Source organism: Streptomyces poriticola (assembly GCF_036689765.1).
In the GTDB taxonomy this organism is placed as follows: Bacteria; Actinomycetota; Actinomycetes; order Streptomycetales; family Streptomycetaceae; genus Streptomyces; species Streptomyces poriticola.
In genome coordinates this window covers 1-55,257 of the sequence record NZ_JBAGKH010000017.1, presented here as the reverse complement: position 1 = coordinate 55,257, position 55,257 = coordinate 1, and the positions used below count along the sequence as shown (strand labels likewise).

50 protein-coding genes, 1 tRNA gene, 5 pseudogenes and 1 riboswitch are annotated in these 55,257 nt (G+C 71.5%); of the genes and pseudogenes, 39 read left to right on the top strand and 17 right to left on the bottom strand.

Going from position 1 to position 55,257, the window contains the following annotated elements:
- Positions 1–34 precede the first annotated feature (34 nt).
- A complete protein-coding gene (locus tag V5O46_RS20715) occupies positions 35–313 on the top strand; it encodes a MoaD/ThiS family protein (protein WP_332886128.1) in 279 nt (92 codons plus the stop codon).
- A gap of 6 nt (positions 314–319) precedes the next feature.
- Complete coding sequence (locus V5O46_RS20710; RefSeq protein WP_332886127.1) at positions 320–1,270, top strand: PLP-dependent cysteine synthase family protein; 951 nt, start codon at positions 320–322, stop codon at positions 1,268–1,270.
- A 31-nt stretch (positions 1,271–1,301) separates the two neighbouring features.
- On the opposite strand, the gene V5O46_RS20705 is transcribed toward V5O46_RS20710, so the two are convergent.
- Entirely contained in the window at positions 1,302–1,772 is a 471-nt protein-coding gene (locus V5O46_RS20705; RefSeq protein ID WP_332886126.1) for a type II toxin-antitoxin system PemK/MazF family toxin, read from the bottom strand.
- Between the two features lie 215 nt (positions 1,773–1,987).
- Between V5O46_RS20705 and V5O46_RS20700 the strand changes: the two genes are divergently transcribed.
- Complete coding sequence (locus tag V5O46_RS20700; RefSeq protein WP_332886125.1) at positions 1,988–2,740, top strand: MBL fold metallo-hydrolase; 753 nt, start codon at positions 1,988–1,990, stop codon at positions 2,738–2,740.
- Positions 2,741–2,899: 159 nt separating this feature from the next.
- On the opposite strand, the gene V5O46_RS20695 is transcribed toward V5O46_RS20700, so the two are convergent.
- Both V5O46_RS20695 and V5O46_RS20690 read right to left on the bottom strand, forming a co-directional pair.
- Positions 2,900–4,150, bottom strand: coding sequence for a PTS transporter subunit EIIC (locus V5O46_RS20695; protein WP_332886124.1), 1,251 nt, complete (start codon positions 4,148–4,150; stop codon positions 2,900–2,902).
- Positions 4,151–4,373: 223 nt separating this feature from the next.
- Positions 4,374–5,669 (bottom strand): PTS transporter subunit EIIC, encoded by a 1,296-nt coding sequence (locus V5O46_RS20690; protein ID WP_332886123.1) that lies wholly within the window; start codon positions 5,667–5,669, stop codon positions 4,374–4,376.
- A 182-nt stretch (positions 5,670–5,851) separates the two neighbouring features.
- Here V5O46_RS20690 and V5O46_RS20685 point away from each other — a divergent pair, with 182 nt between their 5' ends.
- The 4 genes from V5O46_RS20685 to rdgB all read left to right on the top strand — a co-directional run bounded on the left by V5O46_RS20685 (position 5,852) and on the right by rdgB (position 8,142).
- Positions 5,852–6,085 (top strand): glucose PTS transporter subunit EIIB, encoded by a 234-nt coding sequence (locus tag V5O46_RS20685; protein WP_093720813.1) that lies wholly within the window; start codon positions 5,852–5,854, stop codon positions 6,083–6,085.
- An 86-nt stretch (positions 6,086–6,171) separates the two neighbouring features.
- Positions 6,172–6,909 (top strand): ribonuclease PH, encoded by a 738-nt coding sequence (gene rph, locus V5O46_RS20680; protein WP_332886122.1) that lies wholly within the window; start codon positions 6,172–6,174, stop codon positions 6,907–6,909.
- A gap of 161 nt (positions 6,910–7,070) precedes the next feature.
- The gene (locus V5O46_RS20675) at positions 7,071–7,478 is read left to right on the top strand and encodes a hypothetical protein (RefSeq protein WP_332886121.1); all 408 of its coding nucleotides are present in this window, start codon (positions 7,071–7,073) and stop codon (positions 7,476–7,478) included.
- A gap of 61 nt (positions 7,479–7,539) precedes the next feature.
- Positions 7,540–8,142: an RdgB/HAM1 family non-canonical purine NTP pyrophosphatase gene (gene rdgB / locus V5O46_RS20670; protein ID WP_332886120.1), complete on the top strand. Its 603-nt coding sequence runs from the start codon at positions 7,540–7,542 to the stop codon at positions 8,140–8,142.
- 40 nt (positions 8,143–8,182) lie between these two features.
- Here rdgB and V5O46_RS20665 read toward each other — a convergent pair.
- Both V5O46_RS20665 and bcp read right to left on the bottom strand, forming a co-directional pair.
- Positions 8,183–8,265: transfer RNA gene (locus V5O46_RS20665), tRNA-Leu, on the bottom strand.
- Positions 8,266–8,428: 163 nt separating this feature from the next.
- On the bottom strand, positions 8,429–8,896 hold the full coding sequence (bcp, locus tag V5O46_RS20660) for a thioredoxin-dependent thiol peroxidase (protein WP_332886119.1): 468 nt from the start codon (positions 8,894–8,896) through the stop codon (positions 8,429–8,431).
- 95 nt (positions 8,897–8,991) lie between these two features.
- On the opposite strand from bcp, the gene V5O46_RS20655 reads away from it, so the two are divergent.
- The 5 genes from V5O46_RS20655 to V5O46_RS20635 all read left to right on the top strand — a co-directional run bounded on the left by V5O46_RS20655 (position 8,992) and on the right by V5O46_RS20635 (position 12,155).
- The gene (locus tag V5O46_RS20655) at positions 8,992–9,321 is read left to right on the top strand and encodes a DUF3618 domain-containing protein (RefSeq protein WP_332886118.1); all 330 of its coding nucleotides are present in this window, start codon (positions 8,992–8,994) and stop codon (positions 9,319–9,321) included.
- 78 nt (positions 9,322–9,399) lie between these two features.
- On the top strand, positions 9,400–9,702 hold the full coding sequence (locus V5O46_RS20650; protein WP_408649032.1) for a GroES family chaperonin: 303 nt from the start codon (positions 9,400–9,402) through the stop codon (positions 9,700–9,702).
- Between the two features lie 108 nt (positions 9,703–9,810).
- Positions 9,811–9,876, top strand: a riboswitch (guanidine-III (ykkC-III) riboswitch).
- Positions 9,877–9,908: 32 nt separating this feature from the next.
- Positions 9,909–10,229: a DMT family transporter gene (locus V5O46_RS20645; protein ID WP_332886116.1), complete on the top strand. Its 321-nt coding sequence runs from the start codon at positions 9,909–9,911 to the stop codon at positions 10,227–10,229.
- A gap of 112 nt (positions 10,230–10,341) precedes the next feature.
- Positions 10,342–11,346 (top strand): ATP-binding cassette domain-containing protein, encoded by a 1,005-nt coding sequence (locus V5O46_RS20640; protein ID WP_332886115.1) that lies wholly within the window; start codon positions 10,342–10,344, stop codon positions 11,344–11,346.
- Complete coding sequence (locus tag V5O46_RS20635) at positions 11,343–12,155, top strand: ABC transporter permease (protein WP_332886114.1); 813 nt, start codon at positions 11,343–11,345, stop codon at positions 12,153–12,155. The genes V5O46_RS20640 and V5O46_RS20635 overlap by 4 nt, the downstream gene beginning before the upstream one ends.
- Before the next feature lie 13 nt (positions 12,156–12,168).
- Here the strand turns inward: V5O46_RS20635 and V5O46_RS20630 are convergent, their stop codons facing one another.
- Both V5O46_RS20630 and V5O46_RS20625 read right to left on the bottom strand, forming a co-directional pair.
- Positions 12,169–15,516: an AfsR/SARP family transcriptional regulator gene (locus tag V5O46_RS20630; protein ID WP_332886113.1), complete on the bottom strand. Its 3,348-nt coding sequence runs from the start codon at positions 15,514–15,516 to the stop codon at positions 12,169–12,171.
- A gap of 80 nt (positions 15,517–15,596) precedes the next feature.
- Entirely contained in the window at positions 15,597–18,140 is a 2,544-nt protein-coding gene (locus tag V5O46_RS20625; protein WP_332886112.1) for a transglycosylase domain-containing protein, read from the bottom strand.
- A gap of 204 nt (positions 18,141–18,344) precedes the next feature.
- Here V5O46_RS20625 and V5O46_RS20620 point away from each other — a divergent pair, with 204 nt between their 5' ends.
- The 4 genes from V5O46_RS20620 (at position 18,345) to V5O46_RS20605 (ending at position 21,958) form a co-directional block, all read left to right on the top strand.
- Positions 18,345–19,166, top strand: coding sequence for an ABC transporter permease (locus V5O46_RS20620; protein ID WP_332886111.1), 822 nt, complete (start codon positions 18,345–18,347; stop codon positions 19,164–19,166).
- Positions 19,167–19,218: 52 nt separating this feature from the next.
- Positions 19,219–19,983: an ABC transporter permease gene (locus tag V5O46_RS20615; protein WP_332886183.1), complete on the top strand. Its 765-nt coding sequence runs from the start codon at positions 19,219–19,221 to the stop codon at positions 19,981–19,983.
- A gap of 14 nt (positions 19,984–19,997) precedes the next feature.
- Positions 19,998–21,008: an ABC transporter ATP-binding protein gene (locus V5O46_RS20610; RefSeq protein ID WP_408649031.1), complete on the top strand. Its 1,011-nt coding sequence runs from the start codon at positions 19,998–20,000 to the stop codon at positions 21,006–21,008.
- 248 nt (positions 21,009–21,256) lie between these two features.
- The gene (locus V5O46_RS20605) at positions 21,257–21,958 is read left to right on the top strand and encodes a DUF1707 SHOCT-like domain-containing protein (protein WP_332886110.1); all 702 of its coding nucleotides are present in this window, start codon (positions 21,257–21,259) and stop codon (positions 21,956–21,958) included.
- A 406-nt stretch (positions 21,959–22,364) separates the two neighbouring features.
- Here V5O46_RS20605 and V5O46_RS20600 read toward each other — a convergent pair whose 3' ends face one another.
- Positions 22,365–23,738 carry an SGNH/GDSL hydrolase family protein gene (locus tag V5O46_RS20600; protein ID WP_332886109.1) on the bottom strand — a complete coding sequence of 458 codons (1,374 nt, stop codon included), beginning with the start codon at positions 23,736–23,738 and terminating at the stop codon, positions 22,365–22,367.
- Positions 23,739–23,931: 193 nt separating this feature from the next.
- Between V5O46_RS20600 and V5O46_RS20595 the strand changes: the two genes are divergently transcribed.
- The 3 genes from V5O46_RS20595 to V5O46_RS20585 all read left to right on the top strand — a co-directional run bounded on the left by V5O46_RS20595 (position 23,932) and on the right by V5O46_RS20585 (position 26,931).
- Positions 23,932–25,296 carry a DUF445 domain-containing protein gene (locus V5O46_RS20595; RefSeq protein WP_332886108.1) on the top strand — a complete coding sequence of 455 codons (1,365 nt, stop codon included), beginning with the start codon at positions 23,932–23,934 and terminating at the stop codon, positions 25,294–25,296.
- 163 nt (positions 25,297–25,459) lie between these two features.
- The gene (locus V5O46_RS20590) at positions 25,460–26,347 is read left to right on the top strand and encodes an alpha/beta fold hydrolase (RefSeq protein WP_332886107.1); all 888 of its coding nucleotides are present in this window, start codon (positions 25,460–25,462) and stop codon (positions 26,345–26,347) included.
- A gap of 110 nt (positions 26,348–26,457) precedes the next feature.
- Entirely contained in the window at positions 26,458–26,931 is a 474-nt protein-coding gene (locus V5O46_RS20585) for a carboxymuconolactone decarboxylase family protein (RefSeq protein ID WP_332886106.1), read from the top strand.
- 136 nt (positions 26,932–27,067) lie between these two features.
- Here V5O46_RS20585 and V5O46_RS20580 read toward each other — a convergent pair.
- From V5O46_RS20580 to V5O46_RS20570, 3 genes and pseudogenes are all read right to left on the bottom strand, one after another.
- Positions 27,068–27,990, bottom strand: a pseudogene (locus V5O46_RS20580) (methyltransferase domain-containing protein); the annotation flags it as partial.
- Between the two features lie 253 nt (positions 27,991–28,243).
- Positions 28,244–28,486, bottom strand: a complete 243-nt coding sequence (locus V5O46_RS20575; RefSeq protein WP_332886105.1) for a DUF397 domain-containing protein — start codon at positions 28,484–28,486, stop codon at positions 28,244–28,246.
- Entirely contained in the window at positions 28,483–29,385 is a 903-nt protein-coding gene (locus V5O46_RS20570) for a helix-turn-helix domain-containing protein (protein ID WP_332886104.1), read from the bottom strand. The genes V5O46_RS20575 and V5O46_RS20570 overlap by 4 nt, the downstream gene beginning before the upstream one ends.
- Positions 29,386–29,747: 362 nt before the next feature.
- On the opposite strand from V5O46_RS20570, the gene V5O46_RS20565 reads away from it, so the two are divergent.
- The 10 genes from V5O46_RS20565 (at position 29,748) to V5O46_RS20520 (ending at position 39,170) form a co-directional block, all read left to right on the top strand.
- On the top strand, positions 29,748–30,263 hold the full coding sequence (locus V5O46_RS20565; RefSeq protein ID WP_332886103.1) for a hypothetical protein: 516 nt from the start codon (positions 29,748–29,750) through the stop codon (positions 30,261–30,263).
- Between the two features lie 37 nt (positions 30,264–30,300).
- Complete coding sequence (locus V5O46_RS20560; RefSeq protein WP_332886102.1) at positions 30,301–30,735, top strand: ATP-binding protein; 435 nt, start codon at positions 30,301–30,303, stop codon at positions 30,733–30,735.
- Positions 30,735–31,214: a hypothetical protein gene (locus V5O46_RS20555; RefSeq protein ID WP_332886101.1), complete on the top strand. Its 480-nt coding sequence runs from the start codon at positions 30,735–30,737 to the stop codon at positions 31,212–31,214. Before V5O46_RS20560 ends, V5O46_RS20555 begins: the two co-directional genes overlap by 1 nt.
- 188 nt (positions 31,215–31,402) lie before the next feature.
- Positions 31,403–31,870, top strand: a complete 468-nt coding sequence (locus V5O46_RS20550; RefSeq protein WP_332886100.1) for a LuxR C-terminal-related transcriptional regulator — start codon at positions 31,403–31,405, stop codon at positions 31,868–31,870.
- Between the two features lie 425 nt (positions 31,871–32,295).
- Positions 32,296–32,487 carry an FxLD family lanthipeptide gene (locus tag V5O46_RS20545; protein WP_332886099.1) on the top strand — a complete coding sequence of 64 codons (192 nt, stop codon included), beginning with the start codon at positions 32,296–32,298 and terminating at the stop codon, positions 32,485–32,487.
- 81 nt (positions 32,488–32,568) lie between these two features.
- A complete protein-coding gene (locus V5O46_RS20540) occupies positions 32,569–34,605 on the top strand; it encodes a lantibiotic dehydratase family protein (protein WP_332886098.1) in 2,037 nt (678 codons plus the stop codon).
- Entirely contained in the window at positions 34,602–35,675 is a 1,074-nt protein-coding gene (locus V5O46_RS20535) for a lanthionine synthetase C family protein (protein ID WP_332886097.1), read from the top strand. Before V5O46_RS20540 ends, V5O46_RS20535 begins: the two co-directional genes overlap by 4 nt.
- 48 nt (positions 35,676–35,723) lie before the next feature.
- Positions 35,724–37,775 (top strand): methyltransferase, FxLD system, encoded by a 2,052-nt coding sequence (fxlM, locus tag V5O46_RS20530; protein WP_332886096.1) that lies wholly within the window; start codon positions 35,724–35,726, stop codon positions 37,773–37,775.
- 137 nt (positions 37,776–37,912) lie between these two features.
- Positions 37,913–38,878: a hypothetical protein gene (locus V5O46_RS20525; protein ID WP_332886095.1), complete on the top strand. Its 966-nt coding sequence runs from the start codon at positions 37,913–37,915 to the stop codon at positions 38,876–38,878.
- Between the two features lie 130 nt (positions 38,879–39,008).
- Complete coding sequence (locus V5O46_RS20520; RefSeq protein WP_332886094.1) at positions 39,009–39,170, top strand: hypothetical protein; 162 nt, start codon at positions 39,009–39,011, stop codon at positions 39,168–39,170.
- A 76-nt stretch (positions 39,171–39,246) separates the two neighbouring features.
- Here the strand turns inward: V5O46_RS20520 and V5O46_RS20515 are convergent, their stop codons facing one another.
- The 3 genes from V5O46_RS20515 to V5O46_RS20505 all read right to left on the bottom strand — a co-directional run bounded on the left by V5O46_RS20515 (position 39,247) and on the right by V5O46_RS20505 (position 44,038).
- Positions 39,247–42,393, bottom strand: a complete 3,147-nt coding sequence (locus tag V5O46_RS20515; RefSeq protein WP_332886093.1) for a DUF3427 domain-containing protein — start codon at positions 42,391–42,393, stop codon at positions 39,247–39,249.
- Positions 42,394–42,471: 78 nt separating this feature from the next.
- Positions 42,472–42,942, bottom strand: coding sequence for an NUDIX domain-containing protein (locus V5O46_RS20510; protein ID WP_332886092.1), 471 nt, complete (start codon positions 42,940–42,942; stop codon positions 42,472–42,474).
- Positions 42,943–43,015: 73 nt separating this feature from the next.
- Positions 43,016–44,038 carry an SEC-C domain-containing protein gene (locus V5O46_RS20505; protein ID WP_332886091.1) on the bottom strand — a complete coding sequence of 341 codons (1,023 nt, stop codon included), beginning with the start codon at positions 44,036–44,038 and terminating at the stop codon, positions 43,016–43,018.
- A gap of 543 nt (positions 44,039–44,581) precedes the next feature.
- Here V5O46_RS20505 and V5O46_RS20500 point away from each other — a divergent pair.
- From V5O46_RS20500 to V5O46_RS20490, 3 genes are all read left to right on the top strand, one after another.
- The gene (locus V5O46_RS20500; RefSeq protein WP_332886090.1) at positions 44,582–44,896 is read left to right on the top strand and encodes a DUF6412 domain-containing protein; all 315 of its coding nucleotides are present in this window, start codon (positions 44,582–44,584) and stop codon (positions 44,894–44,896) included.
- Positions 44,897–45,010: 114 nt separating this feature from the next.
- Positions 45,011–45,730: a YidC/Oxa1 family membrane protein insertase gene (locus V5O46_RS20495; protein WP_332886089.1), complete on the top strand. Its 720-nt coding sequence runs from the start codon at positions 45,011–45,013 to the stop codon at positions 45,728–45,730.
- Between the two features lie 165 nt (positions 45,731–45,895).
- Positions 45,896–46,753 (top strand): fumarylacetoacetate hydrolase family protein, encoded by an 858-nt coding sequence (locus V5O46_RS20490; protein WP_332886088.1) that lies wholly within the window; start codon positions 45,896–45,898, stop codon positions 46,751–46,753.
- 141 nt (positions 46,754–46,894) lie between these two features.
- On the opposite strand, the gene V5O46_RS20485 is transcribed toward V5O46_RS20490, so the two are convergent.
- From V5O46_RS20485 to V5O46_RS20475, 3 genes are all read right to left on the bottom strand, one after another.
- Positions 46,895–47,776 carry an LLM class F420-dependent oxidoreductase gene (locus V5O46_RS20485; protein ID WP_332886087.1) on the bottom strand — a complete coding sequence of 294 codons (882 nt, stop codon included), beginning with the start codon at positions 47,774–47,776 and terminating at the stop codon, positions 46,895–46,897.
- Positions 47,777–47,857: 81 nt separating this feature from the next.
- Positions 47,858–48,388, bottom strand: coding sequence for a heme-degrading domain-containing protein (locus tag V5O46_RS20480; RefSeq protein WP_332886086.1), 531 nt, complete (start codon positions 48,386–48,388; stop codon positions 47,858–47,860).
- A 220-nt stretch (positions 48,389–48,608) separates the two neighbouring features.
- Positions 48,609–49,676 carry a Gfo/Idh/MocA family oxidoreductase gene (locus V5O46_RS20475; RefSeq protein ID WP_332886085.1) on the bottom strand — a complete coding sequence of 356 codons (1,068 nt, stop codon included), beginning with the start codon at positions 49,674–49,676 and terminating at the stop codon, positions 48,609–48,611.
- 73 nt (positions 49,677–49,749) lie between these two features.
- Here V5O46_RS20475 and V5O46_RS20470 point away from each other — a divergent pair.
- The 7 genes and pseudogenes from V5O46_RS20470 to V5O46_RS20440 all read left to right on the top strand — a co-directional run.
- A pseudogene (locus V5O46_RS20470) lies at positions 49,750–50,538 on the top strand (ROK family transcriptional regulator); the annotation flags it as partial.
- 522 nt (positions 50,539–51,060) lie between these two features.
- Positions 51,061–51,531: pseudogene (locus V5O46_RS20465) on the top strand (ROK family protein); the annotation flags it as partial.
- 206 nt (positions 51,532–51,737) lie between these two features.
- The gene (locus V5O46_RS20460; protein WP_332886084.1) at positions 51,738–52,607 is read left to right on the top strand and encodes a hypothetical protein; all 870 of its coding nucleotides are present in this window, start codon (positions 51,738–51,740) and stop codon (positions 52,605–52,607) included.
- Positions 52,608–52,714: 107 nt separating this feature from the next.
- A pseudogene (locus V5O46_RS20455) lies at positions 52,715–52,840 on the top strand (GntR family transcriptional regulator); the annotation flags it as partial.
- Positions 52,841–52,963: 123 nt separating this feature from the next.
- Positions 52,964–53,071 (top strand): annotated as a pseudogene (locus V5O46_RS20450) (2-aminoethylphosphonate ABC transporter substrate-binding protein); the annotation flags it as partial.
- A gap of 142 nt (positions 53,072–53,213) precedes the next feature.
- Complete coding sequence (locus tag V5O46_RS20445; RefSeq protein WP_332886083.1) at positions 53,214–53,993, top strand: HAD-IIA family hydrolase; 780 nt, start codon at positions 53,214–53,216, stop codon at positions 53,991–53,993.
- Positions 53,994–54,113: 120 nt separating this feature from the next.
- Positions 54,114–55,257, top strand: a 1,144-nt coding sequence (locus V5O46_RS20440; protein ID WP_332886082.1) for a serine/threonine protein kinase, incomplete at its 3' end; no start/stop codon positions are given.

The window sequence follows — 55,257 nt, the reverse complement described above, 5'->3', positions numbered from 1 at the left end:
AACCAACGACACCTTCCGACAGGAGCCCTCAGCCATGGCCATCGAGGTCCGCATCCCGACCATCCTCCGCCAGTACACCGACGGTCAGAAGGCGGTGGAGGGCACCGGGGACACCCTCGCCGAACTCCTCACCGACCTCGAGTCCCGGCACACGGGCATCCAGGCGCGCATCGTGGACGGCGACCAGCTGCGCCGCTTCGTCAACGTCTACCTCAACGACGAGGACGTCCGTTTCCTCGACGGCATCAACACCAAGCTCGCCGACGGCGACAACGTCACGATCCTGCCGGCCGTCGCCGGCGGGATGGCCTGACCGGCGATGCGGTACGACTCACCGCTGGCCGCGGTCGGCAACACCCCGCTGGTGCGCCTGCCGCGGCTCTCGCCGTCCGACGACGTCCGCATCTGGGCCAAGCTGGAGGACCGCAACCCCACCGGCTCCATCAAGGACCGCCCGGCCCTGCACATGATCGAGCAGGCGGAGAAGGACGGCCGGCTCACCCCGGGCTGCACCATCCTGGAGCCCACCTCCGGCAACACCGGCATCTCACTCGCCATGGCGGCCAGGCTCAAGGGCTACCGCATCGTCTGCGTGATGCCGGAGAACACCTCGCAGGAGCGCCGCGAGCTGCTCGCCATGTGGGGTGCGGAGATCATCTCCTCCCCGGCCGCCGGCGGCTCCAACACCGCCGTACGCGTCGCCAAGGAACTCTCCGCCGAGCACCCCGACTGGGTGATGCTCTACCAGTACGGCAACCCGGACAACGCCGGCGCGCACTACGCCACCACCGGCCCCGAGATCCTCGCCGACCTCCCCTCGATCACCCACTTCGTCGCCGGCCTCGGCACCACCGGCACCCTGATGGGCGTCGGCCGCTATCTGCGCGAGCACCGGCCCGGCGTGCAGATCGTCGCCGCCGAGCCCCGCTACGACGACCTGGTCTACGGACTGCGCAACCTCGACGAGGGCTTCGTCCCCGAGCTGTACGACGCCTCCGTGCTGACCGGCCGCTTCTCGGTCGGCTCGGCCGACGCGGTCACCCGCACCCGGGAGCTCCTCCAGCAGGAGGGCATCTTCGCCGGCGTCTCCACCGGTGCCGCCCTGCACGCGGCGATCGGCGTCGGGAAGAAGGCCGTCAAGGCCGGACAGAGCGCCGACATCGTGTTCGTCGTCGCCGACGGCGGCTGGAAGTACCTCTCCACCGGCGTCTACACCGCGGCCACCACCGAAGCAGCCATCGAGACCCTCCAGGGCCAGCTCTGGGCCTGAGCCCGGTGCCGCCCGGCCGGCCGCCGACCGCTCAGGACGCGAGGTGACGGACCTGGTCCCACAGGACCGGGTCCACCTCTCCCACCCGCCGCCGGAAGTCCCGCACCGGGACCTCCCGCAGCTCGTCCGTCTCCAGGAAACTCGTCCGGCCCTGCGCGTCCCCGACCGCACCCGGCGGCAGCGGAATCACCCCCGACCGCTCCTCCCGGTAGCGGCTGGTGATCTTCGCGACCAGCGCCCGCCGGCGGCGCACCGACAGCACCAGACACGGCCGGTCCTTCGAACCCGCGCCCGCACCCTCCTCGTACGGCACGGTCGCCCACCAGATCTCCGCGGGCCGCGGCCGGTCGTGCCGCACACCCGGCCCCCTCGGATGCCCCGGCGGCCTGCGCACCCCGTGCGGGCGCGGCGGCCGGTGCCCCCGGCCCCAGCCGTCGACGAGCGCGGCGACCAGCGCGAGCAGCACCACCGCGGCGAGCGCGAGCCACCACGAGGTATCCATAGGACGACGTTACCGGCGCGCGCCGCTTTTGTGCGCCCCTTCACGCGCCTCGCCCGCCCGGCATCCAGCCGAACCGGTGACACTGCAGGTGAGTTCCCCCACAACGGCCCCTGGCGGAGGAGCGACCTGAGGTTTTGCGCCTTACGCTCGACAAACCGCACGACCCCCGTCACCCCCGTATCCGCCAGATATCCGCCAGCGGAGGTTTCTGCTTCATGAAGCTCACCGTCGTCGGCTGCTCGGGGTCGTTCCCGTCCGCGGAATCGGCCTGCTCGAGCTATCTCGTCGAGGCCGACGGCTTCCGGCTGCTTCTCGACATGGGCAACGGCGCCCTCGGCGAGCTGCAGCGCCACTGCGGTCTCTACGACCTCGACGCGATCTTCCTCAGCCATCTGCACGCCGACCACTGCATCGACATGTGCGCCTACTTCGTCGCGCGCTACTACCGGCACGACGGCGGACGCTGCGCGCCGCTGCCCGTCTTCGGACCCGAGGGCACCGAGCACCGGCTCACCACCGCCTACGGCGACACCCCCTCCGCCTCCTCCATGAGCGAGGTCTTCGACTTCCACACGGTCAAGCCGGGCACCTTCGAGATCGGCCCCTTCACCGTGCACACCGACCAGGTGGCCCACCCGGTCGAGGCCTACGCCGTGCGCATCGAGCACGACGGCAGGGCGCTGACCTACTCCGGCGACACCGGCGTCACCGACGCGCTGGACGAACTCGCCCGTGACGCCGACCTCTTCCTGTGCGAGGCCGCCTTCACGCACGGCAAGGAGAACATCCCGGACCTGCATCTCAACGGCCGCGAGGCCGGCGAGACCGCCGCCCGCGCACGCGCCAGGCGCCTGGTCCTCACCCACGTCCCGCCGTGGACCGACCCGCAGATCAACCTGGCCGACGCCCGCGAGGTCTACGACGGCCCGGTGGAGCTGGCTGTACCGGCGGCGACGTACGAGGTCTGAGGCCAGGTACGAGGGTCCGAGGCCAGGTACGAGGCCCGGCGCGGTCCGGGGACAGGACGTACGGGGTCCCGGGCGGCCCACCCTCCGGCCCCAGGGCATGACGAGGGCCCCGGAACCGATGGTGGTTCCGGGGCCCTCGTCATGGCCTGCGGCGCGGACTCACGCCTTGGTGAGGTCCTCGACCTCCTCCGCGGGCTCCCGGCCCGGGGTCGGCAGGTTGAACTTGACGATCGCGAAGCGGAACACCGTGTAGTAGACCGCCGCGAACACCAGACCGATCGGAATGATCAGCCATGGCTTGGTGGCCAGGTTCCAGTTCAGCCCGTAGTCGATGACACCCGCGGAGAACGTGAAGCCCGCATGGACACCGAGCGCCCAGGTGATCGCCATCGACAGCGCCGTCAGCACCGCGTGGATCACGTAGAGCACCGGCGCGATGAACATGAACGCGAACTCGATCGGCTCGGTCACACCGGTGACGAACGAGGTCAGCGCGAGCGAGACCATCATGCCCATCACGGCCTTGCGGCGCTCCGGGCGGGCGGCGTGCGCGATGGCTATCGCGGCGGCCGGCAGACCGAACATCATGATCGGGAAGAAGCCGGACATGAACTGGCCCGCGGCCGGGTCACCGGCGAAGAAGCGGTTCAGGTCACCGTGCACGACCTCGCCCGCGGCGTTGGTGAAGTCACCGATCTGGAACCAGGAGACGGTGTTGACGAACTGGTGCATGCCGATCGGGATCAGCGCGCGGTTGATCAGACCGAACAGACCGGCACCCGCGGCGCCGAGACCGGTGATCCACTCGCCCGCGTCGGAGATGACCCCACCGACGGGCTCCCAGACCAGACCGAAGAAGACACCCATGGCGGTGCCCACGAACGCCATGATGATCGGCACCAGCCGGCGCCCGTTGAAGAAGCCCAGCCAGTCCACCAGCCTCTTGCGGTGGTACCGCTGCCACAGCACCGCGGCCAGCAGACCCATCAGGATGCCGCCCAGGACACCCGGGTTGTTGTAGGTCGCGGCGACGTCCTCGCCCGCCTTGATCTGCGCCTCGGTGACCGGGAACGCCTTCAGCACGTTGCTGTAGACCAGGAAGCCGACCAGGGCCGCGAGCGCCGTGGAGCCGTCGGCCTTCTTGGCGAAGCCGATCGCCACACCGATGCAGAACAGCATCGGGAGGTTGTCGAAGATGGCGCCACCCGCGGTGGCGAACACGGCCGCGACCTTGTCCCAGCCCAGGCCTTCCGCGCCGAACACATCGGGCTGGCCCAGCCGCAGCAGGATGCCCGCCGCCGGAAGGACGGCGATGGGAAGCTGCAGACTGCGGCCGACCTTCTGCAGGCCCTGGAACAGACCGGATCCCCGCTTCTTCGCGGGGGCCGCCGTCTCGGTGGCGGTGCTCATGGTTCCTCCATCGGGTGGTGGTCTACACCACTCAGTGGTGTAGACCTGTTGTAGCACGATGGAGGGTCCATGAGGAACCCGCGATTCCTGCTACCGGTCCACTACGGGCAGTGCCCGGGAACCGCATCGCAAAGGCCCCCGGAACCGGCGGTCCGGAGGCCCTGGAATCCCCTTGCAGAAGGGTACGCGCGAAGCGCGTGCACCCTACGACCCGATCACCCGCTCACACCTTGGTCACGTCCTCCACCTGCTCCTCCGGCTCCCGCCCCGGAGTCTTCAGATCGAACCTGGTGATCGCGAACCGGAACACCACGTAGTACACGGCCGCGAAGCACAGCCCGATCGGAATGATCAGCCACGGCTTCGTCGCCAGATTCCAGTTGATGACGTAGTCGATCAGCCCCGCCGAGAAGCTGAACCCGTCCTTCACCCCCAGCCCCCATGTCACCGCCATCGACACCCCCGTCAGCAGCGCATGGACCGCGTACAGCGCCGGCGCGATGAACAGGAACGAGTACTCGATCGGCTCCGTGATCCCCGTCACGAACGACGTCAGCGCCACCGACAGCATCAGCCCGCCGACCTCCTTGCGGCGGCTCGGCCGCGCACAGTGCGTGATCGCCAGCGCCGCGGCCGGCAGCGCGAACATCATGATCGGGAAGAACCCGGACAGGAACTGCCCCGCATCCGGGTCGCCCGCGAGGAACATGTTGATGTCGCCGTGCACCACCGTGCCGTCCGGCTTGGTGTAACTGCCGAACTGGAACCACACCGGCACATTCAGGAACTGATGCAGCCCGATCACCAGCAGCGCCCGGTTCGCCACCCCGAACACACCCGCGCCCCACGCACCCAGGCCGACCAGCCAGTCACTGAAACTCTCCAGCCCGTCGCCGATCGGCGGCCAGATCCACAGGCACAACGCCGCGAACGCGATCGCCACGAACGCCATGATGATCGGCACCAGTCGCCGGCCGTTGAAGAAGCCCAGCCAGTCCACCAGCCTCGTCCGGTGGAACCGCTGCCAGAAGTACGCCGCCAGCAGCCCCATCACGATGCCGCCGAACACCCCCGGATTCTGGTACGTGAACGACGTCACCGTCCCCGACCCGTCCGTCACCTGGCAGCCGACCTGCGGCACCGCCACCGATCCCTCCGGACAGTCCTCCGGGAACTGCCGCAGCACATTGAAGTAGACGAGGAACCCCGCCACCGCCGCCAGCGCCGTCGAACCGTCCGACTTCTTCGCCATGCCGATGGCCACACCCACACAGAACAGCAGCGGCAGCCCCAGCGAACCGTCCAGCAGCGCACCCCCCGCCCCCACCATCACCTTGGAGACGTCGCTCCACCCCAGTCCGTCGTCCCCGAACACATCCGGCTGACCCAGCCGGTTGAGGATGCCCGCGGCCGGCAGTACGGCGATCGGCAGCTGGAGACTGCGCCCCATCTTCTGCAGTCCCTGGAAGAACCTGTTCCAGCGGGCACGTACCGGACTGACCGCGCTGTCGGAACTCATCCGTCTCCGGGCTCCTCTGCGAGAGGCGGTACCGCGGCCGTCCATTAGGGTGGTGTAGACCAGTTGTGGGGACGGTTCCGCCGTCGTGACGCCATCATTCGGCACGTACCGGACAACCGCTCGCGAAGCTGGGCCAACTGTGGGTTACTGCCACAAAGCGGTTCGGATCAGGGAGAAGAAACATGGCCAGCAAGGCTGAGAAGATCGTTGCCGGGCTCGGCGGCATCGACAACATCGAAGAGGTCGAAGGCTGCATCACCCGCCTCCGCACCGAGGTCTCCGACGCCTCACTGGTCGACGAGGCCGCCCTCAAGGCCGCCGGCGCCCACGGCGTCGTCAAGATGGGAACCGCCATCCAGGTCGTCATCGGCACCGACGCCGACCCCATCGCCGCCGAGATCGAAGACATGATGTGAACCCCCCAGGTTCACCGCGCAAGGGGTCCCGCCCGCCAGGGGGAGGGACCCCTTCCGCTGCCACACCTCCCGGCTAGGCTCACCGCATGTCACGAATCGACGGCCGCACCCCCCAGCAACTCCGCCCCGTCACCATCGAACGCGGCTGGAGCAAGCACGCCGAAGGCTCCGTCCTCGTATCCTTCGGCGACACCAAGGTCCTCTGCACCGCCTCCGTCACCGAAGGCGTCCCCCGCTGGCGCAAGGGCAGCGGCGAGGGCTGGGTCACCGCCGAGTACGCCATGCTCCCCCGCGCCACCAACACCCGCGGCGACCGCGAATCCGTCAAGGGCCGCATCGGCGGACGCACTCACGAGATCAGCCGCCTCATCGGCCGCTCCCTGCGCGCCGTCATCGACTACCAGGCGCTCGGCGAGAACACCATCGTCCTCGACTGCGACGTCCTCCAGGCCGACGGCGGCACCCGAACCGCCGCCATCACCGGCTCCTACGTCGCCCTCGCCGACGCCGTCGCCTGGGCCCGGACCAAGAAGCTGATCAAGCCCAGCCGCAAGCCCCTCACCGGCACCGTCGCCGCCGTCTCCGTCGGCATCGTCGACGGCACCCCCCTCCTCGACCTCCGCTACGAGGAGGACGTCCGCGCCGACACCGACATGAACGTCGTCTGCACCGGCGACGGACGCTTCGTCGAGGTCCAGGGCACCGCCGAGGCCGAACCCTTCGCCCGCGACGAGCTCGACGCCCTGCTCGACCTCGCCACCGCCGGCTGCACCGAGCTCGCCGAACTCCAGCGCAAGGCCCTCGACGCGCCCCTGGAGAGGTAAAGGGCACCCCAAGAGCACCCCAAGAAAAGCGGACCGCAGGCGCAACTCCGCGGGCCGCCGCGGCGTCATCAACAGTACGGGCGTACGGCTCACCGCCGTACGCCCGGTGCAGCAATCCACCAGGGCCACCCGGCCCGTTCCGAACGGGAGGACCGAGACCCATGGCCGCGACCCGACGCAGCCGCCGTCGCCGAACCGCCATAGCCGCCGCAGCCCTGGCCGCCGCCGGACTCACCGCCGGCCTCACCACCGGCTGCGACGCCGTGGGCAAGGCACTGGACTGCGTCCAGACCGCCGACGCCATCGCCGACAGCGTCACCGACATGCAGCAGGCCGTGGACAACGCCTCCAACGACCCCACCCAGCTGGAGGAGTCCCTCACCTCCATAGACAAGGACCTCGACAAGATCGGCGACCAGACCGACAACGCCGACGTCAACAAGGCCGTCGACAACCTCGCCAAGGCCGTCGACAACGTCCGCACCTCCATCGAGAACGGCGACCAGACCCCCGACCTCAGCCCCGTCACCGACGCGGCCGGCGAACTCACCAAGGTCTGCACCCCGTAGCGGCTGAGCGAGAACCGGCGGCGGAACCGAGGATCGGACGGGTCCCGGGATACTGGTCCCCATGACCCGCCTGATCCTCGCCACCCGCAACACCGGAAAGATCACCGAACTGAGGGCCATCCTCACCGACGCCGGTCTTCCCCACGAGCTCGTCGGCACCGACGCCTACCCCGACGTACCCGACGTCAGGGAAACCGGCGTGACGTTCGCCGAGAACGCCCTCCTCAAGGCCCACACCCTGGCCCGGGCCACCGGCCTCCCCGCCGTCGCCGACGACTCCGGCCTCTGCGTCGACGTCCTCGGCGGCGCCCCCGGCATCTTCTCCGCCCGCTGGTCCGGCCGCCACGGCGACGACAAGGCCAACCTGGACCTCCTGCTGGCCCAGCTCGCGGACATCGCCGACGCCCACCGCGGCGCCCACTTCGCCTGCGCGGCGGCCCTGGCCCTCCCGGACGGCACGGAGCGAGTGGTCGAGGGCCGGCTCCGCGGCACTCTGCGCCACACCCCGTCCGGCACCGGCGGCTTCGGCTACGACCCGATCCTCCAGCCCGACGGCGGGACGCGCACCTGCGCGGAACTGACCCCGGACCAGAAAAACGCGATCAGCCACCGCGGCCAGGCCTTCCGGGCACTGGTACCGGTGGTACGGGAGCTGCTGGGCTGAGCAATTTCAGAGGGGCCACCCTGATGGGGGTGGCCCCGTGTGCGGCCGGTGGGATTCGAACCCACACGGGCTATCGCCCACGGCGTTCTAAGCGCCGCATGTCTGCCTTTCCATCACGGCCGCGTGCCTGGCCATGGTACCGGTCGGCTTGCGCCGACCTTTGGGAAGCGTCGTCCTCCCCGGCAGCAGGTACCGGTGATCGCACGCCAGTTGGGACAGAGCAGCCGAACGGCTCGTGCCGGGCGTGGGGCCGGGGCGAGCCGTTCGGGTGGGGAGGGCGGGTGGGTCAGATGCCCAGATCCTTGATGATCTTGGCGACGTGGCCGGTGGCGCGGACGTTGTACAGGGCGCGCTCGACCGTGCCGTTCTCGTCGACGACGATCGTGGAGCGGATGACGCCCATGTAGGTGCGGCCGTAGTTCTTCTTCTCGCCGTAGGCGCCGTAGGCGTCGAGGGCCTGCTTGTCCGGGTCGGCGAGGAGGGTGACCCGAAGGGACTCGGCGTCACGGAACTTCGCCAGCTTCTCCGGCTTGTCCGGCGAGATGCCGATCACGTCGTACCCGGCGCCGGCCAGCAGCTCCAGGTTGTCCGTGAAGTCGCAGGCCTGCTTGGTGCAGCCGGGAGTGAGGGCGGCCGGGTAGAAATAGACGATGACCTTGCGGCCCTGGTGGTCGGAGAGGGACACCTCGTTGCCGTCGGCGTCCGGGAGGGTGAAGGCGGGGGCCGGGTCCCCGGGCTGGAGTCGCTCGCTCATCGGTCCAATGTAACCGGGGGTCCTGACAGTGCGGTCGGGCCCAGAGCTGACAGACTGTCCAGAACAAGGACCAGCTTCACATCGGAGGCCGTACGGTGGCGGACACGTCGGACACCAGAACCCCGGCGCAGATCGAGGCGGACATCAAGCGCCGCCGCGAGGTGCTGGCCGAGACGCTCGACGAGATCGGGATGCGGGTGCATCCGAAGACGATCATGGGGGACGTCAAGGCCAAGGTCGTCTCCAACATCGACCACACCCTCGGGCGCGCCTACGTCGGCGCCAACCGCGTGGTCACCGATGCGAAGGGAAGGTTCGTCGACGACCAGGGCGCGCCGCGGCTGGAGCGGGTGGTGCCGGTCGCGCTGGTCGTGGTCGGGGTGGTGGGGCTGCTGGCCCTCGGTACCCGGCGGCGCAGGGTCTGAGGCGGAGCAGGTAGGTTCGAGGGTGTGAGCGCCAACAGAAACGACCACAGCATCCCGCACGACAAGCTGCCCATCCGGATGCTGCACGACCGTGTGCTCGTGCGGCAGGACAACAGTGAGGGCGAGCGGCGTTCCGGGGGCGGCATCCTGATCCCCGCGACGGCGGCGGTGGGCCGCCGGCTGGCCTGGGCCGAGGTCGTCGCGGTGGGGCAGAACGTGCGGACGGTGGAGCCGGGTGACCGGGTGCTGTTCGATCCGGAGGACCGTGCCGAGGTCGAGGTGCGCGGGGTGGCGTACGTGCTGATGCGTGAGCGTGACCTGCATGCCGTGGCCGCGGACCGGTTCGAGGGGTCGGAGGACTCGACCGGGCTGTATCTCTGAGCCGTCTCTGAGCTGTCTCTGATCCGTCCGTGATCCGCTGTACCTCTGGATCGGCGGATCTTCGGGGCGTGGAGGCTGGTGACCGTTGTCACCAGCCTCTTTCCTCTTGGTTTGCTAGGTTGGAGGTCCCCCGACGAGACGCGCCGTACCGGGTGAAGGCAAAGACGACGCATCACCGTGTGCCGTTCGCTCCCGGAGGTGCCGTCATGGCCTGGGTTCTGCTGCTCGTCGCCGGTCTGCTGGAGGTGGGCTGGTCGGTCGGGATGAAGTACACGGACGGTTTCACCCGTCCCGTCCCGAGTCTGTTCACGGGTGCGGGCATCGTCGCCAGCATGGTGCTGCTGTCGTACGCCGCCCGGACGCTTCCCATCGGTACCGCCTACGGCGTGTGGGTGGGGATCGGTGCGGCGGGTGCGGCGGTGCTGGGGATGGTGGTGCTGGGGGAGCCGGTGACCGCCGCGCGGATCTTCTTCATCTGCCTGCTGCTGGTGGCCGTGGTGGGGCTCAAGGCGACCTCCGGCCACTGAGGGGTGCCGTTCAGTGCCGCGGCAGGGATGTCGGCGGGATGTGGGCGGGATGTGGGCGGGATGTCGTCGACCTGCGGCGGATCTGTCGGTGGTGGCTGCCACCGTGGCGGACATGACGCGAATCGAAGACGACCTCCGGTCCGGCCTGCTTCCGGCCGTCGAGGTGAGGGGACTGGTCAAGCGCTACGGCGGGACCGTTGCACTGGACGGGGTGGACCTCGAGGTGGAGGAGGGGACGGTGCTCGGGGTGCTGGGGCCCAACGGGGCGGGGAAGACCACGCTCGTGCGCTGTCTGTCCACCCTGGTCCGGCCCGATGCGGGGACGGCGCGGGTCGCCGGGTACGACGTGCTGAGGCAGCCGCGGCAGCTGCGCCGGGTCATCGGGCTGACGGGGCAGTACGCCTCGGTGGACGAGAAGCTCTCCGGCCGGGAGAACCTGTACATGATCGGCCGGCTGCTCGATCTGTCCGGCGGCGCGGCGCGGCGGCGGGCCGACGAGATGCTGGAGCGGTTCTCGCTGGTGGATGCCGCGGGGCGGCCGGTCATGCAGTACTCGGGCGGGATGCGGCGGCGGCTGGACCTGGCCGCCTCGATGGTCGGCCGGCCCGCCGTGCTGTATCTCGACGAGCCGACCACCGGTCTCGACCCGCGTACCCGGAACGAGGTCTGGGACGAGGTGCGGAGCATGGTCGCGGACGGGGTGACGGTGCTGCTGACGACCCAGTACATGGAGGAGGCCGAGCAGCTCGCCCACGAGCTGGCGGTCATCGACCGCGGCCGGGTCATCGCCGGCGGCGGGGTGGCCGAGCTGAAGGCCAAGGTCGGTGGGCGCACGCTGCAACTGCGGCCGAGTGACCCGGCGCAGCTCACGCCGATGGCGGCGGCGATCGCCGAGGCGGGGCTGGACGGTGTGGCGGGGGCCAGGACCTTGCCGGAGGACGGGGAGCTGCATGTGCCGATCGCCAGTGACGAGCAACTGACGTCCGTGGTGGGTCTGATGGGGGCGCGCGGTTTCGCCCTGGCACATGTCGGCACGCATCTGCCGAGCCTCGACGAGGTGTTCCTGGCGATCACCGGGCAGAAGAGCACGCACGTGTACGAGGAGGCCGCCGTATGAGTTCCGTCGCCGTTGCCGCGGGGGAGGGCCGGGTCGGTCTTCGGGCGGGTGTCCGTCACATCGGTGCGCTGGTGCGCCGCAACGCGCTGCAGATCAAGGCCGATCCGCAGTCCATGATCGACGCGTTGCTGATGCCGGTCGTGTTCACGCTGCTGTTCGTCTTTGTCTTCGGCGGGTCGGTCGGGGCGTTCCTCGGCGGTGGGCGTGAGGCGTACGCCGGCTATGTGATCCCCGGGCTGATGGCCATGATGGGTCTGAACATCGCCATGGCCGTGGGCACGGGGATGAACGAGGACTTCCACAAGGGTGTCATGGACCGTTTCCGGACGATGCCGATCGCGCGGTCCTCGGTGCTGATCGCCAAGATCGTGGTCGAGCTGGGCCGGATGCTGGTCGCGACGTCGGTTCTGCTCGGCGTCGGCTTCCTGGTGGGTCTGGAGGTCCGGACCTCGGTGTTCGGTCTGCTGGCCGCGGTGGGGCTGTCCATGGTGTTCGGTGCTTCCCTGATGTGGATCTTCATGTTGCTGGGGATCGCGATGAAGTCGGCGCAGTCGGTGCAGGGGATCGGCATGCTCGCGCTGATGCCGCTGCAGTTCGCCTCGTCGATCTTCACCCCGCCGGCGTCGATGCCGGGATGGCTGGAGGAGTTCACCGAGTACAACCCGCTGTCCAGCCTCGCCGACGCCGCGCGGAACCTGATCAACGGGGGGCCGGTGGCCCATTCCGTGTGGATGACACTGGGCTGGGCGGTGGCCATCACCGTCGTCACGGCGCCGCTGGCGGTGGCCCGGTTCCGCGGGCAGCGCTGATCGGCGCCGGGGCTCAGAGCAGGGCGGACGCCTCCTCGAGGCCCAGGCCGCCGCCTTCGGCCCGCGCCGCTTCGAACGCCGTGTCCCCGAGCGCGGCGCGGGCGGACTCCTCCGCGAGCCGCAGGTTCTCCCGTTCGAAGGAGCTGAGGAAGTGGCCGGGCGGCAGCAGGCTCCGGTGCGCGCCGATGAGCCTGGCCGCGCGCAGTGCCCGGTCCCGGCCGCCGAGGCCGGTCAGCGCCCGGGCCGCGGTGAGCAGCTGGGAGGCCGAGAGCTGCGGGCTGACCATCAGGGACAGTGGGGTGCAGCCCAGTTCCCATGCCTGGCGGCAGCGGGCGAGGGCGTCGCCGAACTCGCCGTCGAGTACGTCCACGCAGGCGAGGACACCGTGGGCCAGCCCTTCGAAGACGGCGAGCGACTCGGTGCGGAAGTCTTCCAGCAGCAGGCCGAGTTGGCTGCGTGCCTCGGAGGTGCGGTCGGTTCCGATCAGGCGGAGGGCCAGGATCAGCCGGGCGGCGATCACACCCTCGTATCCGGCTTCGGGGCCGGCGGCGAGCACTTCGCGCAGGATCGTCTCGGCTTCCGCCCCCCTGCCCGTCTCGGTGAGCACGCCTGCGAGCCGGGCCCGCAGCAGCGAGATCTGGCTCTGTGCGCCGAGGCCGGCCGCGCGGTCGATCGCCCGGCGGAAGTCGTGCACCGCCGCCTCGTACGCGCCGCTGCGTTCGTGCGCCTCGCCGCGGGCGGAGAGCGCTTCGGCCGCGCCCCAGGCGTCACCGAGCCGTTCGAAGATCTCCAGGCTGCGGTCGGCGTCGCGGCGCGCGTCGTCCGCCGAGAGGGTGCGGTGGGCCAGGGCGTCGGCGCGCACCTGGAGCACGGTCGCCAGCTCCCAGTCGTATCCCGCCTGCTGCGCGGTGCGCACGGTGGCGTCGAGGACCTCCAGGACGCGGTCCGGGCCGCCGGCGACCCGGACCGCGAAGAGCCACAGCGAGGCGGGGAAACGGCAGGCCTGCGGCAGGCCGGGGTGGTAGGCCCGGGTGACGCGGTCGAGCAGGTCGCGGCGTTCCGGGGTCGTCCACTCCTCGACGGCGTGGTCCAGGTTGGCCATCCGCACCAGCCGCGTCTGCCGGCGTGCCTCTGCCAGCAGTTCCGGTCGGAGCGGCGGTGGGGTGTCCGTGCAGCGCTCGGTCAGCGGAGGTGCGGGGGCGACGGGCGGCGCGAACGGGTCGGGTCCCAGGGCCGAGACGGCGCCCGCCCAGTGGCGGGCGTCCTGGCGCAGGTCTCTCAGCTGCCAGTACCAGGCGAGGGAGAGCACCAGGCTGAGTCCCTCGTGCTCGTCGTGGGCGGCGACCGCATGCCGCAGCGCGGTTCGCAGGTTCTCGTGCTCCAGTTGCAGCCGGGCGAGCGCGGCTCGCTGCCCGGAGCCGCGCAGCCGGGGGTCGAGCGTCCGGGCCAGTTCCCGGTAGTGCTGCAGGTGCCGGCGCTCGGTGGCCTCCCGGTCCCGGGCCTCGTCGAGCCGTTCACCCGCGTATTCGGCGACGGTCTCCAGCAGCCCGTACCGCATCTGTGCGTCCTCACCGGGCACGGCGACGACGAGTGACTTGTCGACCAGCGCCCCCAGCAGCCGGGCGGCGTCGGGGGCCGGGTGCCCGTCGGGGGTGCGGTCGGCCGGGTCCCGGCAGACGGATTCGGCCGCGTCGAGGTCGCAGCCGCCCGCGAAGACCGAGAGGCGGCGCAGCATCGCCTGCTCGGAGGCGTCGAGGAGGTCCCAGGACCAGTCGATGACGGCACGCAGCGTCTGCTGACGCGGCAGCACCGTCCGCGCTCCGCCCGTCAGCAGGCGGAACCGGTCGTCCAGGCGGTCGGCCAGCTGGGTGGGGGTGAGCATGCGCAGCCGTGCGGCGGCGAGTTCGACGGCGAGCGGCAGGCCGTCGAGTCGGCGGCAGATCTCGGCGGACGCCGCGGCGGTCGCCTCGTCCGCGTCGACACGGAAGCCGGGCCGGGCGGCGGCGCCGCGGTCGGCGAGCAGACGCAGCGCGACCGGTGCGGGGAGCGGGCCCACGGGGCGGACGAACTCGCCTGGTACGCCGAGTTGTTCACGGCTGGTGGCCAGGACCGTGAGTCCCGGGCAGCGTTCCAGGAGCCGTTGGGCGAGCGTGGCCGCTGCCTGGACCACGTGCTCGCAGTTGTCCAGGAGCAGCAGCATGCGCCGGCGCGCGCAGTATTCGGCGAGCCGGGCGAGGGCGTCGCCGCTCTGCCGCTCGCCGCCCGCCCGGAGTTCGTCGGCACCGGCCCCGCGCAGTACGGTCTCGCGTCCTCCCAGTGCGGCGAGTACCGCTTCCGGAACCGATTCGGGGCCCTCCAGGGAGGCGAGTTCGGCGATCCATACGCCGTCGGGCCAGGGGTGGCCGGGGCCCTCGGCGGTTCGCTCGGCGACCTCCTGGGACAGCCGTGTCTTGCCCGAGCCGCCCGTCCCCACGAGCGTGACGAGGCGGGCCCGGGCCAGATCCTCCCGGACGGCCCGCAGCTCGGGCTCGCGCCCGACGAAGCTGTCGAGCCTGGCGCGCAGGTTGCCCGGCGGCCGGGTGCCGGGCGGCACGTGGGCCGGGTGGGTGCCGGGGGAGCCGCCCGGCTCGTCCGGGTGCGGGCGCAGCAGTTCCCGGTGCAGGGCGCGCAGCCGCGGGCCGGGGTCCGTGCCGAGCGTGTCGGCGAGGGTGCGGCGGACCTCCTCGTACGCGGCGAGCGCCTCCGCGGTGCGGCCGGCGTCCCGCAGTGCCGCGATCCGCAGCTCCTGCAGACGTTCGTCCAGCGGATGCGCGGCGCACGCCGCCGCCAGCTCCGCGAGGGCCTCCTCCGCCCGGCCGCCGATCGCGAGCACCGCGGCCAGCCGGGTGCGGCGGGCGTCGAGCCGCCGGGTCTCCCAGCGGGCGGCCTCCGGGAGCCGGCCAGGCAGGTCCGCCAGTACCGGGCCGCGCCACAGCGCGAGTGCTTCGTCGAGGAGTGCCGCCGCCTTGACGGCGTCGCCGTCGGCCAGTGCCCGCGTCCCCTCGTCGGCGAGCCGGTCGAACCGGTGCAGGTCCACCTCGTCGCGTTCCGCGCGCAGCCGGTACGCGCGGCCCTCGACGGCTTCCACCGCGTCCCGTCCCAGCGCCCGGCGCAACCGGCCGGTCAGGGCCTGCACCGCGCCGGCGGTGTCCGCGGGAGGGTCCCCGTCCCAGACCTCCTCGACCAGGATGTCCAGGGGGACCGCGCGCCCCGTACGCAGCGCCAGCGCGGTCAGCAGCGCCCGCAGCCGGGCGCCGCCGAGCGCGACGGACGTCCCGTCGTCGTGCAGAGCCCGGGTGGGGCCGAGTATCCGGTAGTACACCCGGCCATTGTGTCCGCCGCCCCGTCACCGGTGCACGTGAGTGTCCGGCGGATCGCGGCGTCCCGCCTGGTCGGCCGGGGTCAGCCCCGGCGGGGGAAGCCGGGGAACGGTCCGGTGGTCGTCCCGTCGTCGACCGCGCCGCCGCCGTCGTCGTCGTCCCCGCCCCCTGAGCCGGTGCCGCCGCTTCCACGGGTGTCGCCCCCTCCGCCGGTGTCGCCCCCTCCGCCGGTGGTTCCACCGCTGCCTCTGCCGTCCTCGCCGCCGGTGGTTCCGCCGCCTCCGCCGGTGGACGTCTCGCCGGTGGTGCCCCCGCCGGAGGTGCCCTCGGTGCTGCCGCTGCCGCTGCCGGGGTCGCCGGGGCCGCCGGTGTCGTCACCGCCGGTGCGGCCCTCGGTCAGTCCGGGCGGGGTCGGGTCGCTGCCGGTGTCCTGCTCGGCGTCGCCGGGGTCGGGGTCGGCCGGGTCGTCGCTGCCGGTCTCCCGGTCGGACGGGTCGGCGGACGGTGCCCGGGTCTCGTCGGCGCCGGGCTGGAGCCGCAGGTCGAAGTAGGTGACGGGTTCGCCCTTGAGGGCCTCCCTGGTGAACTGGGCCCAGATCTGAGCGGGTGCGCCGCCGCCGTTGATGCGTGCGAGGCCCATGACGCCGTAGAGCGACTTGTGCGCGGCGGTGACGGGGTCCTGGCCCATGACGGCGACGACGGTGGCGAGCTCGGGGGTGTAGCCGGCGAACCAGGCGGCGGTGTCCTCCTCGGCGGTGCCGGTCTTGCCGGCGACGGGCCGGCCCGCCGCCTGTGCGGCGGTGGCGGTGCCGTTCTGGACGACGCTGCGCAGGACGGAGGTGGTGGTGTCGGCGGCCTCCCGGCTGACGGCCTGCCATTCGCGCCGTCCGGGGAGCTCGACGATCTCCCTGCCGCCGCGAGTGATCTTCTCGACCAGGGTGTAGGTGCCGTGCCGGCCGTGGTTGGCGAGGGTGGCGTAGGCCTGGGCCATGTCGAGGGGGCTGGCGGTGGCGGTGCCGAGGGCGATGGAGGGGCTGGCGACCAGTTCGGGGGTCCGGGAGGAGAGGCCCAGGTCGATCGCGGTCTGCTTGACCCGGTCGGAGCCGACGTCGACGGCCATCTGGGCGTAGACGGCGTTGACGGACTTGTCGGTGGCCTCCCGGACGGTGATGTCGCCGTAGTCGCGGTGGTCCTCGTTCTCGGGGGCGTACCGCTTGCCGGGCCAGCCCTCGACGGTGCGCTCGCTGGTGCCGTCGTAGATCGTGTTGGGGTTGATCGTGCGGCCGTCCTGGGTCTCGGCGTGGTTCTGGACGGCGGCGGCGAAGACGAACGGTTTGAAGGTGGAGCCGACCTGGAAGTCCCGGCGGGTGGCGTTGGGGGTGTACTGCTTGACGTAGTCGATGCCGTTGTACATGGCGACGACCCTGCCGGTGCGGGGGTCGACGGCGGCGCCGCCGGCGCGGACGTAGGTGTCGACCTTGCGGGTCTTGTCGAGCCGGGACATCAGGTTGTCGTCGACGGCCTTGACGAAGGCGTCCTGCTTGTCCTTGTGCAGCGTGGTGGTGATGCGGTAGCCGCCGCGGTCGAGTTCGTCCTCCTCGACGATGTTGTTGTCGGCGAGGTACTTCTTGACGATCTGGACGATGTAGCCGCGCTGTCCGGACAGGCCGCCCGGGAGCGTGTTCTGCCGGGGCGTCGGGAAGGTCAGGCCGGCCCGCTCCGAGGGGGCGAGCCAGCCCTCCTCGACCATGCCGTCGAGGACGTAGTTCCAGCGGTCCTCGGCGGCGGGCCGGTTCTCGGGGTGCGTGATGACGTCGTAGCGGCTGGGGGCGTTGAGGAGGGAGGCGAGGTAGGCGCCCTGGGCGGCGTCGAGGTCGGTGGCGTCGATGCCGTAGTAGGCGTGGGCGGCGGCCTGGATCCCGTAGGCGTTGCGGCCGAAGTAGCTGGTGTTGAGGTAGCCCTCGAGGATCTCGTCCTTGGATGTCTCGCGGTCGAGTTTGATCGCGATGAAGAACTCCTTCACCTTGCGGGTGACGGTCTGTTCCTGGGCGAGGTAGTAGTTCTTGACGTACTGCTGGGTGATGGTGGAGCCGGACTGCCTGCCCTTGCCGGTGGCGGTGTTCCAGGCGGCGCGGACCATGGCCGACGGGTCGACGGCCGACTCGGTGTAGAAGTCGCGGTCCTCGGCGGCGAGTACGGCGTGCTGGGCCGCCTTGGAGACGCGGGCGAGGTCGACGTTCTCCCGGTTGACCTCGCCGTCGCGGGCCAGGACGGTGCCGTCGGCGTAGAGGTAGACGTTGCTCTGCTGGGTGGCGAGGGCGTTGGCGGAGGGGATCCGGACCAGGTGGTAGCCGAGGAAGAAGCCGCCGATCAGCAGCAGGACGCCGATGATGCAGGTGCCGAGGACCATGCGCCAGGTGGGGACGAACCGGCGCCAGCCGGTGCGCGGGGGGCGCTTGGGCCTGCCGCCGGGCTTGCCACCGGGCCGGAAGCCGGGCCGGTTGCCGGGCTTGCCGCCCGGCTTGCCGTCGGCCCCGGGCCGGTGCCGGTCGGCGTCCTGGGAGCCCGGGGCGTTGTTGCGCGCCCAGCCCGGGGTCGGCGGCTTCGGCTGCGGCTCGTCGCTCATGGTGTGCTCAAGACTCCTGTGGTGCCTGGTTCGGTAGGGCTTCTGTGTATCCCGGTGCGTCCTGATGCGTACGTCCTGTGAAGAAGACTGTCGCATCCGGCGAACAGTTGCCCGGCGTCGTGACCCGTCGTGGCGGAAATTCCGTGGCATGCAGAGGGCCGCCCGGGCTAGGGTCCTGCGCTTTGGTGCCGGACGGGTGAGGGGGTGGCGGGCGGCGTGGGCGCGGGCGGCGCCGGGCGGTTGTACGTGTCCGTCGCGGCGGGTGGTTTCCGGCGGTATGCGACCTACCGGGTGGCGACCGCGGCCGGGGTGTTCACCAACACGGTCTTCGGGCTGATCCTGGCGTACACCTATCTGGCCCTGTGGGACGAGCGGCCCGGCCTCGGCGGGTACGAGCAGGCGCAGGCACTGGCGTACGTGTGGCTGGGGCAGGCGCTGTTCGCGACGCTGGCGTTCGGCGGGGGCGGTGTGGAAAGCGAGCTGATGGAGCGCATCCGTACGGGTGATGTCGCCATCGACCTGTACCGGCCGGTCGACCTCCAGCTGTGGTGGCTCTCGGCGGATGTGGGCCGGGCGGTGTTCCAGTTGCTGGGGCGCGGGACGGTGCCGTTCGCGTTCGGGGCGCTGGTCTTCCGGCCGGCGCTGCCCGCCGATCCGGGGGCGTGGGCGGCGTTCCTGGTCGCGGTGGCGCTGGCCATGGTGGTCAGTTTCGCGATCCGGTACCTGGTGGCGCTGTCGGCGTTCTGGTTCCTCGACGGCACGGGGGTGACGCAGATGCTGATGATCGCGGGCACGTTCTGTTCGGGTCTGCTGCTGCCGCTGAACGTCTTCCCGGGCGCGCTCGGCGACGTCGTACGGGCGCTGCCGTGGTCGTCGCTGCTGCAGGGGCCCGCGGATGTGCTGCTGGGCGAGGCGGACGCGCTGCGGACGTATGCGTTCCAGGCCGGGTGGGCGGTGGTGCTGCTGGCGGCCGGGCGACTGCTGCAGTCGGCGGCGACCCGCCGGGTGGTGGTGCAGGGTGGCTGACGCCGGCTCCCGGGTGGCGGAGGGGCTGCGCGCCTACCGGCTGGTCGCGGGGATGTGGATCCGTTCCACCATGGCCTACCCGGCGTCCTTCGCCCTGACCACGGTGGGGAACTTCGCGCTGACCGCGCTGGATTTCGTGGCGATCCTGCTGATGTTCTCCCGCGTCGACACGCTCGGCGGGTACGCCCTGCCCGAGATCGCGTTCCTCTACGGGCTGTCCAGCGTCGCCTTCGGTGTCGCCGATCTGGCGCTCGGTTCGATGGACCGGCTGGGGCAGCGGGTGCGGGACGGCACGCTGGACACGCTGCTGGTGCGTCCGGTGCCGGTGCTGGCGCAGGTGGCGGGCGACCGTTTCGGGCTGCGCCGGCTGGGCCGGGTCACGCAGGGCACGCTCGTGCTCGGCTATGCGCTGACCGCCCTCGACATCGACTGGACGCCGCTGAAGCTGCTGCTGATGCCGGTGATGCTGGTCAGCGGTGCGGGGATCTTCTGCGCTGTGTTCGTGGGGGGTGCCGCGTTCCAGTTCGTGGCGCAGGACGCCTCGGAGGTGCAGAACGCGTTCACCTATGGCGGGACGACGCTGCTGCAGTATCCGCCCACGGTGTTCGGGCGGGAGCTGGTGCGCGGGGTGACGTATCTGCTGCCGCTGGCCTTCGTGAACTGGCTGCCGGCGACGTATGTGCTGGGGCGGCCGTATCCGCTCGATCTGCCGGAGTGGGTGGCGTTCGCGCCGCCGCTGGTGGCGGTGGTGTGCTGCGCCGTGGCCGGGCTGGCCTGGCGGGCCGGGCTGCGTTCCTACCGGAGTACGGGGAGTTGAGGGCATTGACGGAGCTGAGGGAGCCGGCCGGGGCGGAGGACGCCTTCGACGGGAACGCGGAGGGAGCGCTCATCCGCCTGGAGGGTGTCGAGAAGGTCTTCGACGTGCGCCGGCGGACCGGGCTTTTCCGGCGGGAGCGGCGGCAGGTGCGGGCGGTGGACGGGCTGTCGTTCACGGTGGCGCGCGGTGAGATGGTCGGCTGCATCGGCCCGAACGGCGCCGGCAAGTCGACGACGGTGAAGATGCTCACCGGCATCCTCACCCCGAGCGGCGGGCGGCTGCGGGTGGCGGGCATCGACCCGTCGCGGGAGCGGACCCGGCTGGCGCGCCGGATCGGGGTGGTGTTCGGGCAGCGGACGACGCTGTGGTGGGACCTGCCGCTGATCGACTCCTACCGGCTGGTGCACCGTATGTACCGGATCCCGGACGCCCGCTACCGCGCCAACCTCGACCGGTGCGTGGACCTCCTCGACCTGGGCGATCTGCTGGACGTGCCGGTGCGTCAGCTGTCGCTGGGCCAGCGGATGCGCGGCGACATCGGGGCAGCCCTGCTGCACGACCCGGAAGTGCTCTACCTCGACGAGCCGACGATCGGCCTGGACGTGGTCTCCAAGGCCAAGGTGCGGGGCTTCCTCCGCGAGTTGAACACCGAGCGCGCTACGACCGTCCTGCTGACCACGCACGATCTGCAGGACGTCGAGCAGCTCTGCTCCCGGGTGATGGTGATCGACCACGGGCGGCTGATGTACGACGGTCCGCCGGCGGGGCTGCACGAGGCCGGGGGGAGCGAGCGGATGCTGGTGGTGGACCTGGAACGGGAGCTGCCGCCGATCGACGCCCCGGCGCCGGCCCGGGTGGTGCGGGTGGAGGGTCCCCGGCAGTGGCTGGCGTTCCCGGCGTCGGAGTCCGCGGCCGGGCTGGTGGCGGCGGTGGCCGCCGCCCATCCGCTGGTCGACCTGTCGGTGCGGGAGCCGGACATCGAGGCCGTGATCGCGCGGATGTACGCGGGGCGGGCCGGCGCGTAGAGCGGCCCGCTGCGACCTCGTGGGCGGCTGGTGCGGCTGGCTTCGCCCGGGGACCGATGAAGGGGCACGCTCCGCCCCGGGGCCGGTGAAGCGGCTCGCTCCGCCCCGGGGCCGGCGAAGCGGCTCGCGCTCCGGTTCCGGGGGCCGGTGAAGCGGCTCGCTCCGGCCCCGCAGGCTGCTGGAGTGGCCCGCTGCCGACCCCGTACACCGCATAGTGCCGTCCACCACGACCTCGTAGGCTGCAGTACATGACCGACGACGCCCCGGAACTGCGCGCATCCGACTCCGACCGTGAACGAGTCGCCGAGGTCCTGCGGGACGCCCTCGCGGAGGGGCGGCTGGACATGGCGGAGTTCGAGGAACGGCTGGACGCCACGTACAGCGCCCGCACCTACGGGGAACTCGCCCCGCTCACCCGGGATCTGCCGGCCGGTGACGCGCCCGCGCCGCGGGTGTCGATGACCAAGGAGCCGGAGCGCGGCGGCGATTGGGCGGGCCGGATCACCGGCCGGGAGCCGTCCTCGACCTGGGCGGTCGCGGTGATGTCCGGGTTCCAGCGCAAGGGCCGCTGGACCGTGCCCCGGCGGTTCACCAGCTTCTCCTTCTGGGGCGGCGGGGAGATCGACCTGCGGGAGGCGGACTTCACGGACCGCGAGGCCGTGATCAACTGCATCGCGATCATGGGCGGGGCGAACGTGATCGTGCCGCCCGGCGTCGAGGTGATCGTCCGCGGTATCGGGATCATGGGCGGCTTCGACCACCGGGAGGAGGGCGTCCCCGGCGACCCGGGCGCCCCGCGGGTGATCGTCACCGGCTTCGCCTTCTGGGGCGGCGTCGGTGTGGAGCGCAAGCTGACCCGGGCGGAGAAGCAGCGGCTGAAGCAGGAACGGCGGCAGGAGAAGCTGGAGCGCCGCGAGGCCCGGAAGGAGATCGAGGGCGGGCAGGACTGAGTCCGGGGCCGGCGCGGCTCCTGCTGGTGGTCTGTGCTGGGGTGGCGCGGCTCCTGCCGGTGGTCTGTGCTGGGGTGGCGCGGCTCTGGCCGGTGGTGCGGGGCGGGACTGGGGCGGGCTCAGGCCGGTGGCCTGTGCCGGGGCCGATGTGGCTCTGGCCGGTGGCCCGGGCCGGGGCTGGTGGCTGCGCCGGGCTGAGCCCGTGCCCCGGCGAGGAGGCACGCCCGCTCAGCTCTCGGACCAGGGCGCCGTAGGGGCCGCGCCCCGCGCCCCGCGCCCCCCGCCCCAGATTCCCCGCGCACCGCGCGCGGAGCCGGGTGCACGGCACGGGCGAGGTCGTCGACGCGGGCGGGCGCACGGTCGTACGGCCGCCGTGCCGGAAGCGGCCGGGGCCGGGGGCGGGCGCTCACAGCCGCGCCGGGGCCGCCCCCATCAGAGCCTCCAGGTCGAAGACCTCACCCATCCGCGCATAACCCCGGTCACTGGGGTGCAGATGGTCCCCGCAGTCGTACTCGGCGCGCAGCCGGCGCGGGTCGTACGGGTCGCGCAGCTCCTTGTCGAAGTCGACGATGGCGTCGAACACCCGCCCCGCGCGGATCTCGGCGTTGATCTCCTGCCGCGCGGACTCGCGCGCGTCGGTGTAGCCGCGGTGGCCGCCGAAGGGCATCACGGTCGCGCCGACGACCTTCAACCCGCGCCCGTGGGCCTGCTCGACCATGGTCCGCAGGCCGTCGAGGACGGCGTCGGGATCGATGGCGCCGGGCCCGGGGTACCGGAGGATGTCGTTGACGCCGAGGACGACGACCACGACGCGGACGTTGGGGCGGCCCAGGACGTCCCGGGCGAAGCGGTCGATGCCGCTGGGGTTGTCGGCGGGGCGGCCCTGGCCGCCGGTGAGCACCCGGTTCCCGCTGATGCCCTGGTTGACGACGCTGTAACGGGGCACGTCGTCCCGGCCGGAGGCGACCGCGGTGTGCAGCCGGGCGGCGAGGACGTCGGTCCAGCGGCGGTTGGTGTCCGGGGTGGAGGTGTTGCCGTCGGTGATCGAGTCGCCGATGGCGACGACGGTGCCCTCCGCCTCGTTGCTGAGCAGGTCCAGCGCGGTCAGATAGCGCCAGTACCGGGTCTGCTCGGTGTAGGCGGTGGCGGTCACGTCCTCGGTGCGGTCGCCGGTGGCGAGATAGCTGGTCTCACGGGCGTGCGGGTGGTAGGTGACCGGGCCGGACGGGGTGGGGGAGTAGGTGGTGACCAGGACGTCGCTGCCGTACGGGACGGCGAGCCGCACGGCGTCGCTGACCACCTGGGATCCGGCCGGGATGACGACCTGCGGCCGCCCGGAGAAGGTCAGCCGCCGCATGGTCCCGGCGATCGCGGCGGGGGTGTCGGGCCCGGCGGCGAGGGCGATCGAGGCGTGGCTGACGGTCAGCGGCGACTGGCCGTAGAGGTTGGACAGGGTGATGCGGGCGCCGGTGCCGCCGACACCGGCGTGGACGACGTTGCGCACCGAGCGGCCGGCCATGCCGGTGGTCTCGGTGCCGGGTTCGGCCGCCGCGGGGGAGGCGGACCAGGCGCCGACCCAGGTGCCGGTGGAGGCGGGTGCGGCCGTACCGCGGGGCTGGCCGCCCCGGGCGAGGGCGGTGCGGTCCTTCGTGCCGTCGTCGGCCGCCACCCCGACGAAGATCGCTGCGGACAGGGCCACGATCGCTGCGACGACGGCGGCCAGCAGGGCACGGTGCTGGGTGGGGGGCGCCCCGACGCCCCCGTCACGACCCCGGGTCATGCTGTGCTGTTCTCCTCGGGCGAGGGGAGCCTCGCGGCTCCGGTCCGATGAGCCCATGATGCGCCACGGGCAGGGGGCCCAGGGCAGGACCCCCGGCATTCCCCCGTCCGACAGACGCCGGGAACTTGTGTTCCGTTCCAGGAGTCGGTCAGGAAGGGACAATGTGTGAGGGATCCCCGGACGGGTGGAGCGGATGGAACAGACGAAACCTGAAATCTCGGACGGCGGCGACGGCTCCGGCGTGTCGGTGGCCGCGGCGACGGCTGCCCGCCCGGGCGCCGCCGTCAACCGGGCGATGACCACGTTCAGCGCGGCGGACGAGGAGAAGCGGCGCGGCGTGCGCCGGATGAAACTCACCGCGACCGGAATGCTGCTCTTCGTCACCCTCGTCTATGCCCTCACCGAGTGGGCCTCCCACGCCGGCGCGGGCGCCTGGGCGGGGTACGTGTCGGCAGCCGCCGAGGCCGGCATGGTCGGTGCGCTCGCCGACTGGTTCGCGGTCACCGCGCTCTTCCGCCGCCCGCTCGGCCTGCCGATCCCGCACACCGCGATCATCCCCACCAAGAAGGACCAGCTCGGCGTCTCGCTCGGCGAGTTCGTCGGCGAGAACTTCCTCTCCGAAGACGTCGTACGGCAGCGGCTGCGCGCCGTCGGCATAGGCAGCCGGCTCGGAGCCTGGCTCGCCGTGCCCGAGCACGCCGACCGGGTGACCGCCGAGCTGTCCGCCGCGCTGCGCGGCGCCCTGACCGTGCTGCGGGACACCGACGTCCAGGCGGTGGTCGGCGAGGCGATCACGCGGCGGGCCGACGCCGCGGAGATCGCGCCCGGCGTGGGGAAGATGCTGGAGAAGGTCGTCGCCGACGGCGGGCACAAACGGGCCGTCGACCTGGTGGTCAGCCGTGCCCATGACTGGCTGGTGCTGCACGGCGACTCGGTGATGGACGCCGTACAGGGCGGGGCGCCCGGCTGGACCCCCCGGTTCGTGGACCGCAAGGTCGGCGAGCGGGTCTACAAGGAGCTGCTGCGCTTCGTCACCGAGATGCGCGACATGCCCGCCCACCCGGCGCGCGGCGCCCTCGACCGGTTCCTGAACGACTTCGCCTCCGACCTGCAGTCCGACACGGACACCCGGGCGCGGGTGGAGCGGCTGAAGACCGAGGTGCTGGGCCGGGACGAGGTCCAGGACCTGATCGCCTCCGTCTGGACCGCCGTACGATCCATGATCGTCTCGGCGGCGGAGGACGAGCGCAGCGAGCTGCGGCTGCGGGTTCGCACCTCGCTGCTGTCGCTGGGCCGGCGCATGGCTTCCGACGACCGGATCCAGGGCAAGGTCGACAGCTGGCTGGAGGGGGCGGCGGTGTACGTCGTCACCACCTACCGCAAGGAGATCACGTCCCTGATCACCGACACCGTGGCCGGCTGGGACGCCGAGCACACCACGAAGAAGATCGAGGCGAACATCGGCCGCGACCTGCAGTTCATCCGCATCAACGGCACGGTCGTGGGGTCCTTGGCCGGACTGCTGATCTATACGGTGGCGCGGGGGTTCGGGGCGTAGGGGCGCCCGGACGAGGGCGCGCGGCCGGTACGAGGGGCCGGCTCTCCGCCGTACGAAGGACACTCGCCGCAGCGAGTACGAAACGGAGCGGGAGCTGCCGAAGAATCCGACGAGGGCGCACACTCCGCCCCGAGACCCCCGCACGGCCAAGGAGACAGACACGATGCCGCACTCCGAGACTGAGCAGCAGCAGGAAGAGGAGCGGGAGCGCGCCGGATCGGCCGTGGTGGACGGCGCCCGTGTGGCCTACTGGGAATCCGGCCCCGCCGACGGCGAGCCGGTCCTTCTCCTGCACGGCTACCCCGCCGACCACCACAGCTGGCGTCACCAGGCCCCCGCACTCGCCCGGACCGGCCATCGCGTGATCGCCCCCGACCTGCTCGGCTGGGGCCGCTCCGACCGGCCCCGCCACCTCCCCTTCGACTACGACACGGAGGTCGCCCGGGTCGGCCGCCTCCTCGACGCACTGGGCCTGGACTCCGCGAACCTCGTCGGCCACGACTACGGCGGCTTCCTCTCCCTGGGCTTCACCCAGTCCCACCCGGAACGCGTCCGCCGGCTCGCCATCCTCAACAGCCGGTCGCACTCCACGTTCCGGCCACCCTGGTACGCGGTCATCGGCCTGCTCTCCGCCGCCGGACGCGTCCCCGCACTCGGGCCCCTGCTCGCCCGCCTCCCCGCGGCCCGGTTCCACCGCCGCATCCTGCTCTCCCTGGTCCGCGCCGGCCACCTCGACGAGGAGCTGCTGAACACCTACGTCGACTGGATGCGCAGCCGCGAGGGCCGCCGCTGGCTCGGCTACTTCGCCGGCGAGTACCGGGTCGCCGCACGCACCGGACTGCGCCGCCGGCTACCGGAGATCACCTGCCCGACGGCGGTCGTCTGGGGCCGCGCGGACACCTATCTGCGCCCCGCGATCGCCACCGAACTCGCCGAGCGCATCCCGCACGCCGAGCTGACGATGCTGGACGACGCCGGCCACTGGGTGATGGACGAGAGGCCGACCGAGGTCACGGCCGCACTGGAGCGCCTCCTGACCCGTGACGCGTAGGTGACGCAGCTCACAGCCGACTCGGGCGCCGTCCGGTCACACCACCCGCGCCCGGTCCGTCGTACCTGCGTAAGGCCGAACAGCGGCCACGCAGATACGAGGAGACCACCATGGAAGCCCGCCTCGACACGTTCGCAAGCCCCGTCGCGCGGAAGGTCGTGGGGCACCTCGCCGCCACCACCAAGCCGCTGATCGACGCGGGCCTGCCGCTGACGGTCCAGGAACTGGTGAAGATCCGCGCCAGCCAGATCAACGGCTGCGGCTTCTGCACCGACATGCACACCAAGGACGCCGCGAAGGCCGGCGAGACCGCCGTACGACTCAACCTCGTCGCCGCCTGGCGGGAGGCCACGGTCTTCACCGACGCCGAGCGCGCCGCCCTCGAACTCACCGAGCAGGGCACCCGCATCGCCGACGCCTCCGGCGGCGTCACCGACGAGGCCTGGACCGACGCGGCCAACCACTTCGACGAGGAACAACTCGCAGCCCTCGCCTCCCTCATCGCCGTCATCAACGCCTTCAACCGCCTGAACGTCATCACCCGCCAGCCGGCGGGGAGCTACGAGCCGGGGATGTTCGGCTGAGGGAGTGCGGTACTCCGGCGGGGACGGCTGCCCGGTCGACGGGGGGCCGTCCCCGCCCGCTGGGCGCCCACCCGGGGCGACGCACCCGCACGGGATCTGCTCCGACGGCTGCCTCTGACGCCGACGGCAGTCCGCCTCAGCCAACCGCCAGGCACAGCTCCGGCATCCGTGCGTGCAGCAGCCGCTGCCCGCTCGGGTCCACCCGCAGCGTGAACGTCTCCGGCCCCGGCCGCCCGGCGTCGTCGAAGGCGTCCAGCACGGCCTCGACGTGCGTCCAGAGCCGTAGGGGGCCGCCCTCCCGGATGGCCCAGCCGCCGTCGCGGGCGGTGAGGGTGGCGGCGGACCCGGTGACGACATCGGCGAGGAGCACGACTCCGTCGACGGTGAGGAGCTGAGCGTGAGGCAACGAGTTCTGGACCAGAAAGCACAGGTGGAGCGCCTCCCCGGTCGCCGCCGTGAGCCGCTCGGGACCGTGCCGCGCGGGACGGGCCCGGTCCGGCAGCCCCGCTGCCCAGTCGGACGGATCGCCGAGAGCGGGTGCGGCACGGGTTCGCGCGGGTGCGAACGAGACTGCGCCCGGCAGCAGCCGGCCCTCGGCGGTACCGTCCGCGGCCACGGTGAGCAGGACGCGGGCGTGGCCGTGGAGCAGCCCGGTGAGGCCGAGCAGGATCTTGCCTCCGGGCCGTGTCTGCGCGAGCAGCGCCGGAGGCACGGACCCGAAGGAACAGGCGGCCACGACCCGGTCGAACCAGGCCTCGGGCCAGTACCCGTACACCCCGTCCGCCACGGCCAGGACCGGGACGTAGCCGCAGCCCTGCAGCGCGCTCGCCGCGGCCTCCAGGCGGCGCGGGTCGATGTCGACGCTGGTCACATGCGACGACCCGAGCCGTTCGCAGGCCAGCGCGGTCGAGTAGCCGGTCCCGGTGCCGATCTCCAGCACCGTGTGCCCGTCACGGACCTCGGCGTCGGTCCACATCCGCACGACGAGGGACGGCGCCGTGGACGACGAGGTGGGGCCCCGCCATGCCGCACCGGGGGGGGCTTCCAGTCCGGTTCCTCCTTCTCAACGGCTAAGGCACCACGCCACCCTGGTTGTGCCCGCATCCGATCGCGTCGGTGCGAAGCTGCTTGTTCAGACGCCGATGGCGCACACGCCGCGCTGGGAAGCGGGACATCGTCACTTCTCGCACGGACGCTCGGGAGTCGCGTCCTGTAGCCGCGTGACCAGGGGTGCACGATGAACAAAGAAATGTGGCGTGGTCCTCCTCACATCCCCTGGGGAGGACCACGTCACAATCCGTTGCACAGACGGTCAGTCGAGTACGCCGAAGTGGACGGCGCCGGACTTCACGGTGTCGATGAACGTGATGTAGGTGGACCGGGGCAGGGACAGGGCCGGGCCGTCCTTCTCCTTGGAGTCACGGATGCCGACCTGGGCCTGCCGGACCGCGACCTCGACGCAGTTGCCGCCGCCCTGGTCGCTGTATGACGACTTGAACCACGACCCTTCCGGTGCGAACTCGGTGGAGGGAACAGGCTTCGTGTGATCAGTCATTTCCACAGTTTCTCTTCGAGTTCCGTCAGGAATGACGGCGTCTGGGAGGGCCCCGGAGCCGCCTTCACCATGGCATCGAACTGCCGCTGGTACTGCCCAACATCGGAGGGTTTCGACCACATGGTGACGGATCGGTAGCCGTCGCTCTGGACCACCGGGTCCAGCTCGTCGAACTCCAGCACCGTGAAGCAGAACCCCGCGCGGTAGGTGGACAGGTCTGCGGGGATGATCTGCACCTCTACGTTGTCCTGCTCGCAGAGGCGGATGATCTCCGCGTACTGGGCGCGCATCACTTCGTGGCTGCCGATCTTCGTGCGCAGCGTGTTCTCGGTCAGGATGATGTGGACCTCACGGTCGCCGTCCAGCAGGGTCTTGCGTTCCATGCGGGCCTGGACGCTGCGCTCGACGGCGTCGGTCGTCCGCTCCTCCACGATCTTGGCTGAACCCATGAGGGCGTTCGCGTACTGCTCGTCCTGGAGCAGTCCGTGCACCACGTTGTTCTCGAAGCCCCGGATGCGCACGGACTCACGTTCCAGGCCCAGGTACCGCGGCATCCCGGAGGGAAGCACGTTCCTGAAGGTCGTCAGCGGCTCGCTCTTGAGCGAATCGCGCTGCATCTGCAGCAGGACATCCCGGTCGCCGGGCTCTATGACGTCGTACTCGTCCATCAGCGCTTCGAGGTCCGCCAGCTTGGGCAACGGGATCTCGCCGGCCTCCACACGGCTCAGCTTCGATCGGGAGAAGCCCAGCTTCGTGGAGATGGCCTCGGCGGTGTAGGAGCCCACCTCGTCATCGGGCCCGGCGGTCTCCTCGGCGTGCTTCTTCTTCCGCTCGCGCAGTTCACGCAGCTCCTTGCCGAGCATGACCCGCAGGTACGTCGGTCCCCGTCGTGCCGCCAACTGTCCCCTCACTTCGGTGCGCTGTTCGCCAGATCGGAGCCTCTGTCCTGCGGAACCAGGTGCCTGTCCGTCAGGAAGAGGGTTGTGTCCGGAGTTTGGCACGGTCCGTCCTCTCTGCAACACCCTCTGTCCACTCGATGGCACTTGCCAGTTCGTGCTCGTCTGGGGATTCCCTTGAATGTTAACTAGCGTGCGCATCAAGCTGGTTGCAGGTGCCGAACCGGAGCCCGTCTCCGTCGGCGCCCCTGGGTGCGTGCGCCCCCAGGATTCGTGCGCGATCCGGCCTCCGTGAGGGCCAGACCAAGCCCCTCGTGGACCGGGCCGACATCCCCATACTGCCCCCCGACGAGCCGAGGCCAGCAATGCGCCAGAGCATCACCGCCCTTGACAAGGGCAGCGATTGGTTGGACCGGGAGCGTGACTTCCACGCACGGTCCCACCCCGACGATATCCGTGTTGAGATGGACCCGCTGGTCCGGTTGATGAACGACGGTCGCGACGCGCTCGACCGCCGCCTGACGCGCATTGAGGCAGCGGGGCGTGTCCCGCGGGTGTGCCTGTACCTGCTTGCGGCGCGCGACATCGAGCCCGCGCACTCCTGCGGCGCGGCACGGGACTCCGCCCTTGAGGAGGGCTGGCAGATCAGCACGCTGCACGTGTTCACGGACCGCTGCGGTGTGACCGGTCCGCTGCTGAAGCTCGACTGCTACGCCGTGCGTCACCAGATCCGGGCCGGGTTCGTCGACGAGGTCGTGACGCTCACCCATTCGGTCGCCAGCCCGCACCTGGACGAGTACGAACTCCAGCTCGCCCGGGTCGAAGAGCACAGCGGGTTCGTCGCGCTCGGGACCTCTGAGACCGCGGGGACGACGTCGTGAGGCCGGGCCGACGCGTCGCCCACCGGGGGAGTCGCTGATGAGCCCCGCCACAGCTGTTGCACCGGTTGCTGCGAAGCGGCTGTCACAGACATCGCGCGTCTTCGAGGCGGCCTTCGAACCGGAGCCGGTGTGTGTCGGCCGCGCACGCCGGATCACGACGGCCTTCCTGGGGCTGTGGCACGTGCGAGGGTCGCTGGCCGACAACATCGTGCTCGTCGTCTCCGAGCTCGTCAGCAACGCCGTCGAGCACGGAGCAGGCGATGTCGTGCTGCGCGTGCGGTACCCCGACGACGAGATCCGCGTCGAGGTCACCGACGGCAACCCGGCTCCGGCCAGGAGGCGCGTCGCCGGTGATGACGACGTATCGGGGCGCGGCCTGCTGCTCGTCACGGTGCTCGCCCGGAAGTGGGGCGTCATCAACGACGGCCGTACCACCTGGGCCACCTTCCACGTTCCCTCAAGGAGGCCGTGATGGCGGCCGTTGACGACGTGACCGCCGCCGAGCTGCTGAGCTGGCCGGTTGGCGTCGAGGGCGAGCTGGAGCGCCGGATCGCGCACCTTCTGTGCCACTCCCTCGCTGACGAGGGCATCAGCGATGACTTGATCGACACCCTCGACGAAGTCCTCAGTGACCGGCCGGGACCAGCTGCCCCAGGCCGGAAGATCGACGCCCTTTTACTCCGCTGGGGCCTACCCGTCTCCCGGCGGCCTCCCGAGGTGGAGCCGCTGACCGCCGAGGACGCGGCACGCATCATCGACCGGTTCCGCCGGGCCACCCGCCAGCTGACACAGGTCGTTGCCCACCGCGTCGCGGTCTACCCGACCGAGGAGCTGCGCCTTCTGCTCGCCCTGCGCGACGAACAGCCGTCCCCGGCACAGGCGCTGTCGTACCTGCGCCGGTATGCCCTGGCGATCCTCGCGGTCCTGGACTTGATGGGAGACGACGCATGACACCTCCCATGGCAGACGTCGGGCCGCTTCGCCTTCGCATTCCTCTGCGCGCTCGTCCTCGTGGCCCTGTGCCGAGCACCGCAGCGGCGGCGGCCGACGCCCCTCATACACCGCCTGGCGGCCGACGACGAGATCCGATTCGCCGTGCTGTGCCAGCAGAACACCGACGCACGCCGAGGAGCTGAACAGTGACCACCACGTCCGTTGCGAAGGTCGTCCTCACACCCCGAGAGCGGCAGATCCTCGAGAGCCTGGCCACCGGTGACGCCCTGGCCGTGGTCGCTCGGGACCTCGAGATCCGCGAGGGCGCCGCTGCGGGCTACCTGAAGTTGGCAAAGAACAAGCTGCAGGGCGTGAGTGAGACCGCCGCTGCGGTCGCCGTCGGCTACGCCACCGAGGCCATCACCCGGCCTGTGCTCCTGGACCCCGCGGCGCTGTTCCTGCCGCGCGAACAGCGCGACCTCGTCCCGCTCATCGCACGGGGCATGGCCGCCGCGCAGATGGCAACGGAGCTTGACCGGCCGGTCACCGACGTACGTGCGGACGGCCGGGAGCTCCTGGCGGCCCTCCGGGCCCGCAACCGATCGCATCTGATCACCCGCGCGTGGCAGTTCCATGTCCTCACCGCGGGCCAGGTGATCGCATGGCTGCGCTGACTCACGGCCCAGCCCCCTGTACCGCCTGCCCGCCGCCCGGTGCGTGACGGTCCCGGACGGTGGGCGGGTGCACGACCCGGCAGCCGGGCCTGGAGCAAGGGTCGGCCGCCGGAGGAAGCGTGTGGGGAGGAGTCCCCCTCCCATCGGCCCCTCCCCACACGCCGACCGGAGCGAGCGGAGGGAAGAGCGTGCAGTTCCAGCCGAACCCCGACGGCTATCCCGCCCACTGGCGCATAGCCGCACCCGAAGGGCGGTGGCCTGGCTAGCGTCACAGCCGGCCAGGCGCCCTCACGGCTGCACCTAGACCTTCCGGCACGTGCCCCAGGCTGCCGGGCCGAAGCGACACGGCGTCGTCACCAGGCACCCAAGCGCCGGGACCCGACCGGGGCCCGGGAACCCTGCACCACCCCGTCAAGGAGGTACGTATGACCGCCGTCCACCTGGAGCAGCCGGTTGCTCCCGAGCAGCCGACCACCGATGTCGTCGACACGGCCGACGACCCGTTCCAGCTCGACATCACCTTCATCGAGAACACACCGGCGACCGAGACGGTGCTGATGTGCAGCACCGGCGACAACTGCGGGAGCTCCTGCCCGAGCGCCTGCACCACCTCGTAACCCAGGCCGGTCCGGCGGCGCGGGCCGGACGGAGCCGTCCGCCCGGCCCGCGCCCTTTCTGCCAAGAACGGAGTGTGGGCGATGACTCGCTTACGACACAGCCTGTACCGGGGTGCCGGGGAAGGGATGCTGCGCGCCGCGGCGAACCTCACCGGGCCTCACCTGCCTCCCTGGCCGACGCCCGCAGCTCCGCTCGAGCACTGGCGGTCATGGCTGGCCGCGGTGTGGGCCGATGACACCTATAGGCAGGCCGTCTCCGGCGCCAGCCCCGACCTGGCCCGCCAGGTCCAGGCGATCCTCGACGGGCGGTCACCGAAGGCGCGCCGGGTGAGGCGGGCGGCACTGGCCACCGCCCGGTACGCGATCAGGTACACGCGCCGTTCGACACCTTTTGGCTGGTTCGCGGGCGTCGCACTGATCGGGTTCGGCGACAGAGCTGAGGTGCGCGTCGGGGACCGCCACGCGGCAGTTGCCCGACCAGACCCGGTGGCGCTGGATGCGGCGATCAGCGACTGGGAAGCGGACGCCGAGCGAATGGCCGACATCGAGGTCTGTGTCAACAACCTGGCACGTCAGCGGGGTGGGCGCGTCTACGTTCCCTCAGAGGGCGCCTCGGAATTCTCGCTCGCGCTGACGCCTGCTCTCGCGCTGGTGATGCATACGGCACGCTCCCCGATCAGCTACTCGGCCCTGGCGGACAAGCTCGCCGCCGAGTTCCCGGACACGGCCGCGCACCACCGCTCCCGGCTGCTCGCTCAGCTGCTGCGGGTGCGACTGCTGCGGTCCTCGCTGCGCGCGCCCGCCACCGTCATCGATCCAGCCGGCTCCTTGACCCCCGTCCTGCGGGAGGACGCCCGGAGAAATTCGGCGGCGCCGGATCTGCGACTGGACGCCGCGGTGCGGCTGCCGAAGGCGGTTCTGACGGAGGCGGAGACCGCCGCGTCCGTCCTGACCCGGCTCGCCGCGCACCCGACGGGCACCCCGGTATGGCGCCGCTACGCCGAGCAGTTCGCCGACCGCTTCGGTGAGGGCGTCGAGGTGCCGCTGGAACTGGTGACGGACCCCGAGAGGGGCTTGGGCTTCCCCGACGGGTTCGGCCACGTGTCCGAGCCTCCCCGCCCGATGACCCGACGCGACCGGCTGCTGCTGGAGCTGGCCGGAACCGCGTTGGTCGAGGGCAACAGATCGGTGACCCTGACCGGCGCGATGATCGAGGAGCTGGAGGCCGCCGCGGGCGCATCCACGCTCCCCGCGCCCCACCTCGAACTGGGCGTGCGCGTCCATGCCGGTTCGACGTGTGCCCTGGACCGCGGGAACTTCCGCCTCCAGGTCCTGACCGTCTCCCGCGCGGTCGGCTCGATGACGGGCCGGTTCTGGCATCTGTTCCCCGCCACCGGCGCGTCGTACGCAGATCTGCCCACGGTCGAGCCCGGCGCGGAGCTGGTCCAGCTCTCCTTCCACGCCGGCCGCGTCCCGGCCGACCTGCTCACCCGTGCCCCGCGCGTGCTGCCCCGGCTGGTCAGCGTCGGCGAGTTCCGGCACCGCACGAAAGAGGTGCTGTTCCCGTCCGACGTCGCCGTCGGCATCCAGGGCAGCCGTCTCTACCTCACCGAGGCCGCCACCGGCACCCGCCTGGAACTGCTCGCACCGACCGCGCTGAACTTCCTGTGGAACAACTACACCCCGCCGATGGCCCGGTTCCTGGCCGAAATCAGCCGGGCCGCCACGCCGCAGGTGACATGGTTCGACTGGGGCGCGGCCTGGACCCTCCCGTTCACTCCGGCGTTGCACTACCGCCGTTCGATCCTGGTGTCCGCACGATGGAAGGTGCGTGCTCGCGATCTGCCCGACCGTACCGCGACGCTGGATGAGTGGGCTGGGCAACTGCGGGCCTGGATGGGCCGCTTCCGCGTGCCGGACTGCGTGCTCCTGGCCGAGGACGACCAACAGCTTCCCCTCGACCTGTGCCAGGGCATGCACCTGGACCTGCTGCGCGCCCACCTTGACGCCAGTCCGACAGGAGTCGCCACCCTGCACGACGCGCCGCCGCCGGACGCCGACGGCTGGATCGGCGGACGGGCCCACGACCTCGTCCTCCCGCTGAAGACACGCCCATGACCGCGACACCGCCCCTGCCAAGGACGCAGGACCTCTCCGAAGGCTCGCTCGGAATGGCGCTGCTGCACATCGAGCGCGGTGACCTCGCCGCCGCGCGAAGCAGCCTCACGCAGGCGGTTGCCGACGGCGTCAGCGCCGGAGGCAACGCCTCCCTGTTCCACGGCGCCCCGGCTCTGGAGTTCGTGCTCAACTGCGCCGGGCGCGTCGGCCGCGACGTCCGCGACGCCGTCGACCGCGTCGTGGAGGCCCGGCTGGCCGCGGCACATCGGCGGCAGGCATCCGGGGTGTTGCCGCGTCTCGCCGAGTTCGACCTGATCCGGGGCCTTGCCGGGCTGGGCGCATTGCTGCTGACCCGCGGCGAGACTTCGCCACGGCTGAAGAAGGTGCTGGCCTATCTGGTCTCCCTGGCACGGCCGGTCCGCGTCGAGGGCCGACAGGTGCCGGGATGGTGGTCCACGGCCGGACCCGCTGATGAACTGATGCCGGGCGGACACGGGAACAACGGTGTCGCACACGGCATCGCCGGGGTTTCGGCGGCGCTGTCCCTCGCCGTGAGACACGGCATCCAGGTGCCGGGGCAGCACGAGGCCATCGAGGTGTTCGCGCGCTGGCTGGACGTCTACGGCTGCCGCTACTGGATCACCTGCGACCAGCTGTCGGCCCCTCAGCCGCCCAGGCCGGGGCCCGCGCGCCCATCCTGGTGCTATGGCCAAGTCGGCATCGCCCGCACCCAACATCTGGCCGCGCTCGCCCTCCATGACCCGGCCCGCAGGCTCGCGGCAGAGGACACCATCGCGCACACGCTCGCCGACCCCGCCCCTCTGGGGCGGATCACCGACGCCTCGCTGTGCCACGGCTGGGCCGGCCTTGTGACCGTGGCCCGCGCCGTCGCCGACGACAGCCCCACACCTGACCGGTTCACACCGCTGATCGAAGACCTCAACAAGCGCCTTGCCGCCGACCTGGACCGACTGACGAAGCCCGGCCTAATGGAAGGCCGTACCGGCGCGCGACTGGCACTGGACGGCACGAACACCACGCGCTGGACCAGAGCCCTGCTGATCACCTGACCGCCGGTCCTCCAAGCCCAGCCCCATCGACGAGGAGCGCCCACGATCATGGACGTCGACGACGAGAACCTTCCAATCACCGCGCAGACGGACTGGTGGCATGCCAGCGTGTCGTTCCCGGGCGGCACCGTAACCCCCGCAGCCGCCCAGGCGCTGGCTTCCGCGCTGGGAGACCAGCGGTTCCATTTCCTGCGCAAGGACGGAGGGCTGCGCCTGCGCACAGAGCGCTCCGCGGCCGACCTACTGGACCGCCTCGTCGCCGACCAGCAGGTCAGCGGCTGGGTCGGCGGCATCTACGAGCCCGAGACCGAGGCGTTCGGCGGCCGAGAAGGCATGGACATCGCACACGACGTGTTCTGCGCGGACAGCCCCGCCGCCTTGGCCGAGACCGGCGGCCCGGGCGCCCGGGAGCGCAGCGTGCTGCTGCTGGCCGCCCTGATCCGGTCGGCCGGGCTGGACCCGTTCGAAGCCGGTGACGTGTGGACGAAGCTCGGCGCCCTGCGACCGCCCGTCACCCCGCCCGTCGGCCCCGCGCGCGACCGGGCGGTCGCGGCCATGCGCCGTCTGATGAACGCCGACGCGGCCCTGCGACCGGACGCCGAACCCGGCTGGGCAGAGCGCGTCACCGCCTTCGATGCGGCCGGTCGGCATCTGCGGCGGCATGCCGCTGACGGGCGGCTGATACGGGGCCTGCGCGCGGTGCTCGCCCATCACGCGATCTTCGCGTTCAACCGCGCCGGAGTGCCGGTCGGCGAACAGGCCGCTACCGCATGGATGGGCCGCCAAGTCGCCTTCGTCGCAGACCAAGCAGCCGACGTGTCGACCCACCGGTCCGCCTCACCGGACCCTAACCTCACTCGAATGGAGACCACCGTGACACCCGTCACCGACCCCGCTGAACTGCGCGGATCGCTCGTTAACCGCCTCATCGACAGCGGCCACCTGCGCACCCCCGCCGTCATCGACGCCTTCCGCAGCACCGAACGCCACGAGTTCCTCCCCGGCGTCGATCTCCAGAAGGCGTACATCGAAGACGCGGTGCCCACCAAGCACGACGAGACGGGCGAGATGATCTCATGCATCTCCGCGCCCTCGATCGTCGCCACCCAGCTTGAACAGCTCGGCGCGCAGCCCGGCCACAAGGTCCTGGAAGCCGGTGCCGCCACCGGCTACAGCGCCCGCCTCCTCGGCCGGCTCGTAGCCCCCGGCGGCCACGTGTGGACCGTGGACGTCGACCAGGACCTCGTCGACGGCGCGAACAAGAACCTCGCCCAGGCCGGTGCCTCGAACGTGACCGCCGTGCTGGCCGACGGCGCTGCCGGCCTTCCCGAGCGCGCGCCCTTCGACCGCATTCAGTTCACGGTCGGCGCGGGCGATGTACCGGTGAAGATCCTCGACCAGCTCGCTCCCGGCGGGCGCCTCGTTCTCCCGATGCGGATTCGCGGCAGCATCTCCCGCAGCTTCGCCTTCGAGCGGGACGGCGACACCTGGAGGACCGTCTCCTGCGAGATGGCCACCTTCGTGCCCCTGCGTAAGGGTGTCTGCGACGACGTCTACACCCTCGTGCGCTTGGAGGGCGAGGGCAACGTCCGCCTGGAGACCTTCAGTGAGCAGGAGGTGGACCGCGACGCGATCCGCACAGTCCTCGACCAGCAGCAGGCCAAGGTCTACACAGGGGTGAAGTTCCGCCAGGGCGACCCCTGGGAGTGGCTGTACCTGTACCTGGCCTCCGTGCTTCCCAACGGCCTGTCCCGCCTCCCCGGCCAGCGGCCCGGATTCACCCCGCACTTCGGCTGGGGCTCCATGGCCGCCCTCAGCGGCGACACCCTGGCCTACCTGACCATCCGCGAGGGAGAGGACGACACCGGCCGCTTCTGGGAGATCGGCGTCATCGGCCACGGCTCCCGCGCAGCCGAACTCGCCGACCAGGTCGCCACCGAGATCCGCGAATGGGACGAGGGCTGGGGCAACACCGCACCGGAACCCACCTTCCGCATGGCCGTCGGCGACGCCCGCGACCAACTCACGTCCGCAGAGACGCGATTCGTCATCGACAAGACCTACAGCCGACTCGTCGTCGACTGGAAGCGCAAGGGCTGACGACGGTGATCCCCGCGATAGCCAGCCGCATCCCACTCGTCCGACGCCCCAAGGCGCCCGCGCTACCACTGGACGAGCGCATCACTCACCTGAAGGGGCTGACCCTCGCGCCCGCTGGTGCGGGCCACCACGACCTGGTGGCCCGCACCAGCGGAGTCCTTAACTACGCCGCGCTGATCGCCTCCGACGCCGGGATGCCCGACCTGGCGGCCGACCTGTGCTGGAAGCAGCACAAGGTCTTCGTCGGCGCCGGACATCTCACGGGCGACATCGCCGTGATGGCGCTCATGCCCCTGATCAACATCTCCCGGCTGCTGACTCGTGAGGGCGACGGCGAAGCCGCCTACGACGTACTGACACGGCTGTACCACGCCGCACAGAAGCGTGGCTCAGCCGAGATCCGCGGCAACACCGTCGATCTGTCGATGCTGATCGACACGGAATCCAGCCACCGGAAGGTCTGCGAGGAGCTGTGGGTCACCGTGCTCGTCGACGGCGCCAGAGCCCTGGCACGGATCGGCCGCTGGACCGAAGCCGCCGAAGCAATGGCTGCGCACCGCGGCGTCGGCAACCGCCTCCTCGACGGCCGCCAAATCGTGATCATGTCGCTGATGGAACGCGGCCTCGACCAGCAGGCTCGCGACACGATCCAGTCCACCGTCCCCACCGAACCATGGGAGAACGCCATCGCCGCCCTCCTGCGCCTCCACTGCCAGCCCGCGACCTCACCCACGCCGCAACCGGAGCTGGACCTCGCCCTGCAGGAAACACTCGCACTACTCACCCCGCCCGACACCGCGACCGCAGTGTTCCAGACCCGAGCCGCACTGGTCGCGCTCGAACTGGTCAGCGACTGCGCCAGCCCTCACGCCGCCCTCCTGGAGGAAGCAGTCGCCGAAGTGGCCCGTCTCGACGCGTACGCTGCCCGTGACGTCCTGAACCACCACACGGCCCGGGCCCATCTGACCAGCGAGCACAGACAGAAACTCGACTCCGTGCTCACCGCGTCCGGACTCGGCGCAGGCAGCCTCCCGCAAGCCCACATGCACGCCCTCACCGAAGCCGTGGACAAGGCCGAAACTGCGCTTGGTCAACTTCTGTAACCCACCGAGCAGAACCCCACTCCGGCGCCAGGCACCTGGCGCTGCGGGTGGACGGACAGAAGCCGGTGCTCCGCCGCCTCACGGTCAGGAGTCTCCTCCACAGCGGCCACGCAGATACGAGGAGACCACCATGGAAGCCCGCCTCGACACGTTCGCAAGCCCCGTCGCGCGGAAGGTCGTGGGGCACCTCGCCGCCACCGCCAAGCCGCTGATCGACGCGGGCCTGCCGCTGACGGTCCAGGAACTGGTGAAGATCGAGCGTGCCACGGGTCGCAGCCTGCAGGACGAGTAGAGGTCCTTTTAGGGAGAAGCACCCGCACGGAGGAGGCGCCTGATGTTTGACGCCTCCTTCAGGTCGCCTACCGCGGTCAGCTTGCTGCGATCGCTGAATATGTCCACACATCTGCCGGGAGCTCGTGCTTCAGGCGCCAGCTGATCCCCATCGGTCTGCTGCTCGTGTGGCTTTCGTAGGTGGCAGGGCCGAGGAACATCCAGGGCTGGGACTTGCCTATGTCGGTGTTCTTGTAGCGCCGCATGAAGAGCAGGATGTGACTTCCCTGCTGTGCGTGCGCTTGGTAGCGGCGGCCGGTTCGGGAGTCCTCGGAAGTGGAGTTCTGGGACTCCCAGTGGAAGAGCGTCGGGCTGAGTGCGTAGTCCTTGTACCTGACCGTGGGAGAGAAGTCCCTCTCGTTCTTCTCTAACGTGATCAATAGGGCGTCGGTCCGCAACTCCTCCGCCCACTGCACGCCCTGGGCGAAGGATCGGGGCATCTGACCGCCGAAGCGGGCCACTCCGAGGGCGGCGAGGATCTCCGAGCGGTTGTATGAGCTGTGGACCTTCAACGGCACCTGGTTCAAGGAGCCCGTCAGCGGGAGGGGGAAGTGGTCTGTACGTTCGACGACGTAGGACAGCACCTGCGTGAGCTCGTCGCGCAGGGCGCTGTGCGGACGCAGAGATTCGAGGCCCTCCTGGAAGCTGGTGAAACCGCCTGCGTTGTCCCAGAGGTTGAAGAAGAGCATGCGGGCGTACGCCTGATCGGATGGCTCGAGGTCCGTGTAGGAAGGAGCGTCGTCGGCGAGGAGCCGCAGGTATGCCTGCGCTCGCTCGGGGTCGTCGACGTGGAGGAAGGCATGGACCCTCTTGAGGAGACCGGCCTCTCCTGGCGGTGTCGAATCCTGGACAAGGCCAGCTCGGCGAAGGATGCCCGTCCAGGAGTTGTCGCCCTTGTACAGCTCTCTGATCTCGCGTCGGCTTTCCACCAAGTAGTCGGCCAGTTGGGGCGTACGGTACGCCTTGACCTCGTTGACCAGTGTCTTCACCGTTGCGCCCAGTTGTGTACGGATGTTGCCGAGGACGAGGTCCTTGGACTTGCCCTCCAGGATGATCTGGCAGCCCGAGGGCAGTCGAGGGAAGTCACGCTCGATGTGGTCGACCAGCCGGTTGCGGGACAGGTTGGTCAGTGCCCGGAACTGTTCCTCGAATCGGAACTCAGCTCGGTGTTGCCCGATGAAATCGAGGACGGTGAGCACCGGCTTGGTCTCCGTCCGCCGCAGCCCTCGGCCGAGTTGCTGGAGGAACACCGTGGCGCTGCTGGTGGGGCGTAGCAGGAGCAGGGTGTCTACGTCCGGGATGTCGAGCCCCTCGTTGAAGAGGTTGACCGAGAAGATCACCTGGAGCTTGGCGTCCCGGAGGTCGGCGAGCGCCTGGGCGCGCACCTGCGCGGGGGAGTCACTGTCAAGCGCCAGGGCCCGGAAGTTGGCCTTGCGGAAGAAGTCTGCCATGAAGTGTGCGTGTGCCTTGCTCACGCAGAAACCCAAGGCGCGCATCGCTTCGGGGTTGGACACCTTGTCAAGGATCTGCTTCACCACGATACGGGCGCGTGCCGTGTTGCCCGTGTAGAGCTTGTCGAGGTCTTGTTCGGTGTAGGCGCCTCTCTGCCAGCTCAGGTTTGTCAGATCCGTGCCATCTGCAATGCCGAAGTAGTGGAAGGGGCAGAGCAGATCATTTTCCAATGCTTCCCACAGGCGCATCTCGGCCGCGATGCGGCCTTCGAAGAACTCGTCCTGGACATTGAGGCCGTCCATGCGCTCGGGGGTCGCCGTGAGCCCCAGCAGTTCCTTGGGCTTGAAACGGTCGATGACCCGGCGATATGTCGATGCGGTGGCGTGATGGAACTCGTCGATGACAATGACGTCGAAGTGATCGGGGGCCAACCGCTCCAACCGCTGGACGCTGAGTGACTGGACGCTGGCGAAGACGTGGTTCCACTCGCGCGGGTCCTCCCCGCCATGTAGTAGCTCCCCGAACGAGGCATCGTCCAACACTTCACGGTACTTGCGCAGGGACTGCCGGAGAATCTCCTTGCGATGGGCTACGAAGAGAAGCCTCGGTCGGTCGCCCAGTGACTCCCTGCACTGCCCGCGGTAGTCGAGCGCGGCCATCACCGTCTTCCCTGTGCCTGTCGCCGCGACGAGCAGGTTCCGGTGGCGCCCGCGTATCTCGCGCTCGACGCTCAACCGCTCCAGCATGTCCCGTTGGTGCGGGAAAGGGCGTACTTCAAGGCCGGAGAGGCTGATCCTCGCGTCGGAGGGCGTGCTTGAGCCGCTTGCCTGCGCTAGCGCCCCGTCCAGACGCTGCCCGTGGAGGTCAGGGTTGTAGGTCTCGAAGGCGGTGTCGTTCCAGTACGCGTCGAAGGTCGCCTCGAACTTGTCGAGTACCGCGGGTGTGGCGACGGACGACAGTCGTACGTTCCACTCCAGCCCGTCGAGCAACGCGGCCCTCGACAAGTTCGAGCTGCCCACGTATGCGGTGTCGAAGCCCGTATTGCGTCGGAGGAGCCAGGCCTTGGCGTGCAGCCGGGTCGAGCGGATCTCATAGTTGACTTTGACCGTGGCTCCGAAGTCGCGGACGAGACGGTCGAGAGCCTTCCGGTCGGTGGCGCCCATGTACGTGGTCGTGATGACTCTGATCGGCACGCCCCGCTCTTTGGCGGCGCGGAGGGAGTCTTCCAGAACCCGGATGCCGTACCACTTCACGAACGCGCAGAGCAGATCGATGCGGTCCGCGGTGGCGAGCTCTGCCCGCAGCTCGCTGCCAAGACTGAGGTCCTCGGGGGAGTTGGTGAGAAGCGAGGTTTCCGACAGCGGAGTGAGCGGGCGGATCGCGTAGGCCCCTGGGGCCTCCTGCTCGGCGAGTGCCAGGAGCTGTCGTGGCCCCTCGACCAGGCGGTTGACCGACTCCGGTTCGTCCTGCTCGGATGTACTGGCGGTCAGCGAGGCAAGTATGCGATTGGCGAAGGTCACCTGCTGATCGGGCGGAAGCTGCTTGAGCCGGCGGGCGACGACCTGCCCGATATGCCGAGCCAGCACATGAGGCGACGACTCCGCGCTGACCTCGGCGTTGATTGCCTTCCAGCCCGCGGCCTCGAGCCGAGTCAGCTCGGCATGCACACTGTCCGTGATCAGTTTTTCGTAGACACCCGCGACCGGCTCTGCCAGCTCCCCTGCATCTCCCACGCCCGCCCCCTCGATCAGTGCATCGGTGCGATCAGTTCTAACAGGGGCCACTGACAACCGGGGACGGTTCCCACACTCTCATCCCAGATAAGGTGCAGAGCGGCGCTCCAAGAAGTGCTGGAGTCGCAGCCGCTGCGTGTGGTGCATGGGCAGTGCCTTCAACTCGCTCGGTTTCACGAACCGCAGCTCCGTCGACTCCTCCGAGACCGTCGGCGAGCCACCGGTGATGCGGGCCGTGAAGCACGCATTGAATTGTCGACGGACCTCGCCGTCCGAATAGGCGATCACATGTCGCGGATCGGTGTACGTGCCGACCAGACCGGTGATCTCCACCTCCAGCCCGGTTTCCTCCTTCACTTCGCGTACCGCCGTGCCGGGGAGCGAGTCGCCCATCTCCATCCCACCACCGGGGAGCGCCCACAAACCGTTGTCCCGGCGCCGCTGCAGCAGAATGCGACCTTCGTCGTCCGTCACCACGGCCGAGGCGGCGACCACCAGGCTGTTGGGCTCGGGCGCGTGGGGATCGTCGTAGTACTCCGTGCGGGCCATCAGCTGCTCCTCGACCGGTCGAGCCGTCGCCGGAGCGCTTCCAGAGCCTCCATCGGACACCCCTGTAGATGATTCACGCCCGCCCGTGACACTCCCCATAGGACCGCCCCGCCCCGCACCAGCACCCCGCCCCCTTCTGGGGTGGCCACGGCGTTGCGCGGCCGCGGGCGGCCAGCGTGGTGGCGTACTGGGGGAGGAGGGTGGGGTCGGCCGGGGAGGTGCCCTCCGAGGCGGCGAAGGCCTCGTAGGAGGGGACCGTGCCGGGGACGATGCCCAGGTTGGGCGTGCCGGACGAGGCGAGTTCCCGCAGGGCCGTCTCCAGGGTGGTGACGTGCTCCTCGTAGGAGGGGTACTCGGCGGACAGTGACGGGTACGCCTCCAGCAGTTCCGCCAGTTCGTCGGCCGGCCAGTGCAGCATGGCGACCGGGAAGGGGCGGGACAGGGCCTCGCGGTAGGCGCCGAGTTCCGCGCGCAGCCGGGAGATCTCGGCCTCCAGGTCCGCCGGGTTGTCCGAGCCCAGTGACCAGACGCGCCCCGGGTCGTGGAGTTCGTCCAGGGAGACGGGCATCGAGTGGAGGGTGTCGGCGAGGGTGTCCCACTCGTCGTGGTCGGCGCCCAGCATCCTGCGGACCCGGTGGCGGCCGTACAGCAGCGGGTGTGTCGCGTACGGGGGTTCCGGGACGTCCGTCAGCAGCAGCCGCGCGCCCTCCGTGAACGTCTCGTGTGCGGCCTCCAGCTCGTCGTGGGACTCCAGCGCCTCCGCGACGATCACCCACGGGGCCGGGTCGCGCGGGGCCGCCGCGCGGACGCCGTCGATGATCGCCCGTGCCTCCGCCTCGTGGCCGTACTCCCACAGGTTCGACGCCTTGAGGGCCCGGACGAGCGCCGGGTTGTCCAACGCCCCGGAGCCCTCCGACGGGGACAGCAGGCGGTCGTAGAGCCTGGTCGCCGCGGGACGGTCGCCGGACAGCTCCAGATGGGCCGCGGCGCGCAGCAGCAGGGCCTCGGCATCCTCGGGATAGAGGCCGGCGGTCCGCTCCAGGCGTGCCGCCTCGGCGGTGTGGTCGACGTTCTCGGCAGGCGTGTCGGGGCGCATGAGGGACACCGTACTGCCGTGGGGTGACAGGGGTGAGGGCGTGGGTGCGTCCGCGGGCGCACCCACGCCCGACCGCGGCCCGCCTGCCGCCCCTGCGTGGGCCATCCACGCCCGTGCGTGGGCCATCCACGCCCGTGCGTGGACGCACCCACGCCCGTGCGTGGACGCACCCACGCCCGTGCGTGGACGCACCCACGCCCGTGCGTGGGCCATCCACGCCCGTCCGCGGTTCGCCTGCCGCCCATCCGCGGCTCCCCCGCGCATCGTCTGCGGCTCGTTCGCGCATCGTGCGTGGCCCGTCTGCGGCTCGTTCGCGCATCGTCCGTGGCCCGTCTGCGGCTCGTTCGCGCATCGTCCGTGGCCTGCCTGGGGTGTCTCCGCGGACCGTCCCTTCACCGCCTTCGACTCGTCGACGCGTGGGGCCGCATCTCGGCCACTGCCTTCCGCGGCCCCGTCCCCTGATGATCCGCGGCGGCCCGGCCGCCCTGTATGTCGGCCGCGTCCTGTATAACTGCGGACAGGAGTTCGGGAGGGGGAGCCGCGGTGGTGCGTGAGCGGAGGGGTGCCAGGCCACTCGCCGTGCTGGTGCTTCTCGTTCTCCAGCTCGTGCTGATCGATGCGGGGAGTCTCTCCGCCGCCACCGTCGCGTTCGCCGCGACCGCTGCCGCGGGCGCCGCGCTCTCCGTCTGTGCCCTCGCCGCCGCACGCTGCGCGCCCGCCGTGCCGCCCACGCGGGTGCGCACGGCCATCCGCGACCGCGCCCGGCGTACGGCCTTCCTGCCGCAGTGCGATCCCGACGCCCCGGGCCGGCGCAGGCCCCGAGCGCCCGGGCGGGCCCTTCCGGCGACCGCCGCGTAGGGGCCCCGGCACACACAGCACCAGAACCGTCCGCGGCCCCGCGCGGGGCGTGTCGTCATGCCGTTCCAGTCAATTCGTTCCGGCGCGACGCGACCCCGGAGGGTTCACTCACCCATGTCTGTTTTCAGTATTTCTGCCAGTTTGGTCGAGCAGCTCGCCGATCTGCTGCACCCGTTCTTCGGCGCCAACGCCGCCGCCACCGCCGTCATCCTGTTCACCGCGCTCGTACGGCTGCTCGTGCTGCCGCTGTCGCTGGCCGCCGCCCGCGGGCAGAAGGCCCGCGCCGCGCTCCAGCCGAAGATCGCCGAGCTGCGGCGCAAGCACGGCAGGAGCCCCGAGCGGCTGCAGCGGGCCGTGCTGGAGCTGCACGCCGAGGAGAAGGTGTCGCCGCTCTCCGGGTGCCTGCCCAGCCTGTGCCAGCTCCCCGCCTTCTTCCTTCTCTACCACCTGTTCTCCAGCTCCTCGATCGGCGGGCAGGCCAACGAGCTGCTGGACCACCGGCTGTTCGCCGCGCCCCTCGGCGGGCGGTGGGCCGACGCTCTCGGCGCGGGCGGGATCGCCGGCGGGGCCGGGCTCGTGTACCTCGGCCTGTTCGCGTTCGTGACCGCGGTCGCCGTCTTCGCCTACCGGCGGACCAAGCGGACGACGGCCCCGGCCCCCTCCGGCAGCGGCGTCGGCGACGACGTACCCGGCCTGCGCGCCGTGGCCAGGGTGCTGCCGTTCATGTCCTTCTTCACCCTGGTCACGGTCGCCGTCGTGCCGCTCGCCGCCGCGCTGTACGTGGTCACCAGCACGACCTGGAGCGCCGTAGAGCGGGCCGTCCTCTACCGGTGAACCGAGGGTGGCCGCCGCAACCTACGGTCCAGTACGTGAACGGGGTCTTGCCGAGTGGACATCGACCTTGGAGGATCAGCCAAGTCCTCCGATGGTTGCGCGCCGGCCGCACCCAGTCGCACCTCATCGGGCGGGGCGCCCGCGACGCCGAGGGAGTTGGAGAACATGAAGCTGCTGCGAGTAGGTGCGGCAGGAGCCGAGCGGCCGGCGCTGCTCGACGCCGACGGGACGCTGCGCGATCTGTCGGGGCTCGTACCGGACATCGACGGCGGCCTGCTCGCCGACGACGCGGCGCTCGGCCGGGTCCGCGGCGCCGCCGCGGCCGGTGAGCTGCCCGTGCTGGACGGCACCGGGCTGCGGATCGGGCCGCCGCTGGGACGGATCGGCAAGGTCGTGTGCATCGGGCTGAACTACCACGACCACGCCCGGGAGACGGGCGCCGAGCCGCCCGCCGAACCGGTGGTGTTCCTCAAGGCGGCGGACACCGTGGTCGGGCCGAACGACACCGTGCTGGTGCCGCGCCGGTCCACCAGGACCGACTGGGAGGTGGAGCTGGCCGTCGTCGTGGGGCGCACCGCCCGGTATCTGGAGTCGGCCGAGGCCGGGCTCGCGTGCGTCGCCGGGTACGCGGTCGCGCACGACGTCTCCGAGCGGGAGTTCCAGATCGAGCGCGGCGGGACCTGGGACAAGGGCAAGAACTGCGAGACGTTCAATCCGCTCGGGCCGTGGCTGGTCACCGCCGACGAGGTGCCCGACCCGCAGCGGCTCGCCCTGCGCCTGTGGGTCAACGGGGAGTTGAAGCAGAACGGTACGACCGCCGACCAGATCTTCCCGGTCGGTGAGGTCGTGCGCTACGTCAGCCAGTTCATGACCCTCTACCCCGGCGACGTCATCAACACGGGGACGCCGGCCGGAGTGGCCATGGGGCAGCCGGAGCCCAAGCCCTATCTGCGGGCCGGCGATGTCGTCGAGGCCGAGGTCGAGGGACTGGGGCGGCAGCGGCAGGAACTGAAGGCCGCCTGAGCGCTCCGCTGGAAGCGCCGCGATACGCCGTCGCTCGTCTGCGGTGCCATCGGTGCCGTCGTGGCTGGCCGCGCCTTTCCCCGCGCCCCTTCAGGGCGCCGCCGAACCGCAGCGGACTTCGCCCGACCTGCTTGGCCGCGCCTAGCCGAGCAGCGCGGCCAGCCTGCGCCAGCCCTCCCGGGGCAGGCCGGCCGGGTCGCCGTCCACCACCTGGAGGGCCACGTGGTCGGCGCCCGCCTCGTGGAACTCCGCGATGCGGCGGCGGATCGTGTCGTCGTCGCCCCAGGCGAACACCGCGTCGACCAGCCGGTCGCTGCCGCCGCCCGCGACGTCCTCCTCCGTGAAGCCCAGGCGCAGGAAGTTCTGCGTGTAGTTGGGCAGTTCCAGATAGCGGGCGAGGTAGGCGCGGGCGGTACCGCGGGCCTGCGCCGGATCGGACTCGAGTACGACCTTGAACTCCGGGGCCAGCAGCGGGCCGTCGCCGAGCCGCTCGCGGGCCTGTGCGGTGTGCTCGGGCGTGACCAGGTACGGGATCGCGCCCGCCGCCCGGTCCCGGGACAGCTCCAGCATCTTCGGGCCGAGCGCCGCCAGCACCCGGCGATGGGCCGGCAGGCCCGCCCGGTCCAGCTCGTCGAGGTAGCCGACCATCGTCGCGTACGGGCGGCCGTACCCCTGCACCCGCGGGCCGTGGCTGACGCCCAGGCCGAGCATGAACCGGCCGGGGTGTGCCACCTCGAGCTCGGCGAAGCGGGCCGCGGTGGCGGACGCCTCGTGGTCCCAGACGCTCTGGATGCTGGTGCCGACCACGAGCCTCGAGGTCGCCGCCACGAGCGGGGCGGCGTGGGTCGCATCCGTGTTGCCGCCCAGCCAGAGGGCGCCGTAGCCGAGCTTCTCCAGTTCGGCCGCCGCCTCGGCCCGCTCGTCACGCCGGCCCGCGTCCTCCGTGTCCGCGGAGCGCAGGCCGACGCTCCAGATCCCGTACCGTCCGACGGATTCCTTCAGCGCGGTCGTCGCGTCGTTCATCGGGTTCCGTCCCTCCGGTCGCGCCGTGGTCGGCGGTCCCGGCCACGTCCGTACTCGCTGCCAACAGGGAGGAGGCGGTGATCATTCCCGCGGATGTCCAGCACCGGACTCGCCGGACGCCTCGGACGGCTCCTGGTCGTCCAGGAACCGCTCCAGTGCCTCCACCACGAGCCGGTGATCCTGCAGCTGCGGCAGTCCGGACACCGTCACCGCGCCGATCACGCCGGCGCCCTCGACGGTGATCGGGAACGAACCGCCGTGCGCCGCGTAGGTGTCGGGGTCGAGGCGGGAGGACTCCTCGAACGTCGTGCCCTTCGCCCGGAACCGCGCGCCGACCAGGTACGACGCGGAGCCGTAGCGCTCCACCACCCTGCGCTTGCGGGCGATCCAGGCGTCGTTGTCGGGCGTCGAGCCGGGCAGGGCGGCGTGGAAGAGCTGCTGGCCGGCACGGTGGATGCCGACGGCCACCGGCGCCTGCCGCTCGCGGGCCAGCTCCACCAGGAGCGAGCCGAGCGCCCATGCGTCGTCATGGGTGAAGGCGCGGAAGACCAGACGGCGTTCCTGGGCCTGCAGCTCCTCCAGGCCGGGGGTCAGTTCCGGGGCGGTCGTCATGGGCGGGCTCGTTCCTGTCTCGTGGCTCGGCATAGGGTTCCGTGCGGTGTCACCGGGGTTTCCCGTGCGGCGTCGGGGGGTTCCCGGGTTGCGTCACGGGGTCTCCGGGCGGCCTCACGGGTTCCGCGTGGCAGCGCACGGGGATTCCCGTGTGGTCACGGGTTCCGGTGTGGCGGCACGGGTTCCGTGCGGGTCTGATGTCACAGGGTTCCGTGTGGCGTCACAGGGGCACCACCGCTCCGTCCCGGGCGGACCGGCGGGCCGCCTCCAGTACGTCCAGTGCCGCGGCGGCCTCGTGGGCACCCACCGGGTTGGGGCCGTCCGCGCGAAGGGCCTCGGCCACCGCCGCGTAGTACGCCGGGTAGTCGCCGGGCAGGGTCCGCTCGACGCGTCCGCCGCCGGTCGGCGGGGATTCCCCGGAGCCGACGCGGCCCCACAGCGACTCGTCCTCCTCGCCCCAGCCGGGGCCGGGCCGCCCGCCCTCGCGCAGCGCCGCCTCCTGCGGGTCCAGGCCGTACTTGACGTAGCCGGCCCTGCTGCCGAGCACCCGGAAGCGGGGGCCGAGCTGGGCCGTGGTCGCGGAGACGTAGAGGTGGGAGCGGACGCCGCTCGCGTGCGTGATCGCGATGAACGTGTCGTCGTCGGTCTCCGCGCCCGCCCGCCGGACGTCCGCCTCGGCGTACACCTGCCTGGCCGGGCCGAACAGCACCAGCGCCTGGTCCACGACGTGGCTGCCGAGGTCGTAGAGCAGCCCGCCGATCTCCGCCGGGTCGCCGGACTCGCGCCAGCCGCCCTTCGGCTTCGGCCGCCAGCGCTCGAACCGCGACTCGAAGCGCCACACGTCGCCCAGCGTGCCCTCGGCGAGCAGCTTGCGGAGGGTGAGGAAGTCGTTGTCCCAGCGGCGGTTCTGGAAGACCGAGAGCAGCAGGCCGCGGTCCTGCGCCAGGCCGGCCAGCTCGCGCGCCTCGGCCGCCGTGCCTGCGATCGGCTTGTCGACCACGACCGGCAGACCGGCCTTCAGGGCGGTGGCGGCGAGCGGGACGTGCGTCTTGTTGGGCGACGCCACCACGACCAGGTCCAGTTCGGCGGCCCGGTCGAACAGCTCGTCCGGCGTCGCGACCGTCCGTACGCCCGGGAACCCGGCGCGGGCCTGCTGCTGCCGGTCGGGGCGGGAGGTGACCACCGTGTCCAGGGTCAGGCCCTCGGTGGCGGCGATCAGCGGCGCGTGGAAAACGGAGCCCGCCAGGCCGTAGCCGACGAGGCCCACGCGGAGGGGGGTACCAGTCATGAGCCCCACTTTCGCAACGCTGTTGCCAAAGCGCAAGCGGCAGGGACAATGAGGGTGTGAACAGGAGTGACGCGTGAACCGAGGTGACGGGCGGCCGATCGGCGGGGGCGGGGGCGCCGGCCTCCCGGCCCTGCGCAGCCACAACACGGCGCTGGTGCTGGACCTGCTGCGCACCGCCGGTGCGGAGGGCATCAGCAGGCTGGAGCTGGCCGAGGGGACCGGGCTGACCCCGCAGGCGGTCAGCAAGATCACCGCCAGGCTGCGGCAGGACGGCCTCGTGGCGGAGGCGGGACGCCGTGCCTCCACCGGGGGCAAACCGCGGACGGTGCTGCGTCTGGTCCCGGGCGCGGGGCACGCCCTCGGGGTGCATCTGGACCGGGACGAGCTGCGCGTGGTGCTGGCCGACCTCGAGGGTGCGGTGGTGGGGGAGCGGCGCTCCCCGCTCGACCTCGGGGCGGGCGCGGAGGCGGTGGTGACGGCGGTGGCCCGGGAGGCGGAGGAGCTGGTGGCCGGGGTTCTGTCGAGCGGGGCTCCGGTGGGAGGGGAGGTGCCGCCTCCGGCCGCCGGAGCGCCTGCGGGTGAGGCTCCTGCGGCTGGAGGACTTCCGGACCGGGGCGTTCCGGATCGGGTGGTGCCCGGTGGGGCTGCCGGGCTCGCCGGTACTCCCACGCTGCTCGGTCTGGGCATCGCCCTCCCCGGTCCGCTGGACCACGCGCGAGGAGTACTGCACCGGGTCACCGGCTTCCCCGAGTGGGACGGCTTCCCGCTGCGGGACGCGCTGGCCGCGCGGCTGGGGGTGCCGGTGGTCGTCGACAAGGACACCAACGCGGCTGTGCTCGGGCTCGCCGTCGGTGCGCTGGGCGGGGACGGCGTCGCCCGGGGGTCCGGTGCGGGTTCCGGCGGGGGCTCCGATACGGGTTCCGGCGGGGGCGCGGGTACGGACTCCGGCGGGGGCGCAGGTGGGGGCACGGGCATCGGCAACGGCCGGGACGCCGACGGCAGCCCGGGTATGGGTGGCGGAGTGGCTATGGGCGGCGGGCCGGACGTGGGTGGTGGCCCGGCCACGGAGGGCGGCACGGTCTCGGGTATCGGCCCGGTCTCGGGCACCGGCCCGGACACGGGTGCGGGCCTGGCTGCGGGTACCGGCCCGGCCGTGGAGGGTGGCCCGGCCGTGGAGGGTGGTCCGGCCGTGGAGGGTGGCCCGGCCACGGACCCCGGCCACGGCCCCGGCCCCGGCCATGACAACGACGTGGACCCTGACGGTGCCGGTGGCCGTGACGGTGCCGGTGGCCGTGACGGTGCCCCTGGCCGTGAGGGCGCCCCTGGCCGTGACGGTGCTCCCGGCCGTGACCGCGGTATGGGATTCGGTCTCGGGTCCCATCAGGCCGGATCCTTCGCCTACCTGCACCTCGGTACGGGGCTGGGGGCCGGTCTGGTGATCGCCGGGAGTGTGCACCGGGGCACGCGGACCGGGGCCGGCGAGTTCGGGCACCAGGTCATCCAGCTGGACGGGCCGGTGTGCACCTGCGGCGCCCGGGGCTGTGTCGAGGTGCTGTGCCTGGCCGCCGTGGCCCGCGGTGACCTCGACGAGGCGGCCCGGGTGCTGGGCGCGGGCGCCGCCAACCTCGCCGGGCTGCTCGACATCGACCTGGTGCTGCTCGGCGGCCGTACCGTCGCCGCCGCGCCGGAGGTGTTCGTCCGTGGCGTGGGCGCCGTCCTGGACGCCCGCGCCCGGCGTGAGGGCGGGCGCGCAGGGGCCGTACCGGTGCACCTGGCGCCCGGAGGAGCGCGCGGGGTCGCCGAGGGCGCGGCGCAGTTGCTGCTCGCGCCGCTGTTCGGGCGGGGTGATTCCTGAGGGACCGGCCCGCCACCGGGCATCACGGGTCGGGTCCGCCGATCGGGCGGGTTGACGTCCGGGGTCCGGCCGACCTGCACACGGCACGGTTCGGGTACGCCGAACGCGTCGTTCCGTACCGCCGTCCGGAGCGCGCACACGGCATGGCGGTGCCCGGCGTCCCGGCGGACCGGCATGCTCATGTGTTCATGCGACTGTGTACGCCCATGTCCTCCTGCCTGGCGGCGGCAGCCGTCCTGCTCGGCGCGTCCGGGGCCACCGCCGCGCCCCCGCCCGCCGCGCCTCCTCGCCCCGGAGCCCCGGCCTCCGTCCCCGCACCGACCCTCCCTGTGCCCGCAGGCGACCCCGCAGGCGTCCCCGCACCCGCTCCCGTCCTGGCCCCGGCCCCCGCCCCCGCGGCGGCCCCCGCCCCCACCAAGCCCAGCCCCCGCCGGCTCCCCGCCTGCACCGCCTCCGACGATCACACCTTCCCCCTCGCCACCCGTATCCACGGCGGCCCGTCCGGCTACCGGCCCGGCGGCGGCCCCGGCACCTGGTACCTGGACCTGCGCAACACCACCGACCGCAGCTGCGCCGGCATCCACCCCGTCGTCGTCCTCGTCGACGAGGCACGCGCCCTGAAGCCCTCGCAGCCCCGCATGGAGTTCCAGGACGGCGACCGGTCGCACCCCGTGCGCTTCGAGGCGACCGACGCGGACGAGCTGATCGGCGCCTTCACCGGCGAGGACGACGACTTCCCCGGTTTCACCGTCGGCCCCGGCCGGACCGTCACCGTGAAGGTACGGCTCGCCGTGGCCGCGGGCGCCGAGCCGAACGAGGTCACCGCCAAGGCCGCCGTGGTCCAGCGCCGCGCCGACGACGGCGACTGGGTCGGCCAGTCCAACGACTACCGCTTCCGGATCGCCCCCGACGCCCCGGACCCGGCCGCGAGCACCACCGCGTCCCCCGCCCCGGCCACCGCCAGCGACGCCCTCGCCGGCACCGGAGTCCGCCGCACCTACTTCGCCCTCGCGTCCACCGCGCTGCTGATCGCCGCCGGGGCCGGCGTCGTACTGCTGGCCCGCCGGCGCCGCTGACCGCACGTTGCCCGCGCGCTGAGGACGAGGCCGAGGGCGAGGCCGAGGGCGAGCGCGAGGACAAGAACGGGGCCCACGCCTTCACCCCCGTCTGCGACGATCCCCGGGTGGACCACCCGAACGACCAGGCCCCCGGCGCCCCCGTCCGCTCCGGCATCCCGGAGCACGGCCGCGTGCCGAAGTACTACGCCGTGAAGGCGCAGATCGGCCGTCTCGTCGACGAGTCGGGGGAGGCCTCAGGGGAGTCCTCCCGGTCGGGCGGTCGTCGGTGAACCAAGGAATCCGGCGGGCGACCGCTGGAATCCCCTGGAACCCCCTGGAACCCCCGCCGTTGGGCGAGGGATGAAGTCGACGGGTCCCTGCACGACTTCGGCGGACGGCAGCCGGCCATGGAGTACTCCGGCGGGCTGCAGGCCAACAACGTCGGCCCGTCCGCCTCCACCGGAGAGCTCGCGCCCGAGGTCGCCATCTCCCGCACCGTGACGACGACGGTTCTCCCGTCATCGACGGGGTCCGGTCGAGCCGTCCCCTGATTAGGCTGGGGGCGTCGGTACGCCGTGGTTCCGGCGCCCCGCCCCTCCCGTACGACGCCAGGAGTTCGCACACATGGCAGACCGCAAGCCCATCGAGTCATGGCTCACCGACATGGACGGCGTCCTCATCCACGAGGGTGTCCCGATCCCCGGCGCCGACGCCTTCCTCAAGAAGCTCCGTGAGTCCGGCAAGCCCTTCCTGGTCCTCACCAACAATTCCATCTACACCCCGCGCGATCTGCACGCCCGGCTGCACCGCATGGGCCTGGAGGTGCCGATCGAGTCCATCTGGACCTCGGCGCTGGCGACCGCCCAGTTCCTGGACGACCAGCGGCCCGGCGGGTCGGCGTACGTCATCGGCGAGGCCGGTCTGACCACGGCACTGCACGACATCGGATACGTCCTGACCGACCACGACCCCGACTACGTGGTTCTCGGAGAGACGCGCACCTACTCCTTCGAGGCCATGACCAAGGCGGTGCGGCTGATCAACGGCGGGGCCCGCTTCATCTGCACCAACCCCGACGAGACCGGCCCCTCCACCGAGGGCCCGCTCCCTGCGACCGGCGCCGTCGCCGCCCTGATCACCAAGGCCACCGGCAAGCAGCCGTACTTCGCCGGAAAGCCCAACCCGCTGATGATGCGCACCGGCCTCAACGCCATCGGCGCCCACTCCGAGACCAGCGCCATGATCGGCGACCGCATGGACACCGACGTCCTGGCCGGCATGGAGGCGGGTATGCAGACCTTCCTGGTGCTCACCGGCCTGACCCGGCCCGAACAGGTCGAGTCCTTCCCCTACCGCCCGTCCCAGGTCGTGGACTCCATCGCGGACCTCGTCGACCGGGTCTGAGCCCGCCGTCCCGGTCCCGAGCCCCGTCCCGGCCCCGGTCCCGTCTCCCGGGGCCGGGGTCCGGCATGGTGAAATGCCTTACCACGCAAGAGAATCAGCCACCTCGGGGGACAGCGACGCATGACGGACACCAGCATGTACATCGGGCCCGACTCCGCCCCGGACCGGTACCGGCTGCTGCGCTCCATCGGGCGGGGCGGCGAAGCGGTGCTGTACCTGGCCGAGATCGAGCTGGGCGGGGCGAGCGAACCGGTCGTCATCAAGGTGTTCGACGCTGAGGCCACCCTGGCCCCGGCCGAGCTGACCAAGGTCAGCGCCCGGTGGAGCGAGCAGGCCGAACTCCTGCGGTTCGTGCACCGGCTCGGCGTCGTCGGTGTCCGCGAACACTTCGAGGGCATGCCCGCACACCGCAAGGGAGCGACCCCACCGGGCAGGTCCCTGTGCCTGGTCATGAACTACGTCGAAGGCGTCGACCTGCGCGACTGGCGGGCGGAGCACCCGCTGGACACGCCCTCCCAGCGGCGGGAGGCGGTGCGCTTCCTGGAGCAGCTGGCCGAGGTCCTGGACTGGCTGCACGCGGGCAAGGGCACCCCCTCCGGCCGGGTCGTGGTGCACGGCGACCTGTCCCCCGGCAACGTCATGGTCGACGCCAACGGACAGGCCACCCTCGTCGACTTCGGGCTCAGCAAGCTCACCGCCGAGCACCGCACCGCCGAGGTGTGGTTCACCCCCGGGTTCGCCGCGCCGGAGGTCTTCGAGGGACTGCGCACCCCGGCGACCGACCGCTACGCCTTCGGGGCCATCGCCTACTTCCTGCTCAGCGGCCGGCCACCGGCCCACACCCCCGAACAACTGCGCCGGCAGTTCCTCGACCTGCCCGAACTGGCCGCGCTGAGCGACGAACGGCAGACGGAGGTGGCGGCGGTCTGCGCCACCGAGGCCGGGGAGCGCCCGGAGTCGCTGATGCGGTGGGTGGCCGGCCTGCGCACCGCCGTGATCTCCACGACGACGGCTCCCTCCCGGCGGGCCGCCGACGGCACCCCCTCACCGGTCCCGGTGGACGCGCCACCCGCTCCAGCGCTGCCGCCCGCCCAGCCCTCCGCCCCGCCGGCCGTGCCCACCCAGGCTCCCGCGGCGGCGCCATCAGGTGGGGACCACGCCCCCACCGTGCCGACGGACGGCCCCGTCCCGTCGGCACCCCCCCCCCCCCCCCCCCAGGGGGGGCCGGCGGGCCCCCCCCCCCCCCCCCCCCCCCCCCCCCCCC

Bases quoted from the DNA above. Each gene is read 5' to 3' on its own strand.
- V5O46_RS20675 (WP_332886121.1), top strand. From the start codon at position 7,071: ATGGCCGCGACCCGACGCAGCCGCCGTCGCCGAACCGCCATAGCCGCC.
- V5O46_RS20520 (WP_332886094.1), top strand. From the start codon at position 39,009: ATGGAAGCCCGCCTCGACACGTTCGCAAGCCCCGTCGCGCGGAAGGTC.
- V5O46_RS20555 (WP_332886101.1), top strand. From the start codon at position 30,735: ATGGCGGCCGTTGACGACGTGACCGCCGCCGAGCTGCTGAGCTGGCCG.
- V5O46_RS20460 (WP_332886084.1), top strand. From the start codon at position 51,738: ATGTCCTCCTGCCTGGCGGCGGCAGCCGTCCTGCTCGGCGCGTCCGGG.
- V5O46_RS20640 (WP_332886115.1), top strand. From the start codon at position 10,342: ATGACGCGAATCGAAGACGACCTCCGGTCCGGCCTGCTTCCGGCCGTC.
- V5O46_RS20600 (WP_332886109.1), bottom strand. From the start codon at position 23,738: ATGACCCGGGGTCGTGACGGGGGCGTCGGGGCGCCCCCCACCCAGCAC.
- rph (WP_332886122.1), top strand. From the start codon at position 6,172: ATGTCACGAATCGACGGCCGCACCCCCCAGCAACTCCGCCCCGTCACC.
- V5O46_RS20480 (WP_332886086.1), bottom strand. From the start codon at position 48,388: ATGACGACCGCCCCGGAACTGACCCCCGGCCTGGAGGAGCTGCAGGCC.
- V5O46_RS20585 (WP_332886106.1), top strand. From the start codon at position 26,458: ATGGAAGCCCGCCTCGACACGTTCGCAAGCCCCGTCGCGCGGAAGGTC.
- V5O46_RS20690 (WP_332886123.1), bottom strand. From the start codon at position 5,669: ATGAGTTCCGACAGCGCGGTCAGTCCGGTACGTGCCCGCTGGAACAGG.
- rdgB (WP_332886120.1), top strand. From the start codon at position 7,540: ATGACCCGCCTGATCCTCGCCACCCGCAACACCGGAAAGATCACCGAA.
- V5O46_RS20710 (WP_332886127.1), top strand. From the start codon at position 320: ATGCGGTACGACTCACCGCTGGCCGCGGTCGGCAACACCCCGCTGGTG.
- V5O46_RS20560 (WP_332886102.1), top strand. From the start codon at position 30,301: ATGAGCCCCGCCACAGCTGTTGCACCGGTTGCTGCGAAGCGGCTGTCA.
- V5O46_RS20495 (WP_332886089.1), top strand. From the start codon at position 45,011: ATGTCTGTTTTCAGTATTTCTGCCAGTTTGGTCGAGCAGCTCGCCGAT.
- V5O46_RS20445 (WP_332886083.1), top strand. From the start codon at position 53,214: ATGGCAGACCGCAAGCCCATCGAGTCATGGCTCACCGACATGGACGGC.
- V5O46_RS20605 (WP_332886110.1), top strand. From the start codon at position 21,257: ATGACCGACGACGCCCCGGAACTGCGCGCATCCGACTCCGACCGTGAA.
- V5O46_RS20615 (WP_332886183.1), top strand. From the start codon at position 19,219: ATGTGGATCCGTTCCACCATGGCCTACCCGGCGTCCTTCGCCCTGACC.
- V5O46_RS20705 (WP_332886126.1), bottom strand. From the start codon at position 1,772: ATGGATACCTCGTGGTGGCTCGCGCTCGCCGCGGTGGTGCTGCTCGCG.
- V5O46_RS20540 (WP_332886098.1), top strand. From the start codon at position 32,569: ATGACTCGCTTACGACACAGCCTGTACCGGGGTGCCGGGGAAGGGATG.
- V5O46_RS20645 (WP_332886116.1), top strand. From the start codon at position 9,909: ATGGCCTGGGTTCTGCTGCTCGTCGCCGGTCTGCTGGAGGTGGGCTGG.
- fxlM (WP_332886096.1), top strand. From the start codon at position 35,724: ATGGACGTCGACGACGAGAACCTTCCAATCACCGCGCAGACGGACTGG.
- V5O46_RS20715 (WP_332886128.1), top strand. From the start codon at position 35: ATGGCCATCGAGGTCCGCATCCCGACCATCCTCCGCCAGTACACCGAC.
- V5O46_RS20475 (WP_332886085.1), bottom strand. From the start codon at position 49,676: ATGACTGGTACCCCCCTCCGCGTGGGCCTCGTCGGCTACGGCCTGGCG.
- V5O46_RS20545 (WP_332886099.1), top strand. From the start codon at position 32,296: ATGACCGCCGTCCACCTGGAGCAGCCGGTTGCTCCCGAGCAGCCGACC.
- V5O46_RS20505 (WP_332886091.1), bottom strand. From the start codon at position 44,038: ATGCGCCCCGACACGCCTGCCGAGAACGTCGACCACACCGCCGAGGCG.
- V5O46_RS20625 (WP_332886112.1), bottom strand. From the start codon at position 18,140: ATGAGCGACGAGCCGCAGCCGAAGCCGCCGACCCCGGGCTGGGCGCGC.
- V5O46_RS20595 (WP_332886108.1), top strand. From the start codon at position 23,932: ATGGAACAGACGAAACCTGAAATCTCGGACGGCGGCGACGGCTCCGGC.
- V5O46_RS20650 (WP_408649032.1), top strand. From the start codon at position 9,400: ATGCTGCACGACCGTGTGCTCGTGCGGCAGGACAACAGTGAGGGCGAG.
- V5O46_RS20490 (WP_332886088.1), top strand. From the start codon at position 45,896: ATGAAGCTGCTGCGAGTAGGTGCGGCAGGAGCCGAGCGGCCGGCGCTG.
- V5O46_RS20565 (WP_332886103.1), top strand. From the start codon at position 29,748: ATGCGCCAGAGCATCACCGCCCTTGACAAGGGCAGCGATTGGTTGGAC.
- V5O46_RS20510 (WP_332886092.1), bottom strand. From the start codon at position 42,942: ATGGCCCGCACGGAGTACTACGACGATCCCCACGCGCCCGAGCCCAAC.
- V5O46_RS20485 (WP_332886087.1), bottom strand. From the start codon at position 47,776: ATGAACGACGCGACGACCGCGCTGAAGGAATCCGTCGGACGGTACGGG.
- V5O46_RS20590 (WP_332886107.1), top strand. From the start codon at position 25,460: ATGCCGCACTCCGAGACTGAGCAGCAGCAGGAAGAGGAGCGGGAGCGC.
- V5O46_RS20535 (WP_332886097.1), top strand. From the start codon at position 34,602: ATGACCGCGACACCGCCCCTGCCAAGGACGCAGGACCTCTCCGAAGGC.
- V5O46_RS20575 (WP_332886105.1), bottom strand. From the start codon at position 28,486: ATGACTGATCACACGAAGCCTGTTCCCTCCACCGAGTTCGCACCGGAA.
- V5O46_RS20635 (WP_332886114.1), top strand. From the start codon at position 11,343: ATGAGTTCCGTCGCCGTTGCCGCGGGGGAGGGCCGGGTCGGTCTTCGG.
- bcp (WP_332886119.1), bottom strand. From the start codon at position 8,896: ATGAGCGAGCGACTCCAGCCCGGGGACCCGGCCCCCGCCTTCACCCTC.
- V5O46_RS20685 (WP_093720813.1), top strand. From the start codon at position 5,852: ATGGCCAGCAAGGCTGAGAAGATCGTTGCCGGGCTCGGCGGCATCGAC.
- V5O46_RS20695 (WP_332886124.1), bottom strand. From the start codon at position 4,150: ATGAGCACCGCCACCGAGACGGCGGCCCCCGCGAAGAAGCGGGGATCC.
- V5O46_RS20700 (WP_332886125.1), top strand. From the start codon at position 1,988: ATGAAGCTCACCGTCGTCGGCTGCTCGGGGTCGTTCCCGTCCGCGGAA.